At 66.6% G+C, this 57,671-nt stretch carries 42 protein-coding genes, 2 tRNA genes and 1 pseudogene (2 of these 45 running past the window's edge); 29 read left to right on the forward strand and 16 right to left on the reverse strand.

Annotated elements, in window-relative coordinates:
- From FHS96_RS16290 to FHS96_RS16310, 5 genes are all read left to right on the forward strand, one after another.
- A protein-coding gene (locus tag FHS96_RS16290; RefSeq protein WP_429593692.1) for an adenylate kinase crosses the window boundary here: on the forward strand, positions 1-63 show its 3' portion. It extends 588 nt beyond the left edge of the window; 63 of the gene's 651 nt are visible here — the last part of the coding sequence; its start codon lies beyond the left edge, outside the window; the stop codon is at positions 61-63.
- Positions 64-172: 109 nt separating this feature from the next.
- The gene (locus FHS96_RS16295; protein WP_429593695.1) at positions 173-700 is read left to right on the forward strand and encodes an SRPBCC family protein; all 528 of its coding nucleotides are present in this window, start codon (positions 173-175) and stop codon (positions 698-700) included.
- Positions 701-809: 109 nt separating this feature from the next.
- Positions 810-2,165 (forward strand): NADP-specific glutamate dehydrogenase, encoded by a 1,356-nt coding sequence (gene gdhA, locus FHS96_RS16300; protein WP_429593697.1) that lies wholly within the window; start codon positions 810-812, stop codon positions 2,163-2,165.
- 84 nt (positions 2,166-2,249) lie between these two features.
- Positions 2,250-4,013, forward strand: a complete 1,764-nt coding sequence (gene recJ, locus FHS96_RS16305; RefSeq protein WP_429593700.1) for a single-stranded-DNA-specific exonuclease RecJ — start codon at positions 2,250-2,252, stop codon at positions 4,011-4,013.
- A gap of 59 nt (positions 4,014-4,072) precedes the next feature.
- Positions 4,073-4,147 (forward strand) — tRNA-Glu (locus FHS96_RS16310).
- A 75-nt stretch (positions 4,148-4,222) separates the two neighbouring features.
- On the opposite strand, the pseudogene FHS96_RS16315 reads toward FHS96_RS16310, so the two are convergent.
- Positions 4,223-5,128: pseudogene (locus FHS96_RS16315) on the reverse strand (LysR family transcriptional regulator).
- 143 nt (positions 5,129-5,271) lie between these two features.
- Here FHS96_RS16315 and FHS96_RS16320 point away from each other — a divergent pair.
- Positions 5,272-5,601 carry a nuclear transport factor 2 family protein gene (locus tag FHS96_RS16320; RefSeq protein WP_429593704.1) on the forward strand — a complete coding sequence of 110 codons (330 nt, stop codon included), beginning with the start codon at positions 5,272-5,274 and terminating at the stop codon, positions 5,599-5,601.
- Entirely contained in the window at positions 5,598-6,377 is a 780-nt protein-coding gene (locus tag FHS96_RS16325) for an SDR family oxidoreductase (protein WP_429593707.1), read from the forward strand. The genes FHS96_RS16320 and FHS96_RS16325 overlap by 4 nt, the downstream gene beginning before the upstream one ends.
- 3 nt (positions 6,378-6,380) lie before the next feature.
- On the opposite strand, the gene FHS96_RS16330 is transcribed toward FHS96_RS16325, so the two are convergent.
- Positions 6,381-6,857: a MarR family winged helix-turn-helix transcriptional regulator gene (locus FHS96_RS16330; protein ID WP_429593709.1), complete on the reverse strand. Its 477-nt coding sequence runs from the start codon at positions 6,855-6,857 to the stop codon at positions 6,381-6,383.
- Positions 6,858-6,981: 124 nt separating this feature from the next.
- On the opposite strand from FHS96_RS16330, the gene FHS96_RS16335 reads away from it, so the two are divergent.
- Positions 6,982-7,797 (forward strand): alpha/beta fold hydrolase, encoded by an 816-nt coding sequence (locus FHS96_RS16335; protein WP_429593712.1) that lies wholly within the window; start codon positions 6,982-6,984, stop codon positions 7,795-7,797.
- Between the two features lie 48 nt (positions 7,798-7,845).
- Positions 7,846-9,459 (forward strand): GMC family oxidoreductase, encoded by a 1,614-nt coding sequence (locus tag FHS96_RS16340; protein ID WP_429593715.1) that lies wholly within the window; start codon positions 7,846-7,848, stop codon positions 9,457-9,459.
- A gap of 45 nt (positions 9,460-9,504) precedes the next feature.
- Here FHS96_RS16340 and FHS96_RS16345 read toward each other — a convergent pair whose 3' ends face one another.
- Positions 9,505-10,221 carry a FadR/GntR family transcriptional regulator gene (locus FHS96_RS16345; protein ID WP_429593718.1) on the reverse strand — a complete coding sequence of 239 codons (717 nt, stop codon included), beginning with the start codon at positions 10,219-10,221 and terminating at the stop codon, positions 9,505-9,507.
- 240 nt (positions 10,222-10,461) lie between these two features.
- Here FHS96_RS16345 and FHS96_RS16350 point away from each other — a divergent pair, with 240 nt between their 5' ends.
- A complete protein-coding gene (locus FHS96_RS16350; protein ID WP_429593721.1) occupies positions 10,462-12,705 on the forward strand; it encodes a glycoside hydrolase family 88 protein in 2,244 nt (747 codons plus the stop codon).
- A 126-nt stretch (positions 12,706-12,831) separates the two neighbouring features.
- Here FHS96_RS16350 and FHS96_RS16355 read toward each other — a convergent pair whose 3' ends face one another.
- From FHS96_RS16355 to FHS96_RS16385, 7 genes are all read right to left on the reverse strand, one after another.
- The gene (locus FHS96_RS16355) at positions 12,832-15,696 is read right to left on the reverse strand and encodes a TonB-dependent receptor (RefSeq protein WP_429593724.1); all 2,865 of its coding nucleotides are present in this window, start codon (positions 15,694-15,696) and stop codon (positions 12,832-12,834) included.
- 409 nt (positions 15,697-16,105) lie between these two features.
- Entirely contained in the window at positions 16,106-19,255 is a 3,150-nt protein-coding gene (locus FHS96_RS16360; RefSeq protein ID WP_429593727.1) for a glycosyl hydrolase, read from the reverse strand.
- Entirely contained in the window at positions 19,252-21,633 is a 2,382-nt protein-coding gene (locus FHS96_RS16365; RefSeq protein WP_429593730.1) for a glycoside hydrolase family 31 protein, read from the reverse strand. The genes FHS96_RS16360 and FHS96_RS16365 overlap by 4 nt, the downstream gene beginning before the upstream one ends.
- Before the next feature lie 5 nt (positions 21,634-21,638).
- Positions 21,639-23,051, reverse strand: a complete 1,413-nt coding sequence (locus FHS96_RS16370) for a DUF1593 domain-containing protein (RefSeq protein WP_429593733.1) — start codon at positions 23,049-23,051, stop codon at positions 21,639-21,641.
- A gap of 40 nt (positions 23,052-23,091) precedes the next feature.
- Positions 23,092-24,558: an FGGY family carbohydrate kinase gene (locus tag FHS96_RS16375; RefSeq protein WP_429593736.1), complete on the reverse strand. Its 1,467-nt coding sequence runs from the start codon at positions 24,556-24,558 to the stop codon at positions 23,092-23,094.
- 2 nt (positions 24,559-24,560) lie between these two features.
- Positions 24,561-25,508 carry a transketolase family protein gene (locus FHS96_RS16380; RefSeq protein WP_429593739.1) on the reverse strand — a complete coding sequence of 316 codons (948 nt, stop codon included), beginning with the start codon at positions 25,506-25,508 and terminating at the stop codon, positions 24,561-24,563.
- Positions 25,505-26,359: a transketolase gene (locus tag FHS96_RS16385; RefSeq protein WP_429593741.1), complete on the reverse strand. Its 855-nt coding sequence runs from the start codon at positions 26,357-26,359 to the stop codon at positions 25,505-25,507. The genes FHS96_RS16380 and FHS96_RS16385 overlap by 4 nt, the downstream gene beginning before the upstream one ends.
- Positions 26,360-26,549: 190 nt before the next feature.
- Here FHS96_RS16385 and FHS96_RS16390 point away from each other — a divergent pair, with 190 nt between their 5' ends.
- The 6 genes from FHS96_RS16390 to FHS96_RS16415 are packed head-to-tail and all read left to right on the forward strand — an operon-like array spanning position 26,550 to position 32,517.
- Entirely contained in the window at positions 26,550-27,215 is a 666-nt protein-coding gene (locus FHS96_RS16390) for a DUF2291 domain-containing protein (RefSeq protein WP_429593744.1), read from the forward strand.
- Complete coding sequence (locus FHS96_RS16395; RefSeq protein WP_429593747.1) at positions 27,212-28,729, forward strand: sugar ABC transporter ATP-binding protein; 1,518 nt, start codon at positions 27,212-27,214, stop codon at positions 28,727-28,729. Before FHS96_RS16390 ends, FHS96_RS16395 begins: the two co-directional genes overlap by 4 nt.
- Positions 28,726-29,769: an ABC transporter permease gene (locus FHS96_RS16400; RefSeq protein WP_429593750.1), complete on the forward strand. Its 1,044-nt coding sequence runs from the start codon at positions 28,726-28,728 to the stop codon at positions 29,767-29,769. The genes FHS96_RS16395 and FHS96_RS16400 overlap by 4 nt, the downstream gene beginning before the upstream one ends.
- On the forward strand, positions 29,766-30,560 hold the full coding sequence (locus tag FHS96_RS16405; RefSeq protein WP_429593753.1) for a DeoR/GlpR family DNA-binding transcription regulator: 795 nt from the start codon (positions 29,766-29,768) through the stop codon (positions 30,558-30,560). Before FHS96_RS16400 ends, FHS96_RS16405 begins: the two co-directional genes overlap by 4 nt.
- A gap of 8 nt (positions 30,561-30,568) precedes the next feature.
- Positions 30,569-31,516, forward strand: coding sequence for a D-ribose ABC transporter substrate-binding protein (locus FHS96_RS16410; RefSeq protein WP_429593756.1), 948 nt, complete (start codon positions 30,569-30,571; stop codon positions 31,514-31,516).
- A 17-nt stretch (positions 31,517-31,533) separates the two neighbouring features.
- Positions 31,534-32,517: a sugar phosphate isomerase/epimerase family protein gene (locus FHS96_RS16415; protein ID WP_429593759.1), complete on the forward strand. Its 984-nt coding sequence runs from the start codon at positions 31,534-31,536 to the stop codon at positions 32,515-32,517.
- Between the two features lie 42 nt (positions 32,518-32,559).
- Here FHS96_RS16415 and FHS96_RS16420 read toward each other — a convergent pair whose 3' ends face one another.
- Entirely contained in the window at positions 32,560-33,645 is a 1,086-nt protein-coding gene (locus FHS96_RS16420; protein WP_429593762.1) for a Gfo/Idh/MocA family protein, read from the reverse strand.
- A 23-nt stretch (positions 33,646-33,668) separates the two neighbouring features.
- On the opposite strand from FHS96_RS16420, the gene FHS96_RS16425 reads away from it, so the two are divergent.
- The 6 genes from FHS96_RS16425 (at position 33,669) to FHS96_RS16450 (ending at position 42,355) form a co-directional block, all read left to right on the forward strand.
- Positions 33,669-34,556: an aldo/keto reductase gene (locus tag FHS96_RS16425; RefSeq protein WP_429593765.1), complete on the forward strand. Its 888-nt coding sequence runs from the start codon at positions 33,669-33,671 to the stop codon at positions 34,554-34,556.
- Positions 34,553-35,611, forward strand: a complete 1,059-nt coding sequence (locus FHS96_RS16430) for an LLM class flavin-dependent oxidoreductase (RefSeq protein ID WP_429593767.1) — start codon at positions 34,553-34,555, stop codon at positions 35,609-35,611. The genes FHS96_RS16425 and FHS96_RS16430 overlap by 4 nt, the downstream gene beginning before the upstream one ends.
- 117 nt (positions 35,612-35,728) lie before the next feature.
- Positions 35,729-36,481 (forward strand): phytanoyl-CoA dioxygenase family protein, encoded by a 753-nt coding sequence (locus FHS96_RS16435; RefSeq protein WP_429593770.1) that lies wholly within the window; start codon positions 35,729-35,731, stop codon positions 36,479-36,481.
- Entirely contained in the window at positions 36,478-37,734 is a 1,257-nt protein-coding gene (locus tag FHS96_RS16440; RefSeq protein ID WP_429593773.1) for an MFS transporter, read from the forward strand. Before FHS96_RS16435 ends, FHS96_RS16440 begins: the two co-directional genes overlap by 4 nt.
- Positions 37,735-37,866: 132 nt before the next feature.
- Complete coding sequence (locus FHS96_RS16445) at positions 37,867-40,155, forward strand: TonB-dependent receptor (protein ID WP_429593776.1); 2,289 nt, start codon at positions 37,867-37,869, stop codon at positions 40,153-40,155.
- A gap of 106 nt (positions 40,156-40,261) precedes the next feature.
- A complete protein-coding gene (locus FHS96_RS16450) occupies positions 40,262-42,355 on the forward strand; it encodes an alpha/beta hydrolase family protein (protein WP_429593779.1) in 2,094 nt (697 codons plus the stop codon).
- On the opposite strand, the gene FHS96_RS16455 is transcribed toward FHS96_RS16450, so the two are convergent.
- Complete coding sequence (locus FHS96_RS16455) at positions 42,303-44,321, reverse strand: beta-propeller domain-containing protein (protein ID WP_429593782.1); 2,019 nt, start codon at positions 44,319-44,321, stop codon at positions 42,303-42,305. The two genes, FHS96_RS16450 and FHS96_RS16455, sit on opposite strands and share 53 nt — an antisense overlap.
- Before the next feature lie 349 nt (positions 44,322-44,670).
- Between FHS96_RS16455 and acnA the strand changes: the two genes are divergently transcribed.
- A complete protein-coding gene (acnA, locus tag FHS96_RS16460) occupies positions 44,671-47,349 on the forward strand; it encodes an aconitate hydratase AcnA (protein WP_429593785.1) in 2,679 nt (892 codons plus the stop codon).
- Positions 47,350-47,543: 194 nt separating this feature from the next.
- Positions 47,544-47,765, forward strand: coding sequence for a hypothetical protein (locus FHS96_RS16465; protein WP_429593787.1), 222 nt, complete (start codon positions 47,544-47,546; stop codon positions 47,763-47,765).
- Between the two features lie 49 nt (positions 47,766-47,814).
- Here the strand turns inward: FHS96_RS16465 and FHS96_RS16470 are convergent, their stop codons facing one another.
- Entirely contained in the window at positions 47,815-48,714 is a 900-nt protein-coding gene (locus FHS96_RS16470; protein WP_429593790.1) for a peptidylprolyl isomerase, read from the reverse strand.
- Between the two features lie 220 nt (positions 48,715-48,934).
- Here FHS96_RS16470 and FHS96_RS16475 point away from each other — a divergent pair, with 220 nt between their 5' ends.
- Entirely contained in the window at positions 48,935-51,871 is a 2,937-nt protein-coding gene (locus FHS96_RS16475) for a TonB-dependent receptor plug domain-containing protein (protein ID WP_429593792.1), read from the forward strand.
- Positions 51,872-51,925: 54 nt separating this feature from the next.
- Here the strand turns inward: FHS96_RS16475 and FHS96_RS16480 are convergent, their stop codons facing one another.
- Complete coding sequence (locus tag FHS96_RS16480) at positions 51,926-52,816, reverse strand: LysR family transcriptional regulator (RefSeq protein WP_429593795.1); 891 nt, start codon at positions 52,814-52,816, stop codon at positions 51,926-51,928.
- A 94-nt stretch (positions 52,817-52,910) separates the two neighbouring features.
- On the opposite strand from FHS96_RS16480, the gene FHS96_RS16485 reads away from it, so the two are divergent.
- From FHS96_RS16485 to FHS96_RS16495, 3 genes are all read left to right on the forward strand, one after another.
- Positions 52,911-53,912, forward strand: a complete 1,002-nt coding sequence (locus FHS96_RS16485; RefSeq protein ID WP_429593798.1) for an aldo/keto reductase — start codon at positions 52,911-52,913, stop codon at positions 53,910-53,912.
- Positions 53,913-53,989: 77 nt separating this feature from the next.
- Positions 53,990-54,080: transfer RNA gene (locus tag FHS96_RS16490), tRNA-Ser, on the forward strand.
- A 152-nt stretch (positions 54,081-54,232) separates the two neighbouring features.
- A complete protein-coding gene (locus FHS96_RS16495) occupies positions 54,233-55,444 on the forward strand; it encodes a tyrosine-type recombinase/integrase (protein ID WP_429593801.1) in 1,212 nt (403 codons plus the stop codon).
- 118 nt (positions 55,445-55,562) lie between these two features.
- Here the strand turns inward: FHS96_RS16495 and FHS96_RS16500 are convergent, their stop codons facing one another.
- Both FHS96_RS16500 and FHS96_RS16505 read right to left on the reverse strand, forming a co-directional pair.
- Complete coding sequence (locus FHS96_RS16500) at positions 55,563-56,867, reverse strand: hypothetical protein (protein ID WP_429593803.1); 1,305 nt, start codon at positions 56,865-56,867, stop codon at positions 55,563-55,565.
- Positions 56,864-57,442, reverse strand: coding sequence for a hypothetical protein (locus FHS96_RS16505; protein WP_429593806.1), 579 nt, complete (start codon positions 57,440-57,442; stop codon positions 56,864-56,866). Before FHS96_RS16505 ends, FHS96_RS16500 begins: the two co-directional genes overlap by 4 nt.
- An 88-nt stretch (positions 57,443-57,530) precedes the next feature.
- Here FHS96_RS16505 and FHS96_RS16510 point away from each other — a divergent pair, with 88 nt between their 5' ends.
- Positions 57,531-57,671, forward strand: partial view of a hypothetical protein gene (locus FHS96_RS16510; RefSeq protein WP_429593808.1) — the 5' portion only. It continues 30 nt past the right edge of the window; 141 of the gene's 171 nt are visible here — the first part of the coding sequence; it begins with the start codon at positions 57,531-57,533; its stop codon lies beyond the right edge, outside the window.

The following is a 57,671-nucleotide window of genomic DNA, read 5'->3' on the forward strand; positions in this document are numbered from 1 at the left end:
GACGGCATGGCCGACATCGATGAGGTCAGCCGCGCGATCGAGGACGTTCTCGCCTCGGCGTGACCCGTGACGTTTTCCTTCCCGAGCTTTGCTCGGGGAGGAAAAACCGTCCGTCCGCCCGCTGGTCAGCGTCCCCGTCATCTGCTGTGATGCGCCGCGGGAGGGACTCGCCATGCGCATCATCACAGCCTGGGTCCTGGCGCTGGTCGGCACCGTGCCGCTCCACGCCGAAACCGTCTCGCAGTCGCCCACCCGGTTCGAGACCGCAAGCACCGTGCAGATCGCGGCACCGCCCGAGATCGTGTGGGAAGCGCTGATCAAGCCCAATCGCTGGTGGTCGAGCGACCACAGCTGGTCGGGCGACGCGAAGAACATGTATCTCAGCGCGCAGGCGGGCGGCTGCTTCTGCGAATTGCTGCCCGACGTGAAGGGCAGCGTCGAGCATGGCCGGGTGGTGCTCGCGCGACCCGGGAAGGAATTGCGCCTGATGGGCGCACTCGGTCCGCTGCAGGCGATGGCGGTATCCGGCAACCTTCACATCACGCTCAAGCCGCAGGCCGGCGGCACCCAGGTTGTGCTGCGCTATATCGTCGGCGGTGCGATCGATGGCGATGCTGCGACACTCGCGCCGGTTGTGGACGGCGTGCTGGCGCAACAGCTTGAAGGCCTCAAGCGCTTCGCGGAGGCGTCCGCGCAATAGGGCCATCGTGCGGGCTATGCTAAGAAAAACGTGACGAACGGCTCCGAATCACGAGGGCCGTCGACGCGGGTCGCTCGTTGCATGAGAAACGCAGAGAGGGACCTGAGCAATGGCGGTGACCGACCACGTCGACCTTCCGACGTTCATCGAGGGTGTGAAGAAGCGCAATCCGGGGCAGGATGAGTTCGTCCAGGCCGTCCAGGAGGTGGCCGAGGACATCTTCGAGTTCATCGAGGACAAGGAAGCCTATCACTCGCAGCAGATCCTGCGCCGCATCGCCGAGCCGGATCGGATCATCTCCTTCCGCGTCTGCTGGGAGGATGATGCCGGCAATATCCGCGTACAACGCGGTTGGCGCGTGCAGAACAACAATGCGATCGGCCCCTACAAGGGCGGCATCCGCTTCCACCCGTCGGTCACCGAAAGCGTCCTCAAATTCCTGGCGTTCGAGCAGACCTTCAAGAACGCGCTCACCGGCCTGCCGATGGGCGGCGGCAAGGGCGGCGCAAATTTCAACCCGAAGGGCAAGAGCGACCGCGAGGTGATGCGGTTCTGCCAGAGCTTCATGACCGAACTCTACCGCCATGTCGGCGCGGATGTGGACGTGCCGGCGGGTGACATCGGCGTCGGCGCGCGTGAGATCGGCTATATGTTCGGCCAGTACAAGCGCATCACGAACCAGTTCACCGGCGTGCTGACGGGTAAGGGTCTGGAGTTCGGCGGCTCGCTGATACGGCCGGAGGCGACCGGCTATGGCGCCACCTATTTCCTCCAGAACATGCTGGCCACGCGCAACCGCAACCTGGAGGGGCTGGTCGCGGTAATCTCCGGTTCCGGCAATGTCGCGACCCACGCGGCGGAGAAGGTGACGCAGCTGGGCGGCAAGGTGGTGACCCTCAGCGACAGCGGCGGCTTCATCCATGATCCCGACGGCATCGACATGGAGAAGATCAACTGGGTCAAGCACCACAAGACGCACACCCGCGGGCGCATGTCGGACTATGTGAAGCAATATTCGGGCGCGACCTATCATGAGGGCAAGACGCCGTGGGGCGTTCCCTGCGACGTCGCGCTGCCCTGCGCGACCCAGAACGAACTGTTCGGCGAGGATGCGCGCACGCTGGTGAAGAACGGTTGCTTCGCCGTCTCCGAAGGCGCCAACATGCCGACCGATCTGGAAGGCGTGCACGTATTCAAGGATGCGCGCATCCTCTATGCGCCAGGCAAGGCGGCCAATGCCGGCGGCGTCGCGGTCTCGGGGCTGGAGATGAGCCAGAATTCCGAACGGCGGCAATGGAAGGAAGCCGAGCTGCAGCAATTGCTGCTCGATATCATGGCCGGCATCCATGAGAGCTGCTTGCGCTACGGGCGCGAGAGCGACGACTATGTCGACTATGTGAAGGGCGCGAACATCGCCGGGTTCAAGAAGGTGGCGGACGCGATGCTGGCCTACGGCGTGGTCTGACCCGCCACCGCTGCGGGCGAAAGCGGCGGGCGGGCCGCGCCGCCGCTTTCGCTCGACTCCCGGACATGGCATGAGCGCGCGACCATGACGTCCGTGCTCAACATCGCCCATTCCATCCTCGGCCAACCCTGGCGCTGGCGCGCGCGCGCTGCCGATGCACGCGAGGATGCGATGGGCAGCGACGATCTCGTCACCCAGCTGCTCCTCGCGCGCGGCTGCCCGCCCGACGCGCTGGAGGCGCATCGCGCGCCCAGCATCCGCGCCTTCATGCCCGACCCCTCGATCTTCCGAGACATGGATCGCGCCGCCGGGCGGCTGGCCGATGCTGTGATCGCGGGCGAGCCGGTGACGGTGTTCGGCGATTATGACGTCGACGGCGCCACTTCCGCCGCCTTGCTGATCCGCCTGCTGCGCGATCTCGGCCTCGATCCGCGCGCCTATATCCCGGACCGGCTGATGGAAGGCTATGGCCCCTCGGGCGAGGCGCTGGTGCGCATCGCAAAGGGCGGCGCGCGGCTGATCGTGACGGTGGATTGCGGCGCGCAGGCGTTCGAGGCGCTGGAGATGGCGCGCGCCGCGGGCGTCGACGTGATCGTCGTCGACCATCATAAATGCGCGACTGCGCTGCCGGTGGCGCATGCGTTGGTCAATCCGAACCGGCTCGACGAGGATGAGGGGCGGGAGCACGGCCATCTCGCCGCAGTCGGCGTCGCCTTCCTGCTCGGCGCGGCGCTGCTGCGCACATTGCGCGCGCGGGGCTTCTTCGCGGCGCGCGCCGAACCGCGGCTGCTCGAACTGCTCGACATCGTCGCGCTGGGCACGGTGGCCGACGTCGCGCAGCTCCGGGGGCTCAACCGCGCTTTCGTCGCGCAGGGGCTGAAGGTCATGGCGCAGCGGCGCAATGTCGGCCTGGCGGCGCTGATCGAGGCGGCGCGGCTGGAACGCGCGCCGACCGCGACCGACCTCGGCTTCGCGCTGGGGCCGCGAATCAATGCCGGCGGCCGTGTCGGCAAATCCGATCTCGGCGTGCGGCTGTTGACCACCGAGGATCCGGATGAAGCGCGCGGCATCGCGCTCGAACTCAACCGGCTGAACGAGGAACGCCGCGCCATCGAGGCGGCGGTGCAGGCGGAGGCCGAGGAGGCCGCGCTGCGCCAGGGCAATCGCGCAGTGGCGGTGGTCGCGGGGCAGGGGTGGCACCCCGGTGTGATCGGCATCGTCGCCGGGCGCCTGAAGGAGAAACTCGGCCGCCCCGCGATCGTCATCGCGCTCGACGAGGCCGGAATCGGCAAGGGCTCGGGCCGGTCGATCACCGGCGTCGATCTCGGCGCGGCGGTGCTCGCTGCAAAGGATATGGGCTTGCTCGCGGCGGGCGGCGGCCATGCGATGGCGGCGGGGCTGACGGTGAATGGCGCCGGCGTCGATGCCTTCGCCGACTTCCTGGAGGACCGGCTCGCGGCGGACGTCACCCGTGCGCAGGGCGAACGCGCGCTGCTGCTCGATGCGGTGCTCGCACCCGGCGGGGTGACGCCGGCGGTCGTCGAGGCGCTGGAGGCGGGCGGCCCCTATGGCGTCGGCTGGCCGGCGCCGCGCGTCGCGACCGGTCCGGTGCGCGTGGTGCGCGCCGACATCGTCGGCACCGGCCATGTCCGCGCGGTGGTGGCGGGCGAAGATGGCCGTTCGCTCAAGACGGTGGCGTTCCGCGCCGCGGAGACCGCGCTGGGGCAGGCGCTGCTCGGCGCTGGCCCGCACCGCCGCCTGTGGCTGGCCGGCCGCGCGCGAATCGACGATTGGGCGGCGCGACCGGCGGCAGAACTTCACCTCGATGATGCCGCCTGGGCAGATTGATTGAATCGAGCGCTTGACCGCATCGCCACAAGCCCCTAAGCGGACGGCCCGCACCGAGCGGCCCCTTCGTCTAGCGGTTAGGACGCGGCCCTTTCACGGCTGAAACACGGGTTCGATTCCCGTAGGGGTCACCACCGGCACTCTGTTGCCGGAACGGTGATGACAGGCGCCAGCGCGCCTCCTCCCAAGATTTGTGGGCTTCCTGCATATCAGCTCATCTCCGCCTCCCGCGTCGCTTCACGCGCAAGGTCGATGAACGCCCTGAACGCCGCGGACGGGTTTCGACGGCTGGGATAATAGTGGCACAGGGGCGCCAGCGGCGGCGTCCAATCCTCCAGCACGCAGATCAGGCGGCCCGCGGCGATGTCGTCGCGCATATCCGTTTCCATGAAGAAGCCGATTCCGACATCGTCGCGCACGGCGGCGCGCGAGAGGCTGGCTTCGTCGAAGGTGATGGGGCCGCTGACGTCGATCTGCACCGGTTGCCCGTCTTTCTCGAAATGCCAGCGATAGAGCGCGCCATTGGGCCGGCGGGCGGGGATGCAGGCGTGGCCGAGAAGGTCGGGCGGCACCTGCGGCTTGGCATGGGCGCGGAAATAGGCGGGGGACGCGGCGACGGCGAAGCGCCGGGGGCCTCCTGCCGGCACCGCGATCATGTCGCTGGGGACGAGATCGGCGCTGCGAACGCCGAGGTCGAAGCCGTCGGCGACGATGTCGACCAGCCGCCCCTCCGTAACCAGGTCGACATGCACGCGCGGGTGGCGCCGCAGGAACTGGAGCACCAGCGGCGTCAGGATCTCGCGCCGCGGTGGGAAAGGCGTTGATGCGCAGCACGCCCAATGGCGTTTCCTGCTGCGATTGGGCGGCGTCCATCGCCTCGTGGATGTCCTGCATCGCGGGGCCGACCTTCTCGACAAAATTGCGGCCGGCATCGTCAGCGAAACGCTGCGGGTCGTGCGGTGGAACACACGCACGCCCAACTCAGGCTCCAGCTTGCCGATTGCATCGCTGAGCGCGGTCGTCGACATGCCGAGTTCGACCGCCGCCGCGCGGAACGAGCCTATGCGCATAATGGCGAGCACCGAATCGAGTTCGATCGGGCTATGTCGGTTCATTGTCCCGCACTTCGCAACATCGCATCCCATATCATCCCGATTATCGCCAGGCAGGTCCATCGCTAAATCGGTGCCGACACAAGATGCAGTCGCACCGCGAAACCTGCGCTGCGGCGCATTGGAAGCGCGCAAAGGAGATGAACATGGCTGTCACGCTACCCGGGCCTATCGCCGAATATTTCGCCGCCGACGCCGCACAGGATGCCGGTGCCGTCGCACGATGCTTTTCCGATGAAGCGATCGTTCGGGATGAAGGGCACGCTTATTCCGGAAGGACCGCGATCCGGGTGTGGAAGGAGAAAACCGCGCGGAAGTATGACTGCACGTTCGAGCCTGTCGCGGTCGCGACGGAAGGCGACCGGACGGTCGTGACCGGCCCTGTCGTGGGGAACTTCCCCGGCAGTCCGATCGACCTGCGCTATGCTTTCACGCTGGATGGCGGCACGATCGCCGGGCTGGAGGTCGCGGCATGACCCCGTTCCTCAGCTTGCAGGGCAAGCGCGCGCTGGTCACTTCGGGCACGCGCGGCGCCGGTGCCGCCACGGTCAGCCTGTTCCGCGAACTGGGCGCCGAGGTTATGACGACGGCGCGCAGCCGGCCCGATGCACTGACGGACGTCGCCTTCGTCGCCGCCGACCTGACGACGGCAGAAGGCTGCGCGCAGCTTGCCGCGGCGGTGAAGGAGCAGATGGGTGGCGTTGATATCGTCGTCCACATGCTCGGCGGATCTTCCGCGCCCGCTGGCGGTTATGCGGTGCTCAGCGAGGATGTCTGGGCAAACGAACTGAACCTCAACCTGATGCCGGCGGTGCGCCTCGACCGTGCGCTGCTTCCGGAGATGGAGGCGCGCGGCAGCGGCGTGATCATTCACGTCACCTCGATCCAGCATGTGATGCCCTTGCCGGAGGCGACGACGGCCTACGCCGCGGCCAAGGCGGCGCTCTCCACCTATAGCAAGAGTCTGTCCAAGCAGGTGTCGCCCAAGGGCGTGCGCGTGGTGCGGGTCTCGCCCGGCTGGATCGAGACCGAAGCTTCGATCGAACTCGCGACGCGATTGGCGGCAGACCATGGCGGCGATATCGAGCGCGGCAAGCAGATCATCATGGATGCGCTTGGCGGCATCCCGATCGGCAGGCCGGCCCGCCCGGATGAGGTCGCCAGCCTGATCGCCTTCCTCTCCTCCGATCGTGCGGGCAGCATCACCGGCACCGAATACACCGTCGACGGCGGCACCGTGCCGACGGCGTAAGGGCTACGCGGCGCCGTCGGGAGACGTCCACCCGCCGATATGGCCATAGACCGCATCGCGCAGCCGGGCGAGGTCGCGGTTGAGGTCGGCGAGTGCGGCGGGCGTTTCTCCCGACGCTGCCAGCAACGTGTCACCCAGGCATCCCGCGCGAAAGCGCAGCGCGTCGCCGGCTGGCGTCAGCGACACCACGACTTGTCGCTCGTTGGCCGGGTTGCGCGCGCGCGCGACGAGGCCGCCGCTTTCGAGCCGCTTGAGCAGGGGCGTGAGGGTGCTCGATTCGAGAGCGAGCTGCTGGGCGATGCTGCCCACGGTCTGCCCGTCCTGCCGCCACAGCACGTTGAGCACGAGATATTGCGGATAGGTGAGCCCAAGCCCGTCGAGCAACGGCTTGTACGCCCGCTGGATCGCGATCCCGGCCGAATAGATCGCGAAGCAAAGCTGGTCTTCCAGCGGCACGGGCGCGTTCGCTGCATCTGACATCCGATCATTTTCCTCCGCATTCATGCCGTAACACATATCGCGATAATTTTTGCTGGACAAGGTGATCCGAATCGCAGATAAAGATATCGCAATAACAGTTACTGCAATATCTAAGGAGGGTTTCATGAAGACGTTGATCCGTACCGCCGCATTCTTCGCTGCCGCTGCCGCAACCGCTGCCGTCCAACAGCCGGCTCATGCGCAGACCGCGCAGTCCAACGGCCATCCAAGCCACGTCGTCGCCGCCGCGGCGATCAAAAATGTCGTGCTGGTCCACGGCGCGTTCGCCGACGGATCCGGGTGGCGCGGCGTCTATCAGGAACTCACCGCGCGCGGTTATCGCGTGACGGTCGTCCAGAACCCGCTGACCTCGTTCGAGGATGATGTCGCGGCCACCCGGCGGGCGCTCGATCGCCAGGATGGGCCCGCCATCCTCGTCGGGCATAGCTGGGGTGGCACGATCATCACCGAGGCGGGCGTCCATCCGAAGGTCCGCGGGCTCGTCTATGTCTCCGCGCTCTCGCCCGACGCGGGTGAGACCACTGCGCAGCAATATGAAGGCTATACGACGCCGCCCGAGTTCGTGATCGAAACCGGCAAGGACGGCTTCGGCTTCATCAAGCCGGACGCTTTCGTCGCCGGCTTCGCGGCGGATGCGACGCCTGCGGACGCCGCCTTCCTCAATGCTTCGCAGGTGCCGATCAACATGGCGAGTTTCGGCGTCAGGCTGCAGAACGCCGCGTGGCGGACCAAGCCGAGCTGGGCGGTGATCGCCACCGAGGACAAGGCGTTCGACCAGCGCATGCTGCGAGGCATGGCCAAGCGGATCGGCGCGAAGGTGACCAACGTCGCCGCCAGCCACGCCGTCTTCCTCACCCAGCCCAAGGCCGTCGCCGACGTGATCGACGAAGCCGCCCGCCAGTCCACACCAGCGCGCTGATCGGCGCGATCGCGGCGCAGCGCCGCAAGCATCAGAAAGGTCCAGATCATGTCTCACGCCCCCTTTGGCGACGCCCGGGATTTCGACCGCCGCGTCCGCGAGAACCAGGCGCAGCGCCTCGCCGGCCTCCGCTCGGTCTATGATTTCATCATCTGTGGTGCCGGCTCTGCCGGCTCGGTGATCGCGCGGCGCCTCACCGAAAATCCCGCCTGCACCGTGCTGCTGATCGAGGCAGGCGGCAGCGACGAGCATGAGACGGTGACGGACCCGGCGCGCTGGCCGCTGAACCTCGGCAGCGAACGCGACTGGGGCTTCGCGGCTGAACCCAACCCGCATCTCGATGGGCGCGCGCTCTCGATGTCGATGGGCAAGGGGCTCGGCGGCGGATCCAGCGTCAACGTCATGGTCTGGGCACGCGGCCATCGCAGCGATTGGGACGATTATGCCGCCCAATCCGGCGATCGGGGCTGGGGCTATGATGCGGTGCTCGATATCTACCGCCGCATCGAGAATTGGCAGGGCAGGCCCGATCCGGATTATCGCGGCAGCGCCGGGCCGGTGTGGGTCCAGCCCGCGCATGATCCCAGCCCGATCGCCGGCGCGCTGCTGGACGCGGCGCAGGCGATGGGCATTCCGACCTTCGACAGCCCCAACGGACGGATGATGGAAAGCGGCGGCGGTGCGGCCTATACCGACATGCTGGTGCGCGCCGGGCAGCGCCATTCGCTGTACCGCGCCTATGTCCGCCCCGTCGCCGATCGTCCGAACCTGACGATCCTGACCGACACGCACGTCCGCCGCATCCTGTTCGATGGCACGCAGGCGGCCGGCGTCGAGGTCGAGCGGGCGGGCCGGGTGTGGCCGATCACCGCGGGCACGGAGGTCATCGTTTGCACCGGCGCAATCAACACGCCCAAGCTGCTGATGCTGTCAGGCATCGGTGATCGCCAGGAACTGGATCGCCACGGCATCCCGCTCGTCGGGCACGTGCCGGGCGTCGGCAGGAACCTGCAGGATCATGTCTCCTTCGGCCTCACCTGGGAATATCGCGCGCCGATCGCGCCGCGCAACAGCGGCAGCGAGGCGACCTTGTACTGGAAGAGCCGGCCCGATCTTGAGGCGCCGGACCTGCTGTTCTGCCAGGTGGAATTCCCGGTGCCGAGCGATCGCACGGCCGCACGCGGCGTTCCGACCGATGGCTGGACGATGTTCGCCGGGCTCGCCCATCCGCACAGCCGTGGCACGGTGCGGCTGAAGTCGGCCGATCCGGCGGCGGCGCCGGTGGTCGACGCGAACATGATGTCCGATCCGCGCGACCTGGAGGCTGCGCGCGCGTGCGTGAAGCTCTGCCGTGAACTCGGCGGCCAGGCAGCGTTCGATCCCTATGTCAGCCGGGAGGCCATTCCCGGTGACGGCAATGCGATAGACGATGCCTTCATCCGCGATGCCGCGGTGACCTATTGGCATCAGTGCGGCACCGCACGCATGGGGCAGGACGATATGGCCGTGGTCGATGCCACGCTCGCCGTGCAGGGCATCAGGCGGCTGCGCATTGCCGACGGATCGATCCTGCCCAAGGTGCCGACCGGCAATACGCAGGCGCCCTGCGCGATCGTGGGCGAGCGCGCGGCGGACATTCTGCGGCGACAGTACGGGGTGTGAGTCTGGCCGGCGGCGGCCCAATCCCGCCGCCGGCCGCATTCATGCTCAGCGCGCCAGCATCTGGTGGCGCGTCAGGCTTTCCTGCATGTGCTGGCGCGCGGCGTGGCGCGCGGCAGCGCTTTCCATGCGGACGATCGCGTCGAAGATCGCCTCATGCTCGCCCAGCACCTTGGCGGCATAGGCATCCTGCTCCCCCGCGGTGTTGCCGCGCAGCAGCAAGGTACGGCGGGGAACGAGCCGCACCCCGATGAAGTCGATTATCCGCGGGAAATAATCATTCTGGGTCGAGCGGGCGACGGCGGCGTGAAAGCGGGCATCGGCCTCTGCAGCGGCGGTGGGGTCGGTACGGTACGCCGCCATGTCGTCCAGCGCCTGCTTCATCGCGGTGATGTCCGCCGTCGTGCGGCGCGCGGCGGCGAGGCCCGCCATCTCGGTTTCCACCGCGAGCCTGATCTCCAGCAGCCGGATGACGTCCGCGAGTTCGTGCAATTCCTCGGGCGCGATCTGGAAGGCGCCGAAATCGGGCACCTCCTCCACGAACACGCCCGATCCCTGACGGGAAACCAGCACGCCCTTCGCCGCCAGCCGCGCGACCGCCTCGCGCACCACCGTGCGGCTGACCTTCGCATCCTCGGCGATCTCCTTCTGGCTGGGGAGCTTGGAGCCGGGCGGATAAATGCCCGATCTTATGCCGGCCTCCAGCCTGGCGAACAGCATGTCGGTCAACGAACCCGTGCTGTCTTCACCGTCCTTGCCAATCAACCCCGTTCCTTCGCGTTTGAACAACTTGTCATATCACTTCGCCATATATAGCACAGGCTGCACGCCATATACAGCGATTCACAGCCATATTGTGGGATTATGCAGCCCACAGGTGTGACAACAGGGAGAGAGCGCGAGATGAAGCGAGGATGCAAGACCATCGGAACACGGATCGTCGTGTCTGCCATGTCCCTCATGCTCGTTTCGGCGGGTGGTGCCACCGCCCAGACGCCGCCATCAATGGCTGAAACACCGGCGCTGCCTCCGCTCGATCCGGCCAGCCTGCGCTTCGACGCCATGCGAGTGCCGGCACCCGACCGCGTTCTGCGACTGCTCAACCATAGCGCCGCCGCGGAAATCCGCCGTCTGTCGAACGAGCCGCTCTACATTCCGCCGCGCGACTGGCGCGGTGCCTCCGCCAACTGGGTCGCGGCGACCTTTTATATCGGGCTCGGTCGCCTTGCCCGCGAGTCCGATGCGTCGGGCGCACGCGCCTATCTGCGCAGCGTGGCGGAACATTATAATTTCGGGATGCTCGGCGCCTGGTCGCCGCGCAACATGCTCGATGCCGACAATCTCGCGATCGGCGAACTGTATGAAGAGCTGTATGCGCGCAGCGGCGAGGCGGGCGAGATCGCACCGCTGCGGCAGCGGCTCGACTACAACCTGCCCTATCTCCAGAAGGATCCCGCGCCGGACAAGCTGGTGTGGTGGTGGTGCGACGCCTTGTTCATGGCGCCGCCGGTGTTCGCGCGGATGGCGGCGCAAACGCATGATCACAGCTATTTGCAGGCGATGGACGTGCAGTGGTGGCGCACCTACGACCGGCTCTGGTCGAAGGAACACCGCCTGTTCTTCCGGGACGAACGCTTCCTCACCCGCACCTCGCGCAACGGCAAGCCCGTGTTCTGGGGGCGTGGCAATGGCTGGGTGGTCGCGGGGCTGGCGCGGCTGCTCGATACGATGCCGGCCAACTATCCCAGCCGCGCGCGCTATGTGGAAACCTTCCGGACGATGATGGCGCGGATCGTCGAACTGCAGCGCCCGGAGGATGGGCTGTGGACCGCGAGCCTGCTCGACCCCCAGGATCCGCCGGGCGCGGAATCGACCGGCTCCGCCTTCTACACCTATGCGCTGGCCTGGGGGATCAACCATGGCCTGCTCGATCGCGCCAAATATCAGCCGCATGCATTGAAGGCATGGGCGGGGCTGGCCGCGCTGGTCCAGCCCAATGGGCGCCTCGGCTATGCGCAGCAGGCGGGCGATCAGCCCGAACCTTCGGGGCCCGCCGACCATGCCCTCTATGGCAGCGGTGGGTTGCTGCTGGCCGGACTTGAGGTGATGAAGCTCGGCCGGCCGGTCTCGCCGCTGCCGATCGCCGAGCCCGAGCGTGATCCGCCGGGCGCGCAGCGCCTGCCGATCCGCGATCGGCCCCGCCCGGCCAAAGCTTCGCCCGAGCAGCTTCGCGGCTGGGAACGGGTGATGGCGGAACGGCAGGCGATGATCGATCTGGGTTTTGATCCGGCCCCGCCGGGCAGCGCACGCGTCGCGCAGGCCGCGGGCGCGGCCGGCATGCCGAAGCTGGTCGCGCCGGCGCTGGAGACGCCGCCCCCGGGCGAGCGTGCGCCGAGGGCGACGGTGCGCTTCGCGCCCTATCGCTTCGACGATCTGCTGTGGGAGAATGATCGCACCGCCCACCGGATCTACGGCCCGGCGCTGGAGCGGGAGGAGCCGCCCTCGACCTCGGGCATTGATGCCTGGGGCAAGCATGTGGCCTGGCCGTTCATGGAGCGCCAGCTGCGCACCGGCAAGCAGCATGACTATCATGGCGAGGGAATAGACTTCTTCAACGCGGGCACTTCGCGCGGCGCTGGCGGGCTCGGCATCTGGGATGCCAGCAAGCTGTGGACCTCGCGCAACTGGAAGGCCTATCGCATCCTCAAGGACGGGCCGGACACCGCCGATTTCGAGGTCGATTACGCCCCCTGGCCGGTCGGCACCGATCGCAAGGTGTGGGAAACCCGGCGATTCACCCTGCCGCTGGGTACCAACTTCACCCGCATGGTCTCGACCATCGGCTCGGACAAGGCCGGGCCGCTGCAGGTCGCGATCGGCATCCAGAAACGCCCCACCGCCAACGCCGCCGGCACCTTCATGGCGGACCGTCAAGCCGGCCGCTTCAGCCTGTGGACCCCCGAGGATCCGGACAAGGGCGCGATGGGCGTCGCGCTGATCGTCGACCCGGCGATGATCGCGGACGTGGTGCAGGACAATGAGAACTACCTCGTCCTGCTGCGTGTCACGCCGGGCAAGCCGTTCGTCTATTATATGGGCGCGACGTGGAGCAAGGCGGGCACGTTCGCCGACCGGGCGGCGTGGGAAGCCTATGTGAAGGGCGAGAGGGCGGGGTTCCAGATTCCAACTCCCCTCCCGCCTGCGGGAGGGGCTGGGGGAGGGCCTGTCCGTCCCCGCAACGAACCCTGACATGCCCTCCCCTGAGCGGGAGGGGAACTGAAAAAAAACAGGGGGCGCTGCACGCGTGCAGCGCCCCCAAGGAGTCGTGTCGGAGAGAAGGGATTCCAATGTGACACGACAGGGCTGGGAAGATCGTCAGAAGGTGGCGCGCACCCCCAGGTAGAATTGGCGGCCGTTGAGGCGGTAGTTGACCCAGCGCTGCGCCGTGGAGTCGGTATACTGCACGTCCGCCTGGTTGGTCAGGTTGATGCCGTCGACGCTTACCGTGATGTTCTCGGTCAGCGCATAGGAGATCGCGGCGTCGACATAGGTCGCCGAACGGGTGCCGGCGACGTCCTGATTGAACGAGGCGGGCACGCTGGTCAGGAACTGGTCGCGGTAGTTGGCCGAGACGCGTGCCTGGAAGCCGTCCTTCTCATAATAGAGCGTGCCGTTGATCGAGTTCTTCGACAGGTTGAGCAGGGTCGCGTTGAACAGCGCCGTGCCCGCCCGGTAATCGATGTTCGAGTCGACATAGGTGTAGTTGGCGAGCACGCCGAACCCGTCAAACGGCGCCGGCAGGAAGCTCAGCTGCTGCTGCAGGTTGAGCTCGACACCCTTCAGCGGGCCGCCCGGCGTGTTGATCACGCTGGTGATGACGAAGTCGGTGTCCGGCGTCACGCCGGTGCCGTTCAGCAGCTCGGTCGGCAGGCCCGTGGTCGAATAGGGCGCGGTGATGGTGTTGCCCTGAATGTAGGAATTGATCTTCTTGTAGAAGACGCCGGCCGACACGATCGATCCGCGCATCGGATACCATTCGATCGACAGATCGGCATTGTCCGACTTGAACGGGTTGAGGAAGGCGTTGCCGCTGTTCACCGTGCGCGATCCGCCCGAAACGCTCACCGTCGTCGCGCCCGCGAGGTTGCCCAGCGGCGGACGCGACATCGTCTTGGCCGCGGCGATGCGGACGATGATGTCGTCGGTCGGCTCGATCACCAGATTGAACGAAGGCAGGAAGTTCCGATAGGTCCGCTCAACCACCGTCGGCACCACGCCGGACGGATCGACCGTCGTCGGCACTGTCGTCAGGAAGTTCGAGGTCTGGTTGGTGATGACGTAGCGGCCGCCGATATTGCCGCGCACACGGATGTCGCCCAGATCGGTGTCGAACTGCGCCATGCCATAGAAGGACCAATCCTCTTCGGTGATCGCGCGATTGTCGCCGCGCGCGGCGGAGACCGTGCTGGAAAGCTCGGTGCGGCCGCTGTTGCCGAAGATGTTGTAGGCTTCGTTGAACGCGTTGATGTTGGGCGTCGTCCAGCACTTGGTGTTGCCGGCCGGCATCTTGAATTGCTCGAAGCCGCAGAACTGCTCGGTCAGCGAGCCGATCGTGTAGCCATCGGGAATGTTCGGGAAGTTGAACTCGCCCTGCACATAACGCAGCGAGCGCGACTTGAACTCATATTTCTTGAACTCGGCGCCGGCGCGAAGCGACAGCGCGTCCATCGCCTCGAAGGTCAGGTCGAGCCGCGCGGTGGTGTTGCGGTTCTCGATATAGTTTGGGCGCAGGCGAATTTCCGGGCCGGTCGGGCCGGTGCCGCCCGGCTGCGTCACGCGCGGGCCGAAATACCAGTTGTTCGGGTTGGTGACGTCGATGCCCCAGTTGATCGCCGGTGCGTTCTGACCCATCGGGCGAAGGTCGTAGGAGAAATTGTCGACGTTGAACGAGTCGATCTGCGTGGAGATGTCGACGAAATTATCGAAGTCCGAACGCGAGTGACCGGCCAGCGCGTTGACCGTGAAGCGGTCGCCGAACTTGTGCTTGGCGGCGAGCGTCGCCTGCATGAATTCGGTGGTGAAATTGTCGCGGTTGTGTTCGGATCGCAGGTCGACATTGTCGAACAGGCCGTAGACCAGCGAGTTGTTCTCATCGATCACGCCGTCACGGATGATCGATTCCGGCTTGCCGCCCTGCGATGCGGCGCGGCTGAAGCCGATTGGCTCCAGCGCCCAGTCGTCGCGCTTCACGTCGAACTTCGAATAGAGCATGTCGAGGACGATGTCGGTGTCGTCCTGCGGGCTCCACTGCAGGCTGGTGGTGATGCCCAGCCGCTCGGTGCGGCCCACGCCCTGCACATAGCGCGGGAAGCGCGGGTTGTAGACGTTGGGGCTGTTGACCTGGTTGAAGACCGGGATGTTGGTGCCGGGGCAGGCCCCCGGCGCCGTGTTGGGGTTGCAGAAGCCGCCGTCGCCGGTGCCCTGGTTCCAGTCGCCCGAATTGCTCTGCTGGAAATTGCCCGACTGGCGCGCGAAGGCGGCCGAGGCGAGGAAGCCGACGGTGCCGGCATCGTTCTGCAGCGCGAACACCGCGGCCAGTCGCGGATCGACCTTCTTCGCCTGATCGTTGTAGCCGCCCTGCGCCGACACGGTCAGCACGACCTTGTCCTTGAAGCTCAGCGGGCGCGAGGTGGTGAGGTCGACGGTGGCGCCGAGCGAGCCTTCGGGCAGATCCGCCGAGGCGGTCTTGCGCACGTCGATCTGGCTGAACAGCTCGGAGGCGAAGACGTTGAAGTCGAAACCGCGGCCACGGTTGGCGCCATTATAGCCGTCGGTCGTCGCCTGGCTTTCCATGCCGTTGATGCGCGTCGCGGTGAAGTCACCGCCGAGGCCGCGCACCGAGATCGAGCGGCCCTGGCCCTGGTCGCGCGAGATGGCAATGCCGGGAATGCGCTGGATCGATTCGGCGAGATTGTTGTCCGGGAATTTGGCGATGTCCTCGGCGACGATCGAGTCGACGACGCCTGAGCTTTGCCGCTTCAACTCGAGCGCGCGGGCCAGACTGTCACGGAAACCGGTAACAACGATATCCTGCGTCTGATCGTCGGCGATCGGCGCGTCCGCCGGCGTTTCCTGCGCCGCAGCGGTGCCAGCGGCGATCAGCGCCGTCGAGGCGAAAAGCGCGCACCGCAGCGCAATCTTTGCCGTGCCGGTGCGCATCGAGATTTTGGACAGCCCCATCGTCATCCTCCCCATATGTTGGTTCGCAAATCTTCTGGTTTGCGTGGGTAACCGTTTTCCATAACCTCAAAATGAAAGCAAGCGAAAATGTTATCGCAATCATTCGTAGTGATTAGGGAGACGGGATGGCGCTGGTGGGACGCCTCGGCACAATGTGGTGAAATCGCACCATTTTTCGGGGTGCGGCCCGCGTCCTGTCCACCAGGAACCTCCGTCATCCCGGCCTTGAGCCGGGATCCCGCTTTTTGTTGCTTTCGATTTCGAACGGATCGTGGCGCGATATCCCGCGCGTGGCAGAGCAGAAGAGCGGGACCCCGGCTCAAAGGCCGGGGTGAGATGGTGAGGCGTTGGAGTGGTTTCGGTTGAGCCGCGACCGACTCATGCGCTCCGCCTGCCGCCGTCCCTTGCTTTACTCCCCGATCTCAAGCGTCACCGGCCCGATCAGCCCCGCGGGCCGCAGCACATCGCCCGCCGCATAGACTGTGATCGGCGCAAAGGTCTGCGGCTTCGCACCGGGTTGGCGGTCGCCGATCAGGCGGTTCTGGAAATAGTTCGCGGTGATGATCTCGATGCTGTTCTCGCCGCGCTTGAGCGCTTTCAGGATGTCGACGCGAGCGGGCTGCGTCCAGGTGACGCCGAGATCCTTCCCGTTGACGATCACCCGCGCCATATCGCCGACGGCGCCGAGGTCGAGCCAGGCACTGCCCTTGGGCAGGGCCGAAAGCTTCAGCGTCCGGCGATAGCTCACGCGGCCCGAATAATAGCGGACCGCGGGATCCTTCGAGTCTGTGAGTGAGTGAAGCGAATCGAAAGTAGCGGTTGGTGGCGCACCCATGCCGTCGAGGAAGGACAAGCGCCACGGTCCATCGAGCGCGACTGCCTCGGTTTTCGTTCTGGGGGCGGCGGTCGGCGCGGAGGTAGTCGCCCGGCGCAGCAGGATGAAGCGTGAGCTATAGGCTGGCAGCGAGACGCGGACGGCGTAGCCGGTGGGCGAAGAGGCCAGCGGCACCGCCGTCCGCAGCCCATCCTCGGCATTCCACAATTCCGCGGTCACACCCCCCTCTCGCTTCGCGGGAGGGGAGCTCAATCCGTCGCCGCGGAAGGTGATGGCGTCCTCGAACGGCTGGCCCTCAGGGTTCGACAGGAAATAGATGTCGCCATCCGGTACAATCCGGTGCTTCCAGTCGAGCCGGCCACTTTCGATCTGCACATCGGGCGTGATCGTCCCGGCAGGGCGTGGCTTGCCCCAGATTGCATCCGCCAGCGCTTCGAACTCCGCCGCGTCGCCGCCCAGCCCGATCAACCCTTCCGGTCGCGCGCCGGCGATCTCCAGACCGGCATCGGCCAGCCCCTTCAACCGGCGCAGCACCGGCAGGCTCAACCGGCGGACGCCGGAAGCCAGCATCAGCGTGCGATAGCGCGTGCCCGCCCGCGTGACGAAGCCGTCGCCGTCCGCAGCCAGCCCGAGCAGCGTCGTGCGATCGATGAAGTCATAATCGAACCCCACCGGCCGCTCGAAATGATGCGGCGCTGCCGACGCACCGTCCTCGCCATAGAACACGGCGATGTCGGCTACCGGCTTGCCCTGCTGCAGCAGGAAGGAGGATCGCGCGAGATAGTTCGTCCAGCCATCAGCCAGTTCCGCCCACGCCTCGTTGCGGGTGAAGTGCTGGCCGTATTGGCGCAACGTCATCCCCGGCTTGCGGCCATCGGTAAAGGGCTGGTGCGCGAAAGTGTGCATCACGATCTTGTTGACGCCCTCCGCGAAGAAGCGGTCGACCGGGCGGCGCCATTCGCGCGGGCCGGTCGCCCAGGGCTCGTCGCCCATCGTCGTCAGCGCCTCGGCGGCGACCATCGTCTTGCCGGTCAGATGCGCGGCGGAGGCCGCTTCGCGCATGTCGGCGATATGTTCGGGCTTGGGCGCGCCGCCCGCCGGCCAATACCAATATTCGCCCATCGGCACGTCGACGAGGCTCTTGGTCTGGATGCCGTCCGCCACGGTCGGCAGGTCGGTGCCCGGCGCCTCGGCATAATAGGTCAGGCGGCGGGCGCGCAGCACCTCGGCAAACACGCCATAATGATTGGCGGCGATCAGGTCGCCGATCGTGCGCCGCCAGTCGGCGAGGAAGCGCTCGGAACGATCGCTATCATCGACGATGCGGCCGGTGAGCACCGGCAGCCAGGGCAGCGGATCATAGCCGCGCAGCCGCTTGAAATCGGCGAGCAGCTTGGGGCTCCAGCTTTGCTGGCCGGCCTCCCAGCTGTCGCTGATCGCGATGTTCATGCGGCCGTCGCTGCCGACCGCATCCTTGTAGCGATCGTAGAAACGGTTGGCATAAGCGCGCACGACATCGGCATCGAGCTTGTCGACCTCCAGCCCCAGGCTCTCGCGGGAGGCGGGGGTGGAGCGGCTGCCGGTCAGCGACCAGCCGAAGCGCAGCACCGCCCAGCGCCCGCTTTTCGGCCGCCAGTCCAGCGTGCCATCGGGCCGCATCCGATCGCTGATGTCGATCACCTTATCGGCGGGCGCGCCGGCGATGCCGCCGGGGGTGCGGATGCTCTCATAGTCGAACACGGTGCCGTAGCCGGCCTTGTCCTCGACGCGGTTGACCCGCGGCGCCATCGCGAAGCGCGCCTCGCGTACCGAGACCGGGCGGGTTAGGCCGGTGAAGCGGATCGTCCAGTCGCGCGAGGGCGCGCCGCCGAGCAGGATCGTGCGCACCCGCGCGCCATGCTGGGCGGGCGCGCCGAGCGTCGCGCGGGTGGCGCCGCTGCCGTCGAGAACGACGCCGCCGGGAATGTCGCCATCGGTGGAGACGGTGACCGCGCCCGGCGCGACCGGCTGCGCGAAACGGAAGGTGAGGGTGATATTGCCCGCAGCGTCCGGCACCAGCTTGGTCGCGGCGTCGAACTTGCCATCACTCAGCAGCCCCGGCGCGTCGGTGCCGGTTACGGTGAAGGCTGGCGCCGGGGCCGCTTCGGCGTCGGGCAGGCGATAGGCGAGCACCGCCACCTCGCCGGACAGGCGGGGTTCGCGATTGCGCTCGCTGGCCGGCGTGTCCTGATAGGGGCCGTTGACCGCGGGCGGCGGCGCCAGCGTCACCACGCCCTTGCCGGGGCCGACGATCGTCTCGCTCCACACCAGCTTCTTCATCGCCTCTTCGGCGGTCACGCTGGGATCGCCGCTGACGCTCCAGCCGCCGCTCGATTGCGCGCCGAAGCTGAGGTTCAGCCGCTTCGCCTCGACGCCGGCGACATGCACCGCGCTTTTCCATTCGGGCGAGCCGAACCCGACGCGCTTCTCGACATATTGCGGGATCGGCGGCGAGTTGAAGCCGACGTCGAACACGAACACGCCGCCAAGCCCGATCCGTTTCATCCAGGCGAAATCCTGGCGGATCCCCTCTTCGGAGACATTGCCGTTGATCCATTGCCAATAGGCGAGCGGGCGGGCGTCCGCCGGCGGCTCCTCGAACCCCGCCACCAGCGGATCGGGCTGCTGGGCGTTGGCGGGCGCGGCGGAGGCGAGCAGCGCAGCGATGAGGGCGAGACGCTTCACGGCTTCACCACGATCTGCGCGCCGCGATAGTCGACCATCTGGCCGCCGCTGCCCGCATCGATGCCGACGCCCTGGCCGGGGGTGACGAAGATCACCCGGAAGTCCCGCCGCTTCGGCGAGCCCTTCCAGAGGCCCTGCCGCGCGCCGATGGTCAGCGTGGCCGCCGCCTCGTCCCAGCGGATCGGCACCGTCGATCGCTCGCCGCGCGTGTAACCCATGCCGTCTCCTGCATCCTCGTAAAGCGTGAAGGCGCCGTCCGCGCCGCGATAGACGCGCAGCTCGGTCGGGCCGAATGGATCCTGCCCGGCATGCTCCACCGCGGCGCCCAGCGGCAGGATCGATCCGTCGCGCACATAAAGCGGGATGCGCTCGATCGGCGCGTCAGCGTTGATCCAGCGGCTTCCGGAGAGGCGCTCGCCGGTCCAGAAGTCGGTCCAGCCCGCCTTGGGCAGATAGAGGGTGCGGGTGCGCGCCCCTTCCTTCGTGATCGGGTTGACCAACATGGCGGGGCCGAACAGGAACTGGTCGGCGATGTTCCAGACATTCTCGTCGGTGCGCCAGTCCATCACCAGCGGGCGCATGATCGTGCCATCGGCAGCGGTCACCTGCCAGGCGAGCGAATAGATATAGGGCAGCAACCGGTAGCGCAGCCGGTCGAACGCGAGCAATGTCGGCTGCATCGGCCCATAGCTGGCAATGCCGTTCTCGCCATTGGATCGCTTGCCGTGGGTGCGGAACAGCGGGTTGAACACGCCATATTGGAACCAGCGCGTATAGAGTTCCTGGAACGCGGGAGCGCGCGTGTCCGGCCCCTTGGGCGGGGAATCGAGCACGCCCAGATAATAGCCACCGATATCGGTGGTCCAGTAAGGCATGCCCGAAAGCGCGAAGTTCAGCCCGCCGGCGATCTGCTTCTCGAAAGTGGGAAAGGCGTTGGCGATGTCGCCGGACCAGCTCGCCGCGCCATGCGCCTGCACCCCCGCGAAGGAGGAGCGGGAAAGGATGAACACGCGCTTGTCGTCACGCGTCTGCCGCCAGCGGTCATGGACGTTGGCGGTGTGCGCGAAGGGGAAATAGTTGGAATAGAAGGCGCCCGGCCCGATCGCGAGCCGGCGCTGCTGGATCGTGCGATCGGTGCGCGCCATCGTCGGCAGATGCAGTTCGGGCTCGCTGCCATCGAGCCAGAACGCGTCCCAGCCCTGTTCCAGCAGCGGCCCCGCCAGCGACTGCCAATAGCGGTCGGCGGCCTGTTTGCTGGTCGGATCGTAAAGCTGCGTGCCCGGCACGAGCTGCCCCGCCGCCCTGGTCTCGGCATATTGGCGCGAACTGGTCGAGAGCAGGGGCCAGATCGAGATCATGGTGTGGACGTTGCGATCGGCGAGCCGCTTCAGCATTGCCGGCACGTCGGGATATTCGGCCGTCTTGAAGTCCTTGTCGCCCATGCGCTGCCACCAGCGCCAGTCCTGCACGATCACGTCCATCGGCGCGCCGGCGTCGCGGTTGAGCGCCACCGCGCCCTCCAACTGCTTCGCGTCGGCATAATGGTCCATCGACTGGAACAGGCCATAGGCCCAGCGCGGAAACAGCGGCGCCTGGCCGGTCAGGTCGCGATAGGTGCCGACCAGCCGGTCCATGTCGGGCCCGTAGGCGAAATAATAATCGATGCCGTCGCTGCCCTCGGCGCTGATCTTGAGCTCGGTCGGGAAGCGATTGTCGAAGCGCGAGGCGGCGGCGCTGTTCCAGAACAGCCCGTAACCCGCGGTCGAGACCATGAAGGGGATGGCGATGTCGGTGTTGGACTGGGCGAGTTCGACCACCGATCCCTGATAGTTCATCAGCCCCGACTGATGCTGGCCGAGGCCGTAAATGCCTTGCCGCAAGATCGGGTGGAACAGCAGCTCGACATCGAGCAGGCCGGGCTCGGCGGCGGCGGTACGATATTGGCGGGGGTCGTTGCCCACCTCGCCGAGCAGTTTCGTCCCGTCCGGCGCGATGAAGACGATGTTGCCGTTCGCCTCGGAGATCTGCAGCTTCACGCCGCCGGCCTCGGCGAACACCGGCGGCGCCGCGGCGGCAGCACCCGCGGCCCCCGGCGCCTGCGCCCCCGCGCCATCGCCGCTCGCCTCGGCGCGGCTGACTCGCGGCTTCACCGCTGCACAGGGCTTGCGCACCCACGGCCGCGCGAGCCCACTCTCCGCACGATCCTTGGGCCGCGCGACGACATGGACGAGGTTGGGACCACAGAAGCGGATCGCGACGGTGTCGGTCGCGGTCTGCAGTTCGAGCCCGTCGGCGGTCTCGCTGAGTTGTGCCGCGGCCGGGGCGGCGAAGATCAGCGCGGTCCCAAGAGCGGCTCCGCTGGCGATCGTCCGAACCATATTCGTCAGCCCTTCTTGCCCGGGGTCACCGTCACGATCGCGCGACGATAGGAGGTCAGCGCCGGCGCACCGCCGTCGCGCGCCTCGAAGATGATGTGGAAGCGGGTGGGTCGGCTCACCTCGGGCACGCGGAAGCGGGTATGGAGCGGGTCGCCGCGCTGCAGTTCCAGATTGGCGCTGCTGTTGACCTGCTCGGCCTCGCGATACTGCCACCAGCTATAGGTGACCGCGTCGCCGTCAGGATCGCGCGAGCCTTCGCCCGAGAGGCGGATGGTTTCGCCGGATGTCGCCGCGATCTCCACCGGCGCCTTGCCGGAAACGCCGTTCAGCACCAGCGTCGGATTATGGTTGGCGCCCTTGTAGCTGGATTGCAGCGTCCACTGGATGCGCCCGGCGAAGTCGTTCTGGAAGGCTTCGCGCCAGCGCCAGATCGTCGCCTTGTTGGTGTGGCGCGGCTTGCCGTCGATGCCGAGCACGAGGTCGCTGGTGTCGGTCCACAGGCCGTCCCACTCGGAAACCTTGCCATAGCGGCCGCCCCAACTGCCATAGTCGGGATGCTCGGGGCTGCCGAGGCCGTTGGGGATCAGATAGAGGAAGGTCGGCGTGTCGCCTTCCATCATGAATTCATAATCGGGGTAGAGCGCGCCCATCGGCCCGCGCTGGATGTTCGCCTCGATCCATTCCTTGGAAACGGTCGTGAAGTCCGGTCCGTCGAAATAATACATCCGGTCGCCGGAAATGCCGCCCCAGGTCGAGAGGTTGTAGTGGCGGTGCGCGGTGATGCTGGCGATCCAGAACATGTCCGGAAACTGGCGGCGCACCCACGGTCCCGCATTGTCCTGGTCAGAGATCGAATAGACCCGCAGCTTGGCGACGAACGCCGCGACCTGCTCGGGCGTGCGGGTCTTGCGGAGCTTGAACATCGCCTGCGCCAGATCGACCGCGCCGCCCCAGATCGTGATCCACACCGGGCGCGGATCGGGCTTGTCGACCACCGCGATGATCCAGTCGGACGCAGCCGTATCCTTGCCCTCGCCCACACCCGCCATGCCGAATTCGGGGCGGCCGGGCTTCACCACCGATCGCAGATAGTCCGCGCTGGGCCAGCCCTTCGCGTGGGTGCGCAGATTGGGCAGCACCGTCTCATAGGCGTCGATCCGCTTGGTGATCTGTTCTGGATGGACCGAGCTGCGCAGGTGGCGCGAGGTCGCCGGCACCAGCCCCTCGACGTCGAACTCATTGGTATAGAGCAGGAAGCGGACCATCGATTCCATGTCGTCCGGATCCGATCCGACATCGGTGAGGACGATCACGCGCGGCTTTTCCACCGCAGGGGCGGCGGCCCACGCTGCGACGGGCGCGCATGCGAGCATCGCCGCCGCGCCGATCAGGCGGATGCCGTTGGTCAGCATGGTCATTCCGCGATCCTCTCCTTTTTGGTTTTTGGTGTCGGGCCGGTCAGGTCTTGAGCGTTGCTGCCGCCTCCACCGCCGCGCGCCAGCGCGCCAGCATCGCCGCTCGCCGGCCGGCATCCATCCGCGGCTCGAACCGGTCGCGCTCCAGCGCGGGCCAGCCGCTTGTCGGGAAACCGGCAGCTTCCGCCGCCAGCCGCGCCGCGCCGCGCGCGCCGAGTTCGAGTTGACGGGGGCGCAGCACCGGCCGGTCGACCGCGTCCGCCAGCATCTGCATCAGCAGGTCGTTGGCGGCGGCACCGCCATCCACCGAGAGCAGCCCGAACGGCCGGCCGAGATCGGCGTCCATCGCACGCGCCACGTCGGCGATCTGCAGCGCGATCCCTTCCAGCACCGCGCGCGCGACATGCGCCGGCTTGGTGCCCAGCGACATGCCGCTCAGCAGTCCGCGCGCGTCCGTCTTCCAGTGCGGCGCGCCGAGGCCGGCGAGGGCGGGGATGAAGGTCACCCCGTCGCTGCTCTCGACGCTGGCGGCGAGCGCGGTCAGTTCGCCTTCGTCCTTCAGGTTGAGCAGGCCGACCGCGAAGGCGGCGGCATGGCCGGAGACGGCAACATTGCCCTCCAGCGCCTGGAACACCTGGCCGTCCTTCGCCCAGCCGATCGTGCCCGACAGGCCATGCGCCGAACGGACGCGATCGCCGGTAATCGCCATCAGCGAAGACCCGGTGCCGCAGGTCACCTTGGCCTCGCCGGCGCCGTCGAACATGTGGCCGAGCAACGCCGCGTGCGAATCGCCGAGCATCGCGTGGATGGGGATTCCATGGAGCAAACCGGGGGCATTCGTGGTGCCGAAGAGGGAATCCGAGGGGCGCAATTCGGGGAGCAATGACGCCGGAATGCCGAACAGCGCGAGCATCTCCGGATCCCATTGCAGCGTGTCGAGCGACAGCAATTGGGTGCGGGAGGCATTGCTGAGGTCGGTCGCATGCACCGCGCCGCCGGTCAGTTGCCACAGCAGCCAGGCGTCGACCGTGCCGGCGCGCAGGCTGCCGGCCTCGGCACGCGCGCGCATTCCCGGCACCTCGTCGAGCAGCCAGCCCAGCTTGGTGCTGGGGAACAGCGGATCGAGGCCAAGCCCGGTACGCGCGGCGATCAGCGCCTCATGCTCCTGCAGCGCGGCGCAACGCGCGGCGGTGCGGCGGCACTGCCAGCTGATCGCCGGGCTGGCGGGCAACCCGGTCTCCGCATCCCACAGCATCACCGTCTCGCGCTGATTGGCGATGGCGATGGCGGCCACCGGGACGCCGGGGTCGGCGACCAGCAGGTCGGCGATGGCACCGGCCACGCTGTTCCAGATCGCCTCGGCGGATTGCTCCGCCCAGCCCGGCTGCGGATGGAGCACGCCCAGCGGCCGTGAGGCGCGGCCGATCACATGGCCGTTACCGGCCGCGAACAGCAACGCCTTGGTGTTGGTCGTGCCCTGGTCGACCGCGAGGATCGCAGGACCGGCCATGGTCATGACCGCTTGGCGATGATGTCACGCGCCGCGGCGGCGATGCCTTCGGCGGTCAGCCCGAATTCCTCCATCAGCCATTCCGCCGAACCGGTCGGCAGGAAGCCGGGGAAGCCCAGGATGCGCATTGGCACCGGCCGCGACGCGACGACGCACTCGGCGACCGCGCCGCCCAGCCCGCCGCGCACGACATGCTCCTCGGCGGTGACGATGCCGCCGGTCGCGGCAGCGGCGAGCACCGCCTCTTCATCGAGCGGGGAGACGGTGGCCATGTTGATCACCTTCGCCTCGATCCCCTCGGCGGCCAAGGCCGTGGCCGCGTCGAGCGCGCGGTGGACGAGCGTGCCGCAGGCGATGATCGCGATGTCGCCGCCCTCGCGCAGGACCTCCGCCTTGCCGGCCTGGAAGCTGGGATTTGTGCGCTCGAGCGCGGGCACCGACATGCGGCTGATGCGGATGAACACCGGTCCCTCATGCGCCGCCGCCCAGCGGATCGCTTCCGCGGTTTCCCACGGGTCGGCAGGGACGATCACGGTGAGGCCCTTCATCGCCCGCAGCCATGCGAGATCCTCGATGCTGTGGTGCGTCGAGCCCAGCTCGCCATAGGCGACGCCGCTGGAAATGCCGCACAGCTTCACATTGGCGTTGCTGTAGGCGCAGTCCGCCTTGATCTGTTCCAGCGCGCGGCCGGTGAGGAAGCAGGATGCGCCGCTGACGAACGGGATCTTGCCGCCATTGGCGAGGCCGGCGCCGACGCCGATCATGTTCTGCTCGGCGATGCCGACATTGATCAGCCGCTCGGGAAAGCGCTCACGGAACTTGCCGAGCTTGCTCGAGCCGACCGAGTCATTGACCACGGCGACGATGCGCGGGTCTTCCGCGGCGATCGCTTCCAGCGCCTCGACATAGGCGTTGCGGCAATCGAAGCCGCTGCCGGTTGCTTCCTTCACGCCACGCCCTCCAGCTCGGCCATCGCCTGCGCGAACTGCGCCTCGTTGGGCACGCCATGGTGCCAGCTCGCCTGATTCTCCATGAAGCTGATGCCGCGGCCCTTGATGGTGTTGGCGATCACGCACAGTGGCTTGCTGCGCGGCGTGACGGGCGCGGAGAGCGTGTCGAGCAACTGCGCATGGTCATGCCCGTCAATCTCGACGACCTCCCAGCCAAATGCGCGCCACTTGTCGGCCAGCGGTTCCAGCGCATTGGTGTTCTCGGTCGGCGCGCCCTGCTGCAGCCGGTTGCGGTCGACGATCGCGGTAAGGTTGCCGAGGCCGCGATGGCCGGCGAACATCGCCGCTTCCCACATGCTGCCTTCCTGCAACTCACCGTCGCCGGTGAGCGCGAACACGCGATAATCAGCCTTGTCGATCTGCGCCGCGACGGCAATGCCGACGGCGACCGGCAGCCCATGGCCGAGCGGACCGGTGTTGGTCTCCACGCCCGGCAGATAGGTGCGGTTGGGGTGGCCGTTGAGGCGCGAGCGCGGGTTCAGATAGGTTTCCAGCTCGGCTTCGGGGAAATAGCCTGCACCCGCTAGCGCGGCATAGAGCGCGCCTGTGCAATGGCCTTTGCTCATCACGAAGCGGTCGCGCGCCGGATCGTTCGGATTGGTGGCGTCATAGCGCAGCACGTCGAAATAAAGCGTGGCGAGAATGTCGGCGGACGACATGTCTCCGCCGGGATGGCCTTGTCCTGCGGCGCGGATCATCGTCAGCGCCGTGCGCCGGATCCAGGTCGCGCGTTTCCGCACGGCGGCAGCCCGCGTTTCATCGCGGTCGTTGAGTTTCGTTTCGCTAGCCAAGGCATCCTCCTATGCCGCCAGATAACCACGCTCAAGGGTGAGCGCAACGGGTTGTGTTACGCTTTCTTTCGTTTCTTTCCTTTTTTCTCCGTTAGCGTTTCAACTTCGTTTGACATTCGGGCAGCGCCTTGCCTAACCATGGGGCCCCGCCGGCCAATGACGCCCGCTGGGGTTGGAGAAGGTGCCGGTAATGCAACGAGCCTTGGGCTCTCTCGGATGGGCAGGGACGCGGGCGGCCGCCGCGGGCGTTGCGCTGTGCCTCCTCGCCGGCTGCAAGATCTTGCCCATCGACGAGGCGCGCGCGTTGCGCGAGCGCAGCAGTGGCGCCTTCGATGCGAAACGCTATGTCGAGACGATCTGGGGTGGTCGTGCGCAGAAGGCGCTGGCTGACAGCGCGATCCCCGTCGAGCGGCTGCGCGCCGAACCGATCGAGCAGCTCGGCGCCGCACATGGCCGCCGCGCGGGTGAGGGCTCCCCCTGGACCTTCGTCGTCAGCGGGGAAGGGCAGGTCGAGCGCGTCGATCTCGGTCAGCCGCGCGGCACGGTGGTCGTGCAGACCGCGGTGGGGCCGGCGCTGATCCAGGCCGGGCCGGTGGTCTCGGGCACCACGGTCCGCGACGCGCTGCCTTTCGTCGCGTTCGATGGCTTTCCAGATCAGATTGCCTTCGCCGAAGTCGGCACCGAACTCACCGAGCGCGCGGTGACGCCGCTGCGCAAGACGTTGGGCGCGCTCAAGCCCGGTGACCGCATCCGCTTCCTGGGCACGGCCCGTCCGAGCGCGGGTGACGCGCCGCTGGTGGTGACACCGGTTACGGTCGAGCGTGCCGGCGGCGGCGCCCCGGCAGCGGCGCGATGATCCGCATCGCCGCGCGCGGCGTCGAAAAGCGGTACGGCGTCGTGCGTGCGCTGAAGGGCGTCGACTTCGACGTCCATGCCGGCGCGGTCAATGTGCTGATCGGGGAGAATGGCGCGGGCAAGTCGACCTTGATGCGCATCATCGCCGGGGTCGAGACGCTCGATGGCGGCGAACTGGTGATCGAGGGCAAGCCGGCGGTGATCCGCTCGGTGCAGGATGCGGCGGCGCACGGCATCGGCATCGTCCACCAGGAACTCAGCCTCTGCCCCAATCTCAGCGTTACCCAGAACATCTTCCTCGAACGCGTGCTCGGCCGTAGCGTCGCGATCGATCATCGCCGCGAGCGCGAGCGCGCGGTCGAGTTGCTCGCGCGGCTGGGCGCCACGATCGATCCAGACACGCTGGTCGGCGCGCTGCGCGTCGGCGAGCAGCAGATCGTCGAGATCGCCCGCGCACTCTCCCGCGACGTCTCCGTGCTGATCCTCGACGAGCCGACCTCCGCGCTGAGCGCCGCCGAGACCGAGCGGCTGTTCCAGGTGGTCGATGAACTGCGCGGCGCCGGCGTCGCGATCATCTATATCTCGCACCGGCTGGAGGAGATCGTCCGCATCGGCGATCATGTCACGGTGCTGCGCGACGGCGAACGCGTCGCCTATGCCGAACGCGGCGAATTCTCGGTCGACTGGATCGTCCATCACATGCTGGGCGGCGCCACGACAGCGCCCAAGCGCACCGCCTGCACGCCGGGCAGCGAGATGCTGGTCGTCACCGATCTCGAAGTGCCGCGCGCCAACGGCAATCTCGCTGTCGCCGGCGCCAGCCTCAGCGTGCGCTGCGGGGAGATCACCGCGCTTTACGGCCTGCTCGGTGCCGGCCGCTCCGAACTGTTCGAGGCGATCTGCGGCGCGCTGCCCGCGCGTGGCTCGATCCGCGTCGATGGCGTCGAACTCACCGGCAAATCGCTGCGCCAGCGGTTGCGCCACGGCGTCCAGTTCGTCGCCGAGGATCGCAAGACCGAGGGGCTGTTCGCCAATTTCTCGGTCGCCCGCAACATGTCCGTCTCGGTGCTCGATCGGCTGCGGCGGATGGGCTTCCTGTCGGCCGAGCATGAGAGCGGCGCCGTTCGCCCGATGATGGGGCGGATGGGGGTGAAGGCGGCCTCGCCGGATATCGCGATCGGCGCGCTTTCGGGCGGCAACCAGCAGAAGGTGCTGATCGGCCGCGCGCTGCTGCCCGGCCCGAAGTTGGTGCTGCTCGACGAGCCCGGTCGCGGCGTCGACATCGGCGCGCGCGCCGAGATCTTCGAGGTGATGCGCGAACTCGCCGCCGAGGGCATCGCCGTGCTCTTCTCCACCTCCGACCTCGTCGAGGCGATCGCCGCCGCAGATCGGGTGCTGGTGATGGCGGGCGGCCGCATCACCGACGACATGCCCGCGGAGCAGGCGAGCGAAGACCGGCTGGTCCGCGCCGCCAACGCGACCGCCCCAATCCCATCAGTCACAGAGGCCGCATGACCAGCCCCGCCGAAGCCACCGCCGAACCGGGCGGTTCGCGTCGCCTGCTCAACCTGCTGATCCGCCTGCGCGCGCTGATCGCGCTGTTCGTCGTGCTCGCCTTCTTCTCGGCGATGGCGCCCAACTTCCTGTCGGTCGCCAACATGCTGATCATGGCGAAGCATATCGCGGTGATCGCGATCCTCGGCATCGGCATGACCTATGTCGTGCTGACCGGCGGCATCGATCTTTCGGTGGGATCGATCGCGGGGCTTGGCGGCATGATTGCCGGCGCGCTCATCCTCAACGGCATCGAGCTGGGGCCGATGGGCGTCGTCATCTTCCCGTCGATCCCGCTGGTCATCCTGACGGTGGTGCTGATCGGCGCGGCGATCGGCTTCGCCAACGGCCTGCTGATCACCCGCTTCGGGGTGGCGCCGTTCATCGCCACACTCGGCATGCTCTATGTCGCGCGCGGTGCGGCGCTGCTGCTCTCGGGCGGCGCGACCTTCCCGAACCTCACCGGCAGCGTCGATTTCGGCAATCAGGGCTTTCCCTTCCTGGGGGCGGGCCGGTTGCTCGGCGTGCCGTTGCCGGTGCTGATCCTCATCGTGCTCGCGCTGGTCGCCGCCTTCGTCGCCGCCAACACCGCGTTCGGCCGGCGCATCTATGCGGTCGGCGGCAATGAACGCGCGGCGATGCTGTCGGGCATCGCGGTGAATCGCGTGAAGATCGCCGCCTATGTGATCTCCGGCGGCTGCGCCGCGCTGGTCGGGCTGATCGTCGCGTCGGACCTCGTCTCCGCGCATCCCGCCTCGGGCGAGACCTTCGAGCTCAGCGCGATCGCCGCGGTGGTGCTGGGCGGCGCCTCGCTCGCGGGCGGCCGCGGCACGATCGGCGGCACCTTGATCGGCGCCTGCGTGATCGGCGCGCTGGGCGACGGCATGGTCATGCTGGGGATCAGTGAGTTCTGGCAGATGGTGATCAAGGGGGCCGTGATTGTCGGCGCCGTCATGCTAGACCAACTGCAACTCCGCATGTCGCGGGGAAGCTGGAGATGACCATAATGGCGCGAATGAGCGGACAGGGCCTGCTCGGCGAAGCACGCCGCATGAAGATCCTCGAATGGCTGCAGGAAGAAGGCAGCGCGCGCGTGCGGGCATTGGCCGAAGCGTTCGGCGTGTCCGAAGTGACGGTGCGGCAGGATCTGGAGAAGCTTGAGGCCGAAGGCCATATCGTGCGCGAGCATGGCGGCGCCTTCCTCAAATCGGTGCCGCAGCAGGTGCGCGCGCTGGCGCTGCACCATTTGGTCAACATGGATCCCAAGCGGCGCATCGGCCGCGCGGCGGCGGCGCTGGTGGGCGACAATGAAACGGTGATCCTCGATTCCGGATCGACCACCACCGAGGTGGCGGCGAACCTCACCGCGCGTGAGGGGATGACGGTGATCACCAACGCGCTCAACATCGCGCTGATGCTGGGCGGGCTGCCCTCGTTCGAGGTCCATATGCCCGGCGGCCATTTCAAGGCGCCGACCTTGTCGCTGAGCGGGGAACGCTCGGCGGACTATTTCCAGGGACTGTTCGCCCAGAAACTCTTCCTTGCCACCGCCGCGGTCTCGGTCGAGGCCGGGCTCACCTTCCCCTCACTGTCGGACATCAGCGTGAAGCGCGCGATGACCGAGGCGGCAGCCGAGGTGATCCTGGTGGCGGACAGCAGCAAGATCGGCCGCCGGTCCTTCTCGGCGCTCGGCCCGATCGCGCTTGTCCACACCTTGGTGACCGATGACGGCATCACCGACGAGGATCGGCAGGGCTTCGAGGCAGCCGGCGTGAAAGTGGTGATTGCGTGACCGGATTGATGAAACGACCGATCGTCTGGGGCGCCGCGCTTGTCGTGCTCGCGCTTGCCGCGCTGCTGCTGGTTCCGCGGCAGCAGGGCAGCCGGCTGGTCGTGATCATCACCCCTTCGCTCGACAATCCCTTCTTCGGGCAGGAAGCGCTGGGTGCCGAGGCGCGCGCCCGCGCGCTTGGCTATGAGACGCTGAAATTCTCGCACGGCGACGACGCGTTCAAGCAGAACGAGCTGATCGAAACCGCGATCGCGCGCAACGCTGCGGCGATCATCCTCGACAATGCCGGCGCGGACGCCAGCGTCGCGGCGGTGCTGAAGGCCAAGGCTGCGGGCGTGCCGAGCTTCCTGATCGATCGCGAGATCTCCAGCCGCGGCGCCGCGGTGAGCCAGATCGTCTCGAACAATTATCAGGGTGCGACATTGGGCGGCGAGAGCTTCGCCGAGGCGATGGGCGGCGCCGGCGACTATGCGGAGCTGGTGGGCAAGGAATCGGATACCAACGCCTCGATCCGCTCCAAGGGCTATCATTCGGTGCTGGATCGCTATCCCGGGCTCAAGCTGGTCTCGCGCCAGAGCGCCAACTGGGATCAGGCGCAGGCCTTCACCGTCACCCAGTCGATCCTGCAGGCGCACCCCAATGTGAAGGGGATCATCGCCGGCAACGACACGATGGCGCTGGGTGCTGTCGCCGCGCTGGAAAGCGCCGGCCGCCGCGACGTCGTCGTGGTCGGGTTCGACGGATCCAACGATGCGCGCGATGCGATCCTCGCCGGGCGGATGCACGCCACCGTGCTGCAGCCGGCGTTTCGCCAGGCGCAATATGCGGTCGAACTGGCCGACCGCTACCTCAAGACCGGAAGCACCGGGCAGCCCGAAAAGCAGCTGATGGAGTGCTTCCTGATCACGCGTGACAATGCGCGCACCCTCAAGGACTTCGCCCTCACCGGGCGCTGACGGAAAGGAACAGGATGATGGCGAGCGAACAGAAGTTCGGCGCAGGGATCTGGCATTTCGCGACCTATGTCGATCGCTATGCCACCGATGGCTATGGCCCCCCGCGCAGCCTGATCGAGATGATCGATCTGGCGGGTTCGGTGGGCGACCTTTCGGTGGTCGACATCAACTATCCGTTCGCGGATCCCACGCTCAGCCTCGACGCGGTGGGCGAGGCGCTCAAGCGCAACAAGCTGGAAGTCATCGGCATCACGCCGGAGATCTACACCCGCGAATTCTCCAAGGGCGCCTTCACTAACCCCGATGCCGGCGTGCGCCGCCGCGCCAATGAGCTGATCAACGACGCCGCCAACGTCGTCCGCCGCTTCGGCGCCAAATATGTGAAGCTGTGGCCGGGGCAGGATGGCTGGGACTATCCGTTCCAGGTCGATCATGGCGACATCTGGCGCAAGAGCCTCGATGGCGTCGGCGAACTCGCGCAGCAGAACCCCGATCTGCAGTTCGTGATCGAGTACAAGCCGCGCGAGCCGCGCAACCATATGAGCTTCGACAGCGTCGCGCGCACCTTGCTCGGCATCGAGAAGATCGGCCTGCCCAATGTCGGCATCCTGCTCGACTTCGGCCACTCGCTCTATGGCGGCGAATCGCCCGCGGACGCGGCGCAGCTCGCGATCGACTATGGCCGCCTGTTCGGCATGGACGTGAACGACAATCTGCGTGGCTGGGACGACGACATGATCGCCGGCTCGGTCCACCCGATCGAGCTGTTCGAATTCTTCTACACGCTGCGCCGGAACAATTGGGAAGGCGTGTGGCAGCTCGACCAGTTTCCGTTCCGCGAAGACAGCGTGAAAGCGGCGAAGAGCGCGATCGGTTTCCTCAAGCGCATCGAACGCGCGCTCGACCGGCTCGACTTCGACGCGATGCGCGCCGCGCAGGCGAAGCAGGACGCGGTGACCGCGCTCAACCTCGCCCGCGGCGCGCTGTTCGGCGGGGAGTGAAAGCCTGGTTTTTCCTCCCCGAGCAGAGCTCGGGGAGGAAAATTACTGCACCCCAATCTCGTCCAGCATCACCGCGCGCCCTTCCTGTGCGGACAGTTCCGCCGCAGCGCCGATCGCCACTGCCTTCAGCCCGTCGCGGGCGGTAACCTCGACCGGGCCTTCGCCGCGCACCGCGCGGGCGAAGGCTTCGTGCTGGTGGAAGGTCGCGCCATGGTGCGATCCCGCTGCGAGCACCGCCGCATCGACATCCACCATCTCGCGCTCGACCTGCTTGGGCGCCAGGAAGGGCACGCGTGGTGAGAAGACCAGCTCGCCCGGCGGCACCAGCACGTCGAGCCGCGCCTTGTCTCCTGTCGCGCTCACTTCCTCCTGATGCTCGGCGCCCTCGGCGAACATGCACAGGTCCAGCATCGCGCGCACGCCATTGGCGAAGTCGACGACGGTGTAGCTGTTGTCGATGATGTCGGGGCGCTCGCCGCCATAGCGCTCATCGAGATGGTTCACGTCCATCGCGCCCGAACAATAGACGCGCACCGCCTCGCTCTGGACGATCAGCCGCATCAGATCGAAGAAATGGCAGCATTTTTCCACCATCGTGCCGCCGGTGTTGCGCGAGAAGCGGTTCCAGTCGCCGACCTTGTGGAGGAAGGGGAAGCGGTGCTCGCGCATCGCCAGCATCTGCAGCCGGCCGACGCGGCCGCCATGCACGTCGCTGACGAAGCGGCGCATCGGCGGCATGTAGCGATATTCCATGCCGGTCCAGAAGGGCCGGGCATAATCGTCGGTGCGCTCGGCAATCCAGCGCGCATCCTCGATCGTGGTCGCCAGCGGCTTTTCGCACAGGATGGCAAGGCCTCGGTCGAGCAGCGGCACCAGCACGTCGCGGTGGGTGTTGTTGGGGGATGCGATGACGACCGCGTCGACTTCGCCCTTCTCCGCCAGTTCCTCGGCGTTGCGGAAGCGGGCCGGGCGTTCGTCGCCCAGCGCCGCGTCCGCCCAGCCGAGCGAGGCCTCGACGGGATCGGCGATCGCGGTGATTCGCGCGCCGGGGATGAGGAGGATGTTGCGGATATGCTCGCAGCCCATCATGCCGGTGCCGACGATGCCGTAGCGGATTGTCTCTGCCATCTTGCCTGTGCCAATGCTTGGGGATGAGCCCCCTTACTCCCGATCCCGTACCGCTCGGCAAGAGCGGATTGTCGATTGCCCCGATCGGATGGGGCATGTGGCGCTTCGCCGGCGATGATGTGAGCGCGGCGCGCGCCCGCATCGAGGCGGCGCTGGAGGTCGGCATCGACTTCTTCGATACCGCCGACGTCTATGGTCCCGACAATGGCGAGCCGTTCGGCGCGGCCGAGGCGCTGCTGGGGCGGGTGTTGGCGGAGGCACCGGAACTGCGCGACCGCCTGACGCTTGCCACCAAGGGCGGCATCATTCCCGGCGTGCCCTATGATTCGAGTGCGGCCTATCTGGAAGCGGCGCTGGACGCGTCGCTCAAGCGGATGGGCACCGATCATGTCGAGCTGTGGCAGGTCCACCGGCCGGACATGCTGACACATCCCGCCGAACTGGCTCGCACGCTCGAGCGGATGGTGGCTTCGGCCAAGGTGCGGTGCGTGGGCGTCTCCAACTTCACGCCGGCGCAGATCCGTGCGCTGCAGGCGCATCTGCCCTTCGCACTGGCGACGACGCAGCCGCAATTCTCGCCGCTGCACACCCAGCCGCTGTGGGATGGCGAACTCGATCTCGCGATGGAACTGGGCCTTGCCGTGCTGGCCTGGTCCCCCTTGGGCGGCGGCCGGCTGTCGGGCGAAGGGGCGGTCGCGGCGCTGCTCGATGCCAAGGCGGCGGAGGCCGGCGTTTCGCGCGCCGCTGCGGCCTATGCCTGGATCATGGCGCATCCGGCGCGGCCGGTGCCGATCGTCGGGAGCCAGCAGCCCGATCGCATCCGCGAGGCGGCGGACGCGTTCAGGCTGCAATGGAGCCGCTCCGAATGGTATGCGGTGGTCGAGGCGTCGACGGGGCAGCGGCTGCCATGAGCGGGTGCGAGGTCAGCTGGTTTTCGGCGCTGTGCGACGATGATTATGAGTTTCTCGGCCAGCCCGATCCGATGCTGCAATCCAGCTGGGAGCATTGCCGCGATATCGTGCTGCAGGCCGAGACGCTCGGCTTCGACAATATCCTGCTGCCCTCCGGCTATGCGCTGGGCATCGACACCACCGCCTTCGCCGCGGCGATCGCCACCTGGGTGAAGCGCATCCGGCTGCTGATGGCGGTGCGCATCGGGGAGAACTGGCCGCCGCAGCTCGCCCGCCAGATCGCCACGATCGACCGGATGCTGGGCGGACGGCTGGCGGTCAACATCATCTCCAGCGACCTGCCCGGCGAAACCGTGGCGAGCGGCCCGCGCTACCGGCGCACGGTCGAGGCGATGGCGATATTGCGCACCTTGCTCGACGGCCAGCCGCTCGACCATCAGGGTGAGTTCTGGTCGCTCAAGCTCGATCCGCCGCGGATCGCAACGGCCTCGGCGCGCTGCCCGCAATTCTATTTCGGCGGATTGTCCGAGGATGCGCGCGAAGCCGCAGCCGCGGGTGCCGACGTCTATCTTATGTGGCCCGATGTGCTCCCCGCGGTGCGCGAAACGATCGCCGACATGAAGGCCCGCGCGGCCCGGCACGGCCGCTCGCTGCGCTTCGGCTACCGCGTCCATGTCGTCGTTCGCGAGACCGAGGCGGAGGCGCGCGCCGCCGCCGACCGGCTGCTCTCGCGGCTCGACGATGCGGCGGGCGCGGCGATCCGCGCGCGCTCGCTCGACAGCCAGTCCGCCGGCGTGCGCCGCCAGGCCGAGCTGCGCGAGGCGGCAGGCAATGAGGGCTATGCCGAGGCCAATCTGTGGACCGGCATCGGCCGCGCCCGTTCCGGCTGCGGCGCTGCGATCGTCGGCGATCCCGATCAGGTGCTGGCCAAGCTGCAGGCCTATCAGGCGGAAGGCATCGAGGCGTTCATCCTCTCCGGCTATCCCCACGCCGCCGAGGCGGACCTGTTCGCACGCCATGTGCTGCCGCGGCTGGAGCATGGGCCGCTGGGGTAGGGGGCGGACATCATCTCGCTCCTCCCACCTTAACCCTACCTCGCGGCTAGAGTTGAAAGAAAATCTCTCTGTGCCTCGCTCCCCGGCGCGCCTAGCAAGGGTGTCGGAGGATAGCCTGTGAGCGATGAGGATCAGGCCGCCGCGTTCCGGCGCGACGGTTATGTGATATTTCCGGGCGTGCTGGACGGCGCGATGCTCGATCTGCTGCGTGCCGAGTGCGACGATTTCGTCGCGCGGGAAGATGCGCGGATGGATGCGGCGGGGGTCGATACGCTGGGGATCAGCCATCGCGGCAAGCGTTATTTCGCCAATGAATGCCAGCGCGAGCGGCCGGTGCTGCGGCAGATGCTGTTCAGCCCGGTCATGGCCGAAATCTGCCGCGCGACCTTGGGCGACACCGCCTATTTCTTCTTCGATCAATATGTCGTGAAGGGCCCCGATGGCGGGATGCCGTTCAGCTGGCACCAGGATTCGGGCTATGTCGTCGGCAATGGCGGCCCCGCGGACCATGCCCCCTATCTCACCTGCTGGTGCCCGCTCGACGACGCGACGATCGAGAACGGCACCGTCCGCCTCGTGCCGGGCAGCCACCGCGACGGCCTTCTTCCGCACGTCCGCGATGCCGCGACCAACGACCTCGCCGTGGCCGTGGCTGAGGGGGAGGGCGTTGCGGTGGAGGTGGCGGCGGGCAGCGTCGTCGCTTTCTCCAGCCTCACCTTGCATGCCACCGGCGCGAACCGCACCGATCGGCCGCGCCGCGTCTATCTCGCGCAATACACGGCGGAGGCGATGCTCAACCCGGGCACGCGTCAGTTGCGCCGCAACGCGATCGCCTTCCTCGAACAGGGCCGTCAGGTGACCTTCGCGTGACCGGTCTCTCGAACGCGCATCGCTGGCTGCTGATGCTGCTCGTACTGACGGCGAGCATCCTCAACCTTGTCGATCGCCAGATCATCGCCGTGCTCAAGCCGACGATCTCCGCCGAGCTCGGCTGGAGCGACACCGATTATGGCGCGCTTGCCGCCTGGTTCCAGGGATCGGCCGCGATCGCCTTCCTGTTTACCGGCTGGATCGCGGACCGGCTGGGCGTCAAATGGGCGAACCCGATCGGCGTCGCGGCGTGGAGCCTCGCCGCGATCGCGCATGGCTGGGCCACGACGATGGCGCAGTTCATCGTCGTGCGCGCGACCTTGGGCGCGACCGAGGCAATGGGCACGCCCAACGGCGTCAAGACGATCGCCGCGATCTTCCCGCCGCACCTGCGCTCGATCGGCTTCGGCCTGTTCAACGCGGTCGGCAGCATCGGCGCGGTGGTGGCGCCGCTGATGATCCCGCTGCTCGCGGCGCTGTGGGGCTGGCGGATGGCGTTCGTCATCGCCGGAGGGCTCGGCTTCGTCTGGGCCGGGCTGTGGCTGCTGACGACGCGGCGGCTGCGCTTCGATGCGCCTCCCAGCGTCGCCGCTGCGCCGGCGGAAGCGCCGGACGAGCGCCCGTTGCTGACCGAACGGCGAACCTGGGCGGTCGCCGCCGCCAAGCTGTTTTCGGATTCGACCTGGTGGCTGATGCTGTTCTGGATGCCGGACTTCTTCAATCGGCAGTTCGGGCTTGCGGGCACCGGCCTCGGGCCGCCGCTCGCCATCGCCTATTGCGGGGCCGCGGCCGGTTCGCTGATCGCCGGTGCCGCCGCCTCGCGCCTGCTCGCGCGCGGCTGGTCGGTCGGGCGCACCCGCAAGACGGTGATGCTGGTTTCCGCGCTGGTGGTCGTGCCGGTGCCGCTTGCGCTGCAGGCGGACGCGCTATGGATAGCGACCGCGATCCTGGCGCTGACGATGGCGGGGCATCAGGGCTTTTCCAGCACCCTGTTCGCGCTGATCGCGGATATCACCCCCGGGGCCAAGGTCGGCCGCGTCACCAGCTTCGGCGCGTTCTGCGGCAATATGGGTGGGATGGCCATCGTCTGGATCGCTGGCCAGGTGCTGACCGCGGGGCTCGGCTACGGCCCGATGTTCCTGTTCGCGGCGATGTCCTACCTGCTCGCGCTCGGATCGATCCAGCTACTGCTGCCGCGCATCGTGCCGGTGGATCGCACGCACGCAAAGGTTGCGGAGGCGCTCGAAACCTGATCGTCTGCACGGTGCGTCGCCGATGCCATACGCGAAACGATCGACGGGGTGCCGGCAAGGATTTCTATCTTTGTCTGGTTCTCTACTAGATTATTCGCGGAAAAAGAGCCGTACGACGCTAGGGAGGACAATATGGCCAAGACTTCATGGGCACGCCGATCGGCGCTCGCCTTGCTTTCCGGGGCGGCGCTGTGGGCCGCGCCGGCTGTCGCGCAGGATCAGGCCGCGGCGGCCGCGCCCGCCGACGAGCCGGCGGACAATGCCGACATCGTCGTCACCGCGCGCTTCCGCACGGAAACGCTGGTCGACGTACCGATCGCGATTACCGCGCTGAAGGGGGATGCGCTCGCCGCGAAGAACCTCAACACGCTGCAGGATATCGCGCAGATCGTCCCCACCGTCGATTTCCGTGCCGGTTCCTCCAACAAGGATCGCTCCGTGTTCATCCGCGGCGTCGGCACGATCACCACCTCGCCGGGCGTCGAGCCCTCGGTGGCGACGGTGATTGACGGTGTCGTGCTGGCGCGCCCCGGCCAATCGACGCTCGACCTGCTCGATATCGAGCGGATCGAGGTGTTGCGCGGGCCGCAGGGCACCTTGTTCGGCAAGAATGCGTCGGCCGGCGTCATCAACGTGGTGTCCAAGGCGCCGTCCTCCACGTTCAGCGCCAATGGCGATCTCGGCTATTATGAGGGCAATGAATATCGCATCCGGCTGGGCGTTTCCGGCCCGCTTTCGGAGAAGATCGGCTTCTCGCTGACCGGGCTCTATGCCGGCTTCGACGGCAATGTGCGCAACGTCGCCACCGGGGAGGACGTCAACGGCTACAAGCGGCGCGGCGTGCGCGGCAAGCTGGTGTTCGATCCCACCGAAACGCTGAAGCTGACGGTGGCGGCGGATTATGTGCGCACCATCGAGGATGTGCCGACCGGCGTGTTCGTCTCCACCGATCGCGTCGCCTTCCCGAGCGGCGCGGTGACCGCCAACCCCGGACTGGCGGCAGTGCTCTCCGCCGGCGGCATTGCCGCGTCGTCGAACAACCGGGAGGTCAATCCGAGCTTCGACGCGGACGTCCGCGACCGCAACTATGGCGGCTCGCTGACCGCCGAGCTTGGCCTCGGCGATTATCAGGTCACCTCGATCACCGCCTATCGCGAGTGGAAGAACCGCCAGCATCAGGATTGGGATTCGGTCAACGTACCGACGCCGGCGATCGCGCAGGGCGAGGATGTGGGGCTCGTCGATTCCAGGCAATTCTCGCAGGAAGTGCGGCTGACCTCTCCCAAGGGCGGCTTCATCGACTATGTCGTCGGCCTCTATTATTTCCACACGGTCACCGATGAGACCTATCGCCGCGACGTGACCCAGATCGTAGCCGGCGCGCCGGTGCGCAATAACGGCGTGGCGACCTACCGGCTGCAGCTCGACAATTATTCGGCGTTCGGCGAGGCCAATCTCAACTTCACCAACAGCTTCCGCGGCATCGTCGGCGGCCGGCTGATCCACGACAAGCTTGAGTACAGCCATGCCCGCGTCGCGACGACCACGACCGGCGTGCCGGGTATCCGCCCCAGCTTCGCAAGCGAAGGCGATACCAGCGAGACCGACTACAGCCTGCGTCTTGGCCTGCAATATGATCTCGGCCAGCGCATCAAGACCTATGCGACCTATTCGCGGGGCTACAAGGGCCCGGCCTACAACGTGTTCTTCAACATGCAGGCGTTCGATACCGAACCGCTCGCGCCCGAAACGTCGGACAGCTACGAGGTCGGCCTGAAGGGCGCGACCGCGGATCGCAGCTTCACCTTCAGCCTGGCGGGCTACTACACCCGCTTCAACGGCTTCCAGGCGAACTTCCAGGACACCTATCTGGGCAGCCTGGTGACGCGCCTGATCAACGCCGGCCGCGTCTCTTCCCGCGGCTTCGAGGCGGATGCGACGATCCGGCCGAGCCCGCGCTGGAACATCGGCCTGAACTTCGCCTACACCGATGCGAAGATCGACCGCTTCCTGTGCCCGGAGAGTGCAGCGGTGGGAAGCTGCGCGGGTGCGGATGGCGAGGCGTTCGTCAACGGCCAGCCGCTGCCCTTCGCTCCGAAGTGGAAATACCATGTCGACGCGACCTACACCGTGCCGCTGAGCGACGATCTCGGCCTCGAGCTGGGCAGCGACTTCAGCTACAAGTCCGACACCCAATATTCGATCACGCAGACGCCGGACACGATCCAGGAAGGCTATGGCATCTGGAACGCGTCGATCGGCATCGTCGCCGATCGCTGGTCGGTGCGCGGCGTAGTGAAGAACATCACCGACACCCATTATTCCCCCTTCATCGCCTATGGCGCGGTCGCCGGCGTCTCGCGCTTCGTGCCGAGGGATAATGACCGGTATTTTGGAGTGAACGCCGGGTTCAACTTCTGAGGATCGTAATGGTGTAGCCCCTCTTCTGCAGAGGAGGGGCTCGTTCCGTCACATTGACTGTCGCCCTGCGTCCCTGCACCAAAGGGGTTCACAGGGGGAAACCGGCATGGATCGTCGCATCGCCGCGCTGTTGCTGCTCGTCACGCTGACTGCCGCGGGGGAGGAGGCGCCTGCGCCGACCGCGGTTACGCTCGACGATATCGGCCGCCTGCAAATTGTGGCGGAGCCGAGCTTTTCGCCCGATGGCGCGACCGTTGCCTACAGCCTGGCGGTGAAGAACGCCAAGAGCGACGCCTCCAGCACCGATATCTGGACGGTGCCCTTCGCCGGCGGCGCGCCGAAGCAACTCACCCGCACCGACTCCAGCGAATGGCAGCCGCGCTACGCGGCGGATGGCGCGACCCTGTTCTTCCTCAGCGATGCCGGTGCGAAATCGGCGCCGCGCGCCGATCCGGATGACGAGAAGGAAGAGCAAGAAGAGAACACCCAGCTCTGGCGGATGCCGGCGGCGGGCGGCAAGCCGCGCCGGGTGACCGATCTGCCGGGCGGCATCAGCGACTATGCACTCGCGCCCGATGGCCGCCGTGCGGTGGTCGTGGCGGAGGTCGGGCGCACCGTCGGCAGCAAGGCGAAGGTGCCGCCGCCGGTCGAGACCGAGCGCTTCTTCTTCAAGGAGGATGGACGCGGCTATATCGATGATCGCACCCGCCAGCTCTTCATCGTCGATCTGGCGACGGGCAAGGCGACGCAGCTTACCGCCGCCGGGCGCGACCATTGGCATCCCGCCTGGTCGCCCGACGGCAGCCTGATCGCCTACACCGCCAAGGATGTCGGTGCGACCGACGCCGATCTCAATTACGAGATCTATGTCCAGCCGCCGGAGGGCGGGGCGCCGCGCAAGCTCAGCACCTCGCCCGGGGCGGATGGCGATCCCGCCTGGGGTTCGGGCCCGGTCTGGTCGGCGGATTCGAAGCGCCTCGTCTGGCTGGAAGGCGCCGAGGACAAGTGGATCTATTATGCGCCGCACCAGCTTGCCGTCGCCGATGTCGCGACCGGCGCGGTGACGCGGCCGTCGCGCACCGACCAATGGTATTATGCACCGCAATGGGCGGCGGACGGGGGCATCGTCGCGCTGGTCGAGCAGGATCGCGCGATCTGGCTGGCGCGGATCGATCCGGCTAACGGCGCCACGACCTGGCTCAACCGCGGTGAGCGCACCGGCTATGAATTCGCGATGTCGAGCAAGGGCGGCATCGTGCTGCTCGACAGCGACGATCGTACGCCCGCCGAACTCCATGCCGTTGGCGGAAAGGGCGCGCTGACCCATCACAATGAATGGGCGGCGAAGCGGCGGCTGGGCGAGGTGCGCGAGGTGTCGTTCAAGAGCGGCGATGCCGAGATCCACGGCCTGCTGGTGCTGCCGCCGGATCATGATCCCGCGAAGCGCTATCCGCTGATCGCCGATCTGCATGGCGGCCCGGTCTACCAGCATGGCCATGAGTTCGATCTCGACGCGCAGCTCTATGCGGCGGCGGGCTATGCGGTGCTCAAGGTCAATCCGCGCGGCTCATCGGGCCGCGGCTTCGACTATGCCCGCGCGATCTATGCCGATTGGGGCAATCTCGACGCGAAGGATATCAGTGCCGGCATCACCTATGCGATCGAGGCGGGCATCGCCGATCCCGATCGCATCGGTGCCGGCGGCTGGAGCTATGGCGGCATCCTGACCGGCTACATGATCGCCAGCGAACCGCGCATCAAGGCGGCGGTCTATGGCGCCGGCGTCTCCAACGCGCAGTCGACCTTCGGCGTCGACATGTACGCCCGCGAATATCTGCTCGAACTCGGCGCGCCGTGGGACAAGCCGGAAACGTGGGAGCGGCTCGCCTATCCCTTCCGCCATCCCGAACGGATCAGCGCCCCCACCCAGTTCGAATGCGCCGAGGCGGACGACAATGTCCCCTGCGTCGGTGCCCAGCAGATGTATCTGGCGCTCAAGGCGCGCGGCGTGCCGGCGCGGCTGATCGTCTATCCTGGCGAGAATCACGGGCTGACGGTGCCGAGCTATCTCGTCCACCGCATGCGCAGCAACATCGCCTGGTATGATCGCTGGCTGAAACCCGCCGCGCCCGGCACCGCAGCGGCGGTCAGCGCGCCGCCGCCGGTCGAGCGCCGGATTCCAAGGCGACGCGACCGGTAAGATCGACGCGCTGGAGGGGAGCGATGCGGCCGCCCGCCATCCGGCCCTCGACCAGTTCGGTGCCCATCAACGCGAACATGCGCCCGCCGGTGAAGATCGGCCGGGCATTGCCATACCAATCGATGCAGGAAATCTCGCAGCGATAGCCGTCCTCCGGCTTGCGCCCGGCGACGCTGAGTTCGCCCGCCGGGCTCAGCCGCTTGTCGGTGCCGATCGCAACGAAGCTCAGATCCGAATCCCGGCTGTCGGACCAGCCGCGTTCCGCGCGCCCTTCATTGCGGCTGGTCGGGATCCCGAGCACGCCGCTGCCGTCCGGCCGCAGCCAGGCGTTGAACGCATGGCTGCGGCCCTCGCTCTCGACGCGCCCGGGCAACTGCGTCGTCGCGGCAACCGTCGCCGCATCACGGCCGAGGCGGAGATAGGAGAGCGAGAGGCCGCCTGCGTCGCGATAGCCGGTCACCACCGCATCCTTGCCCGCGCGCTCGATGCGCACCGCGTTGTGGGGCAGGCTGAGCCGGGTGAACTGGCCCGGCCTCTTCAGCGGCACCGCGAACAGCGAGGCGGGGGAGGGGCGCCCGCCGCCATCCTCCATCCCGCTCCAGCTCGACCGTCCGCCATAGACCAGCCAGTCGCCGAGGAAGCGGTTTTCGAGCATCCCGCCGTCGATGCCGGGGAGGCGCGTATAGGCGCGATCGGTGGTGTGGCGGATGCTGGTGCCGAACGCGCTCAGCGGCACGTCGAGCAGCGCGAGTGGTTCGGTCGCATCGGTGGGTGCGCAGCCGGCGCCCGCCGACGAGAGCAAGGCGCGGAAGCGGCCGTCGCGGCTGTCGAGCGCGAACTGGTCCGCCGGCACGCCCTCCACCGCCAGCGCGCCGATCGTGCCGCCGTCCAACGGCAGGCGATAGAGCAGGGCGGGGTTGCTGCTGGCCGTCCGCCAGGATTCGCCGGCGCCGCACGCCCGCCGCCGTTGGTTGCGATAGTCGATCGCCCAGGGAAGGCCGTCGGGCGCGCCGATCCACAGGAAGGCGTCGGTCGGCGAGACATAGAATTCGCGCATCGCAGGGCCGACGAACGCGGTCGTCCGGCACTCCAGGCTGGCCTTCAGCGGGCAGAAGGAAATGGTGTGGAGCACCGGATGATCGACCTCGCCCGGCGGGGCGTAGACGTCGGTGGGGCCGATCAGCGCCTTGCCGCCATCGGCCTCGCCATCGCCATCCGCCCGGCGCAGCCGCGGCCAGGCGAACTGCGTGCCGCCGGCGAGCAACTGGTGCGGCGTGTAGACCACCAGCGTGTCGCCCACGAGCCGCGTCGCATAACTCTCTGTGCTGTAATAATCGTTGGAATTCATCAGGAAGCGGCCTTCGCGCCGCATCCGCCCGGTCGTGGGATCCATCCGCAGCACGGTGACCTCGCTCGCCTGCTCGCGATAGTTGTAGGCGGTGACCAGGATGCGGTCCTCAAGCACCAGCATCTCGTCATACCAGCTCGCCGCGGTTTCGGCGCTGCGATAGACGTCGATGCGGTCGGCAAGCCGCATCGGCGCGTTGGCGCGGTCGCCCAGGTCGATGCTGAACAGCCGGCCATCCTGCAGCACCACCAGATGCCGCCCGATCTGCTTGACGATGCCGCCCTCGTCGACGCCGACCATCTGGTTGTTGGTGATCTCCGGATTGGCGGCAGCGTCCGCGACAGCGGGGGCCGCGTCCGCCGCGGGTTCCGCCATCACCGAAGGGGATGGAACGGACTGGAGCGTCATGTCACCCTCATGCTCCGCGGCCCGCGCCAGGCTGGCATTGATATAGGCCGCGAACGCGCGGGCCGAAGCGAAGCGGGCAAGCTTGGGGCCAACGCGCGCGTCGACCGGTGCAGGCTCGGCCAGCGGCGCCGACCGCTCGTTCATCGCCAATGCCAGCGTTCCCGCCGAAGCGGCGAGGGCAAGTCCTCCAACAGCAACCCAGCGTTTCATGCCCGATCCCTCTCTGTGTGGTGATGTTATATCGTTTATACGGTTCTTAAGGCGCTGCAGATGCAAGGGCGCGAAAAAAAGATCAGCAGATGCGACGGACATGCCGTTCGCCGGCCATGTCTTCAGCTTAACATCCTCGCTTCGCTGCAACGCACCGCCGCGTGCTGCACAGCAGCGACGAAGTGCGAGTCGTTCTCACTTTTCTCTCGCTTTTCGAGCGGGCAACACCTTGCTAATGCCGCCGCGGATCTCACATCCGCAACATCCGCGGCGGTCGGATGAGACATCTCCGCCCCGCGGGAACTGGCGCCGAGCCATCCTGGCTCAGCGCCATACGGGAAGGACGATTATGACCGCCATTGGCCAGGATACTCTTGGAACGCGCTCGACGCTTGAAGCGGGCGGCAAGACTGTCGACTATTATTCGCTGACCAAGGCGGCGGACAAGCTGGGCGACGTCAGCCGGCTGCCTTTTTCGATGAAGGTGCTCCTCGAAAATCTCCTGCGCTTCGAGGATGGCGTGACCGTGACGGTCGAGGATGTCCAGGCGATCGTCGACTGGCAGAAGGATCGGGTTTCCGAACGCGAGATCCAGTATCGCCCCGCGCGCGTGCTGATGCAGGATTTCACCGGCGTGCCCTGCGTGGTCGATCTGGCCGCCATGCGTGATGCGATGAACAACCTCGGCGGCGACGCGCAGAAGATCAACCCGCTGGTTCCCGTCCATCTGGTGATCGATCACAGCGTCATGGTCGACGAGTTCGGCACGCCCAAGGCGTTCGAGGACAATGTCGAGCTGGAATATCAGCGCAACGGCGAGCGTTACGAGTTTCTGAAGTGGGGTTCCAAGGCGCTCGACAATTTCAAGGTGGTGCCGCCGGGTACCGGCATCTGCCACCAGGTGAACCTGGAGCATATCGCGCAGGCGGTGTGGGTTTCGACCGCCGATGACGGCAGCGCGATCGCCTATCCCGACACCTGCGTCGGCACCGACAGCCACACGACGATGGTCAACGGCCTTGGCGTGCTGGGCTGGGGCGTAGGCGGCATCGAGGCGGAAGCCGCGATGCTCGGCCAGCCGGTCTCGATGCTCATCCCCGAGGTCGTCGGTTTCAAGCTGACAGGCGCGCTACGTGAGGGCATCACCGCGACCGACTTGGTGCTGACCGTCACCCAGATGCTGCGCGCGAAGGGTGTCGTTGGCCGCTTCGTCGAATTCTTCGGCCCCGGCCTCGACGGCCTGAGCCTCGCCGACCGTGCGACGATCGGCAACATGGCGCCGGAATATGGCGCGACCTGCGGCTTCTTCGGCATCGACGACAAGACGCTCGAATATATGCGCCTCACCGGCCGCGACGAGGGCCAGATCGCGCTGACCGAGGCCTATGCCAAGGCGCAGGGCATGTGGCGCCATGCCGACAGCCCCGATCCCGTGTTCACCGACACGCTGGAACTGGACATGGACACCGTCGAGCCGTCGCTCGCCGGCCCGAAGCGCCCGCAGGACAAGGTCGTGCTCAGCGAGGTCGACGATGTCTTCAACGGCGATCTGACCAAGGTCTACAAGCATGACGCGCCCAAGCGCGTCGCGGTCGACGGGCGCGACCATGACATCGGTGACGGCGACGTCGTCATCGCCGCGATCACGAGCTGCACCAACACCTCGAACCCGTCGGTACTGGTCGCCGCCGGGCTCGTCGCGCGCAAGGCGAACGCGCTGGGCCTGAAGCCCAAGCCGTGGGTCAAGACCAGCCTGGCGCCGGGCTCGCAGGTCGTCACGGACTATCTGAACAAGTCCGGGCTGACCGCGGATCTCGACGCGATCGGCTTCAACCTCGTCGGCTATGGCTGCACCACCTGCATCGGCAATTCGGGGCCGCTCGCCGAACCGATCTCGAAGGCGATCAACGGCAACGACATCGTCGCCGCCTCGGTGCTATCGGGCAATCGCAATTTCGAGGGCCGCGTCTCGCCCGACGTGCGCGCGAACTTCCTGGCCTCGCCGCCGCTGGTCGTCGCCTATGCGCTGAAGGGCACCGTCACCGAGGATTTCGTCACCACGCCGATCGGCACCGCCAACGACGGCAGCGACGTGTTCCTGAAGGACATCTGGCCGTCCAACGAGGAAGTCCGCGCGATGATCGACGCGAACATCGATCGCGAGATGTTCGCGTCGCGCTATGCGCATGTCTTCGCCGGAGACGAGCGCTGGCAGGCGATCGACGTGGAGGGTTCGGATACCTACACATGGCGCGCGGGCAGCACCTATGTCGCCAACCCGCCCTATTTCGAGGGCATGTCGATGACGCCGGCGCCGGTGACCGACATCGTCGACGCGCGTCCGCTCGCGCTCTTCGCGGACTCGATCACCACCGATCACATCTCGCCCGCGGGTTCGATCAAGGCGGACAGCCCGGCGGGCATCTACCTGCAGTCGCACCAGGTTACCAAGGCGGACTTCAACAGCTATGGCGCGCGTCGCGGCAACCATGAAGTCATGATGCGCGGCACCTTCGCCAACATCCGCATCCGCAACGAGGTGGCGCCGGGCACCGAAGGCGGCGTGACAAAATATGTGCCGACCGGCGAGGTGATGCCGATCTACGACGCCGCCATGCGCTACAAGGCCGATGGCACGCCGCTGGTCGTGATCGCCGGCAAGGAATATGGCACAGGCTCCAGCCGTGACTGGGCGGCCAAGGGCACCAACCTGCTCGGCGTCCGCGCCGTCATCGCCGAAAGCTTCGAGCGCATCCACCGCTCGAACCTGGTCGGCATGGGCGTGCTGCCGCTGCAGTTCGCCGACGGCGTCGATCGCAAGACGCTGAAGCTGGACGGTTCGGAAACCTTCAGCATCGCCGACGTCGGCGGCCTGCGCCCGCGCCAGGAGGTCGAGGTCGTCCTGCGCCGCGCCGACGGCACCGTCGAGACGTTCAAGACGCGCTGCCGGATCGATACCGTCAACGAGCTCGAATATTTCCTCAACGGTGGCATCCTGCACTACGTGCTGCGCAAGCTCGCTGCGTAAGCCCGAGCGTTCATTGCCGGAAGCATGAGAGCGGCGGCGCTGGGTCCAGCGCCGCCGTTTTCGCGTCCATGTGTCGTGCGGCACAGACCGACTCACTGCGGTCTGCGAGTCTCCACACCGTCTCCTCCATGACGCCGCGACGCTTGGAGAGAGCGCGAACCCGGCTTGAGGAACAGATCGACAGGAGCATCGTGATGATCGGCAGCAGCAACATCGTCTACGCCCGAGCGTCGGGCTCGGCCCTGCCTGGTGCCGCCATCACCTATCGCCCGGGCAACGCCACGAGCTGCCCCGACTGCGGCAAGAGCCACTGGCATGTCGGCCGGCACACCGCCGAATGCGCCTGGTGCGCGACGGCGCTGCCGATCTCGACCAGCGGCATGTGGTATCGGCACGTGGACGCCAAGGCGGCGTAAACGGATATGTGCTCCCCGACGCTGCGCGCCGGGGACGACAATCGCTGCCTCAGCCCTTCACCCGCCGCACCGGCACCGCGACGTTGCACACATCCGCACCGCCCGCGGGCTTTTCGAAGAAGGGCGGCTCCCGGTTCTGCCGTGCCTTCACATAAGCCGCGAAGCTCGCGCTTTCCGTCACCAGATATTCAAACCGCGGCCGCTCGCCCGCGGGCAGTTCGCTCGCCAGCCGCACCGTCACGATCCCCGTGAATTGCCTGGCATCGGTGTAGAAGCCCAGCGCCCCGGTGCCCCGCGGTAGCGCGGACAGATGCTCGATGCCTTCGATCACGCGCCCGACTAGCGCGATATTGCGATCGAGGTGGCGCGGGGCGTGGCCGATCACCGCATAGAGTTCCGCGCCCGAGCCGGTATCGGGCGCATAGCCGCGTCCGGCACCGAGCATCCCATAGCAATGCACAAGCCACGCCTTGCCGTCCTTGCGCGCCGCGGGCCAGCCCTCGACATGGCCGGTCTCGGCATAGGCATCGCCGCCGCCCAGCGGGCGGAACGGCAGCCCCGCTATGGGCAGCTCATATTCCGCCGCAAGACGCGCTGGCACGCCGGCGGGCAGCTTCTTGGTGCCTTCGGAATCGGGATCGGGCGGAGGATCACCCCATTGCACGACATAATTGTCCTGCACGCGATAGATTGCGAGCGCATCCCACCAATGCGCCCGTGCCAGCGCGCGGATGTTGCCGACATGCGCGGGCGCGAAGCGCGGCGCGAGCTGGATCACCACGCGTTGCCCGTCGGCCAACGTCATCACCACGAGATCGTCTGACGCGATCTCGCGCCAGTCGCTCGCTGGTGCGGCCTCGGCAATCTGGCCGGGAGACGGAGGTGGCGGCGGTGCGGCCTGGGCGCTGGCGATCAGGGCAAGAGGTGCGAAAATCAAGCGGCGGCGCATCACGCATTCCTCGCGGCAGTGGCGTACGCCTGAAAGTGCTACAAACGTAATATCGCGTCCAGCGAACGGCTTATCTCAAGTCTTGTGGCATATATGCGACACCCCGAAAGTCCATGGTGCATCGCAACGCAAATCAGGTTCAATCGCGTTGACAAGCCCCGCCCGCGCCGTTCCCCTTCTGACGTGTTAGTCGCGTAACAGCGTTCGTAAAGGGGAAAGCATGTATAATCGACGTTCGCGGACGGCGTTGCTCGTCGCCAGCGCAATGAGTCTGGGTTGGGCGATGCCCGCGTTCGCGCAAGATGCCGTGACCACCACGCCATCCACTGACGAGGGCGACGAGATCATCGTCACCGGCAGCCGCATCCAGCGCACCGACTATGATCTTGCCAATCCGGTGGTCTCGATCACTGCGGAAACCTTGCAGCAGTCGGGCAACGTCCAGGTCATCGACACGCTCGCGCAGAATCCGGCGCTGCTAAACTCGCTGAGCGGTGCGCGCACTTCGGGGTCGCTCAGCGATTTCGGCGCGGTCGGCGTTTCGCTGCTCGATCTGCGCGGCCTCGGCGAAAACCGCACCTTGACCCTGGTGAATGGCCGACGGCACGTGTCGTCGGTCTCGGGCACCGCTGCGGTCGACACCAACACCATTCCCACCGACCTGATCGAAAGCGTCGACGTGCTCACCGGCGGCGCATCGGCGATCTATGGTGCCGATGGCGTGTCGGGCGTGGTCAATTTCCGCCTGAAGCGCGACTTCGAGGGCTTCACCGCGCGCGGCCAGATCGGCGTTTCAAGCCGGGGCGATGCCGGGCAGCGTTTCGGTTCGGCGACCTATGGCCGCAACTTCGCCGACGGCCGCGGCAATGTCGCGCTGGCCTATGAATATCGCGACCAGGATCGCCTCGGGTCGGCCGATCGCCGCCGCACCGGCAACCCGCTCTATAGCTATGGCCTGGTCCGCGATCCCAACGACATTCCCGACGATCCCAATCGCCCGGATCGGGTGCTGACCAGCAATCTGCGCTATGCCGACAGCTCGATCGACGGCGCGGTGGATCTCGATCTGGATGGCATTCCGGACTTCACCGGATCGGGCAAGGTCTATGATCGCGGCCGCCTGCTGCCCTCCTCGGGCGGCCTCACGCAGGGCGGCGACAGCACGCCGCTCGCGGGCTATCAGGGCGATCTGCAGGCCTATAACCGCGTCCACAACGTCAACCTGCTGTCGCATTATGATTTCAGCGATGCCGTCTCCGCCTTCTTCGAGGCCAAATATGTGCGGCAAAAGACGTTCACCCTGGCGCAGCCTTCGTTCGATTTTTTCACCTATCTGAACCCGGACAATCCCTATCTGCAGGACCGGTTCGGCGTGGACGCGACGGCGGACGGCGCGCTGCTCTCCCGCGACAATTATGATCTCGGCGTGCGCGGCGAGGAGAATGATCGTGAGACGATGCGCTTCGTCGGCGGGTTGGAGGGCCGGATTTCCGATCATGCCCGCTACGAACTCAGCTACACGTTCGGCCAGACCAAATCGAAGATCAAGCTGACAGATTATCGCATCGGCGATCGCTATTATGCCGCGCTCGATGCGGTGACCGATCCGGCGACCGGCAACATCGTCTGCCGTTCGAACCTGTTCCCGGGCGACAATATCGATCCGAACAATTTCGATGCGCCCGCCACCACCTTCACGCCAGGCGCGAACAGTGGCTGCCGGCCGCTCAACCTGCTCGGCAACGGCGTGCGCGATCAGGCGGCGCTGGACTGGATCAATGCCGATGTCGTCAACCGCGCCAGGCTGCAGCAGCATGTCGTGTCCGGCTCGGTCTCGGGCGATTTCGGCCAGTTCTTCGAACTGCCGGGCGGCCCGGTCGGCTTCGCCGTCGGCGCCGAATATCGCAAGGAAAAGAGCAGCTTCGTGACCGACGAGCTGCTGCAGCAGGGCGCGTTGCTCGATTTCTCGGTCCAGCTTCCCGAGAGCGGCGATTTCGACGTGAAGGAAGTGTTCGGTGAGCTTTCGGTGCCGCTGCTGAAGGAACTGCCCTTCGCCTACAACCTGACCTTCGGCGCGGCGATTCGCCTTTCGGATTATTCGACCGTCGGGAAGACGACGACGTGGAAGGTAGACGGCACCTATTCGCCGATCCGCGACATCACCTTCCGCGGCACTTGGTCCGAAGCGGTGCGCGCGCCCAATGTCACCGAATTGTTCGCGCCGCGCAACGGCGGCTTCTCGTTCATCTCCGATCCCTGCGATCCGGTGTTCATCAACGAGGGCTCGCAATTCCGTGCCGCGAACTGCCAGGCGGCGCTGCAGGCGGCGGGGCTCACGCCCGCGCAGATTTCCGCCTTCAATCCGGAAAATGATCCCACCGCCACGGTCAGCCTGCCCGGCTTCTCCGGCGGCAACCGCAACCTGCGGGAAGAAACCGCACGGACCTGGACGGCGGGCGTGGTCGTGCGGCCGAGCTTCATTCCCGGCCTGATCGCCTCGTTCGACTGGTATGACATCAAGCTCGACAACGCGATCAACACGCCGACCGCGGAGGAACTTGCCGGGCTGTGCGTCGACCAGCCGACGCTCGACAATGTCTACTGCGCCAACGTCACCCGCGCGACGGGGACCGGCTATATCTCCAGCTACTTCGTGCAGCCGCAGAATGTCGCCAATTTCCGCACGGCAGGTGCGGACCTGAAGCTGAACTACAACTTCAACACCGGCAGTTTCGGCGCATTCAACATCGCGCTGGTCGGCGGCTATCTCGATCGGCTGGAATTCATCCCCACGCCGGGCGCGGATGTCGACATCGATCGCGAGGAGCGCTTCTTCCCGAAGTGGAACGCGACCGGCGACGTCACCTGGTCGATCAACGCGTTCACCGTCAACTACGGCATCAGCTGGTTCAGCAAGACGCGGCGCTACACCATCGAGGAACTGCGCGGCAATCCGGACCTCTCCGATCCGCGGTATTTCCGCTACAAGGAGAAGTGGCAGCACGACATCTACGTCGCCTATGACGTGAATGACCGGTTCCGCTTCTATGCTGGCGCGAATAACCTGTTCGACCAGCAGCCGTCGGTCGCCTCGCCCGACTATCCGATCAGCCCAGTCGGTCGCTACATGTATGCGGGTGCCCGCATCACGATGTGATCTGCCTCAAGGCAGGCAAGGGAAAGGGGCGCTTCGGCGCCCCTTTCTTCTGGCTCACCCGCGCCAGCGCATGAAATCCACGAACGCGCGCAATGCCGGCGGCATCTGCCGGCGCGAACTGTAATACAGCCGGGCGCCGGGGAAGGGCGGCAGCCAATCCTCCAGAAGGCTGACGAGCCGGCCCGCGGAGACGGCGGGGCGCACCCATTCCTCGAAGGTGGCGAGCAGGCCGACGCCGGCCTCCGCGAGCGCGAGTTCCACCGGCGGGCTGCCGCACAGCACCGCGTGGCGGGGGCGGATCGCCAGCAATTCCTCGCCGCGTTCGAACTCCCAGTCGGGAATACGGCCACTGGGAAAGCGGTGGTTGATCGCGGGCAGGTCGACCAGGTCGCGCGGGTGGCCGGGCGTGCCGACCCGCGCGAGCAAGGCCGGCGCGGCGACCAGCGCGAAGCGCTGCGGCGGGCCGATCGGCACCGCGATCATGTCCTTCGCGACCGCCTCGTCATAGCGTGCGCCGGCATCGAACCCGGCGGCGACGATGTCGACGAACCCCTCCTCGATCACCAGGTCGAGCGCGATGCGGGGGTAGGCGGCGATGAAGGCGGGCAGGCGCGGCGCCAGCACGAACTCGGCGATCGGGGTAGGCACGTTCAGCCGCAGCGGTCCCGCGGGCTCATCCGCCGCGGCGTTGATCCGCGCGAGCGCACCGGCGATGCCCTCCAGCGCCGGCTGCAGCGTCTCCAGCAGCGCCGCGCCCGCCGCGGTCGGGCTCACGCTGCGCGTCGTGCGGTTGAGCAGCCGCACACCCACCCGTGCCTCCAGCTCGCGGATCCGCTCGGACAGGCGCGAGGGTGAAACCCGCGTCGCTTGCGCCGCCGCGCGGAAGCTGCGCGTACGCGCCACCGCTGCGAACAGGTCGAGATCGGCGAGGTCGGGCATGTCCATTGTTCGATATTCCGGATGCGTCATTCGCGATTGTGCGGATTATCGACCGGGCGGGCAAGGCGCATATCGCCGTCACCCCTTCAGGAGACGAACGATGCAACAGCTTCGACTTGGCAACACCGGCCCCATGGTATCGCGCCTCGGCCTCGGCTGCATGGGCATGTCGCCCGACCTTTATGGCGAGGCCGACCGCGCGGAGAGCCTCGCCACGTTGGCGGCGGCGGTTGAGGCCGGCATCACCTTGCTCGACACCGGCGACTTCTACGGCATGGGCCATAACGAGATGCTGATCGGCGAGGCGCTGCGGACCTTGCCGCGAGACCGCGTGCAGCTCAGCGTCAAGTTCGGCGCGCAGCGCGGGCCCGACGGTGCGTGGATCGGCTATGACGCGCGCCCGGCGGCGGTGAAGACCGCGCTCGCTTATACGTTGAAGCGCCTCGGCACCGACCATATCGACATCTACCGCCCGGCACGGCTCGATCCGGCGGTGCCGATCGAGGAGACGGTGGGCGCGATCGCCGAGCAGGTGCAGGCCGGCTATGTCCGCCACATCGGCCTCTCCGAAGTCGGCGCCGAGACTATCCGGCGTGCCGCCGCGGTGCATCCGATCGTCGACCTCCAGATCGAATATTCGCTGATCTCGCGTGGGCCGGAGCGCGAGATTCTGCCGGCCTTGCGCGAACTCGGCATCGGCCTGACCGCCTATGGCGTGCTCTCGCGCGGGCTCATCAGCGGGCATTGGTCTAAAGACCAGCAGCAAGCGAAGGGCGCGGACTGGCGCCAGGCGGGGCCGCGCTTCCAAGGCGCCAACCTCGATCACAACCTTGCGCTGGTCGAGGCGCTGCGCGCCATCGCGGACGCCCGCGGCGTCAGCGTCGCGCAGGTGGCGATCGCGTGGGTGGCGGCACAGGGTAACGACATCGTGCCGCTGGTCGGCGCCCGCCGTCGCGACCGGCTGGCCGAATCGCTTGGCGCGCTGGACGTGGTGCTCGGTACCGACGATCTCGCCGCGATCGCCGCTGCCGTGCCAGCGGATGCGGCCGCGGGAGACCGCTATCCGACCGCGATGCTTGCGCATCTCGACAGCGAGCGCTGAGCGGTTGCGCAGGGGCCATGCGAACCCGCTTGCGCCCCCGCCTCCGCCACGATAGGGAGCCGCCTTCCAGCGAATGCGGAGCGGTGGCCGAGTGGTCGAAGGCGCTCGCCTGGAAAGTGAGTATACGGCAAAACCGTATCGAGGGTTCGAATCCCTCCCGCTCCGCCATTTACGCCTTTTCCAGGCCTCGCCAAACCCCCTGAAAACTGCTATAAACCCGCAGAAATCAGCGGTTTTTTTGTCCCGCTGAATTTCAAAGGATCCGACACTATCCCACAAAAGTGTGGGGCAAAGTGTGGGGTAATTTTGGGTGAGACGCGATGGGAAAGCTCACTGCATCCAAGGTCCGGGCCTTGACCGAGCCGGGGCGATATTCCGACGGGGAAGGCCTTTTCCTCGAATTGAACGGTAAAGATTCGGGACGTTGGCTCCTGCGCGTTCAGTCGGGTGGCCGTCGCAGGGACATAGGATTGGGCTCATTGCGCGCGGTTTCACTGGCGGATGCGCGTGAAGCCGCATTCCTCGCGAGGAAGAAGATCGCGCAAGGCATCGATCCTGTCGCCGAGCGGAGGCAGGAGCGCCTTGTAATTCCGACCTTCCGCAAGGCGGCCGAACTCGTCCACGAAGAGCACGAGAAAGCTTGGAAGAACGGCAAACATCAGGCGCAGTGGCTCGCGACCTTGAAGACTTACGCGTTCCCCAAAATGGGCGATCTCCTCGTCAGCGACATCGAAGGGCCGCTGATCCGTGATGTGCTGGCGCCGATCTGGCTGACCAAACCGGAGACAGCGCGCCGCGTTCGCCAGCGTATCGCCACGGTTCTCGACTGGTCCTGTGCGAAGGGCTTTCGCGCCACGGAGGCGCCCATCCGCTCGATCTCCAAGGGACTGCCCCGTCAGCCCAAGAAGGATGGACATTTCGCTGCGATGGCCTACGCCGACGTGCCGGATTTCGTTGCGACTTTGCGGGAACGTGAGTCCGTAGGACGCCTGGCGCTTGAGGCTTTGATCCTGACAGCGGCACGATCAGGCGAAATCCGAGGCGCGCTCTGGTCAGAACTGGACCTTGAGAGAAGCCTCTGGTCGCTGCCTGCGGAGCGCATGAAGATGGGGCGAGCGCACGTCGTGCCTCTGTCAGCGGCGGCGATCGACGTCTTCGAACGCGCCGCAAAGTTTCAGGTGGGCGAAGGCAAACTCGTATTCCCAGGTCAGCGGGTCAAGAAAGTCCTCTCGGACATGACGTTGCTGAAAATCCTGCGCGACATGGATCTCAACGTGACGGTGCACGGCTTTCGCTCCGCCTTTCGAGACTGGGTGGCTGAGCAAACCGACTATCCAGGCGAGGTCGCCGAAGCGGCCTTGGCGCACACCGTCGCCAACAAGGTTGAGGCTGCATATCGTCGGACCGACTTCCTCGAGAAGCGGAAACTCCTCATGCAGGACTGGGCGGCCTTTTGCACGAGTGCCTCGAACGTAGCGAGAGGCGACGCGGTTCAAGATGGCCGGTTCGACGCAGCGACGTTGACGATTTGACGTTGAGGTAAAGATGCATTCGGATTGAACCTGCACGCGAAAAGCCGAGAATACATCAATCGTGGCATCCATAATTAGGCGGCGCTTATGACAGCTCCTACCCTCTGAATGGCTAGGTTCAGGCGGCCTCAATACGTTCTTCGAGGGTCTGCCGCGGCAGCACCCGTTCTAGGATCAGTACCCGTTTGATAACGTTCGGGTGGACGTGGAAGGTCTTGGCGGCCCCGTCAATCGCAAGATCGTCGAGATTATCAGTATCGAGGTGCTGACGGATGCCATCGAAGGGAGCGAGCAGATTTTGCGCAAAGGCGCGCTGAAATTTTTGACGGTCGGTTTTCGCCTTGCTGATTATCCCGAACCCACACTTCGACCATATCTCGTCGCCGAGCGCGCAGGAAAGTTCGAAGCGTCGGTCGCGGGCGACAACAGAGCTGACCGCCACCTTGTGCCGGTTCGCCTTGTGTTCGATTCGCGCGCTGTAGGGGAGCTTTCGCGCAGTCGCCGGACGGGCTAGCGTCTCCTTCGTGGCGCCGAGAAGGTCTGAGAAGGCGTTCAAACGTATCGGTCTTAAACCAAAGTCCCGCTGGCGGCGCAGGTAGTGGGCAGCCTGTCGGCCCATCTCCCAAGGGGCCTTAGGGGACGCGTCGTTTGAAGGCGGCATGAGGCCATGGGCGGCGCTTAGGTCGACAACGATGTCCGAGGCATTCGCGGCGCGTAGGGCATTCTCAAGGACGACCGCCGAACGCGAACCAGGGGCAGCGGATGCAGCCTCTTCGATCCCGGCTGACCCCACGCGACGCTCCAATTGCCCGAGCGCCCTCATAATCGGCTCGGGTACCGTATCGGGGTCATAGCCGAGCCGTGCCTCGACGCGCCGCCAGCTGGCGAGGAGCTCATCGTTACGCTCGTCACGCAGGGTCGCGATCAGTTGGGCGATAGCAGCCCCGTCGAGTGCGGAAGCGCAGGTCTCTCGAACCTGATCCAAAAAGTGGTCGATCCCGTTCTCGAAGGCTCGGCCTGACACCGAGGTTGTATCAGGCGCAAGGTAGCGAAGAAGCGAGCTCTCTAGATGCCGTGAGAACGCCGGTGTCAGCTGGACATTCTCGCCAGAGCTGTGGATCATGAGCGGGGGCCAGAATGTACCCCCGGACGCCGAACTCAATTCGTGGCGTAGCCGCCAATTCACTGAGGGCGTCGAACCGTCGAGGGATTCGTAGCGCAGCCGCCACCAATTGTCGGCGAGCCAAAAAGCAAGAGAGACAGCGGACGCTCGGAAATGATCTCGCTGTCCGCCTTTCTCGAGGTCGAGAAAACGCGTCAGCGACTCTCCGTCGGCTGCAATGCGTATTTCCGCGACGTCTCGCACGCCGACGGCAGGACTCTTCGGCCAGCGGGCGTCAACGACGAAGGTTTCTGCGATCACTGATAGCGCTTCCTGGCAGCAACGAGGGATGAATCGAGGATGGGGTCATTCTGTTGCGTCACATAGTCAGCATAGCGCATCAACACCTTGCCGGCGATGGCCTCGTTCGGAAGCACTGGATAAGCATGGTACAGGCCGTAACCGGGATTGGTGATCTGCGCTTCGTAGATCCAGCCATTGTCGTCGACCGTCCACAACAGGCTCGGATCGCCTTTTTTCGCGCCTTTGCCGAAAAGGCCCGCGGCGATTCCCCGTTTGAGTAGCGGCAGCGCGCGCTGCATGTCCGCAGGTCCGAAATCCGCATGCTCGTCACAATAAGTCGGATCCTCGTCCTCGCCTTCGTAGGGCTTAAGGTTATAAAGGTGCGGGTGCCTCTTGTGCTTCGAATAGGGACCGAAGCCAGCTTTGGCGGCAAGCAGCGTTCGGGCGTGGGAAGAGGGTGGCGGTTCCAGCAGCCGACGCGGATCGTTCTCCGCTGACCGGGCCTGCTTGCGTCGTGACGGGGGTTTGCGTTGCAGAGTCAGAAGAATCACCGGTCGGTATTGTTCGGACGAAGGCCTGCAGCCGGTCTCCATCCAAATCAAGTCTTTGCAGGTGCAAGGCTCGCAGCGCTACTGAGCTACTCATAGAAGAAGTATGAGCGATGGTCCTGTGAGAATTGGCATGGAAGGCGATCCGGACGAGGCGTTCGACCGAGAACAGAAGCGCGCGATCGCTGCTGCGGTGCAGGCCCAGTTCGGCAAGGGTGACCTTCGTGAGGCCCTTCGCCGGGTCGATCGGCTGGCCGAGCGCCGGCTCGAAATT

The organism is Sphingomonas zeicaulis (assembly GCF_050433225.1).
Lineage (GTDB): Bacteria > Pseudomonadota > Alphaproteobacteria > Sphingomonadales > Sphingomonadaceae > Sphingomonas_D > Sphingomonas_D zeicaulis.

Excerpts from the sequence above, each read along its gene's own strand:
- FHS96_RS16390 (WP_429593744.1), top strand. The coding sequence starts at position 26,550 with ATGCAACGAGCCTTGGGCTCTCTCGGATGGGCAGGGACGCGGGCGGCC.
- FHS96_RS16450 (WP_429593779.1), top strand. The coding sequence starts at position 40,262 with ATGGATCGTCGCATCGCCGCGCTGTTGCTGCTCGTCACGCTGACTGCC.
- FHS96_RS16485 (WP_429593798.1), top strand. The coding sequence starts at position 52,911 with ATGCAACAGCTTCGACTTGGCAACACCGGCCCCATGGTATCGCGCCTC.
- FHS96_RS16330 (WP_429593709.1), bottom strand. The coding sequence starts at position 6,857 with ATGTCAGATGCAGCGAACGCGCCCGTGCCGCTGGAAGACCAGCTTTGC.
- FHS96_RS16335 (WP_429593712.1), top strand. The coding sequence starts at position 6,982 with ATGAAGACGTTGATCCGTACCGCCGCATTCTTCGCTGCCGCTGCCGCA.
- FHS96_RS16350 (WP_429593721.1), top strand. The coding sequence starts at position 10,462 with ATGGCTGAAACACCGGCGCTGCCTCCGCTCGATCCGGCCAGCCTGCGC.
- FHS96_RS16470 (WP_429593790.1), bottom strand. The coding sequence starts at position 48,714 with ATGCGCCGCCGCTTGATTTTCGCACCTCTTGCCCTGATCGCCAGCGCC.
- FHS96_RS16495 (WP_429593801.1), top strand. The coding sequence starts at position 54,233 with ATGGGAAAGCTCACTGCATCCAAGGTCCGGGCCTTGACCGAGCCGGGG.
- FHS96_RS16410 (WP_429593756.1), top strand. The coding sequence starts at position 30,569 with ATGAAACGACCGATCGTCTGGGGCGCCGCGCTTGTCGTGCTCGCGCTT.
- FHS96_RS16415 (WP_429593759.1), top strand. The coding sequence starts at position 31,534 with ATGGCGAGCGAACAGAAGTTCGGCGCAGGGATCTGGCATTTCGCGACC.
- FHS96_RS16320 (WP_429593704.1), top strand. The coding sequence starts at position 5,272 with ATGGCTGTCACGCTACCCGGGCCTATCGCCGAATATTTCGCCGCCGAC.
- FHS96_RS16405 (WP_429593753.1), top strand. The coding sequence starts at position 29,766 with ATGACCATAATGGCGCGAATGAGCGGACAGGGCCTGCTCGGCGAAGCA.
- FHS96_RS16505 (WP_429593806.1), bottom strand. The coding sequence starts at position 57,442 with ATGGAGACCGGCTGCAGGCCTTCGTCCGAACAATACCGACCGGTGATT.
- FHS96_RS16445 (WP_429593776.1), top strand. The coding sequence starts at position 37,867 with ATGGCCAAGACTTCATGGGCACGCCGATCGGCGCTCGCCTTGCTTTCC.
- FHS96_RS16370 (WP_429593733.1), bottom strand. The coding sequence starts at position 23,051 with ATGACCATGCTGACCAACGGCATCCGCCTGATCGGCGCGGCGGCGATG.
- FHS96_RS16340 (WP_429593715.1), top strand. The coding sequence starts at position 7,846 with ATGTCTCACGCCCCCTTTGGCGACGCCCGGGATTTCGACCGCCGCGTC.
- FHS96_RS16425 (WP_429593765.1), top strand. The coding sequence starts at position 33,669 with ATGAGCCCCCTTACTCCCGATCCCGTACCGCTCGGCAAGAGCGGATTG.
- gdhA (WP_429593697.1), top strand. The coding sequence starts at position 810 with ATGGCGGTGACCGACCACGTCGACCTTCCGACGTTCATCGAGGGTGTG.
- FHS96_RS16475 (WP_429593792.1), top strand. The coding sequence starts at position 48,935 with ATGTATAATCGACGTTCGCGGACGGCGTTGCTCGTCGCCAGCGCAATG.
- FHS96_RS16325 (WP_429593707.1), top strand. The coding sequence starts at position 5,598 with ATGACCCCGTTCCTCAGCTTGCAGGGCAAGCGCGCGCTGGTCACTTCG.
- FHS96_RS16375 (WP_429593736.1), bottom strand. The coding sequence starts at position 24,558 with ATGGCCGGTCCTGCGATCCTCGCGGTCGACCAGGGCACGACCAACACC.
- FHS96_RS16480 (WP_429593795.1), bottom strand. The coding sequence starts at position 52,816 with ATGGACATGCCCGACCTCGCCGATCTCGACCTGTTCGCAGCGGTGGCG.
- recJ (WP_429593700.1), top strand. The coding sequence starts at position 2,250 with ATGACGTCCGTGCTCAACATCGCCCATTCCATCCTCGGCCAACCCTGG.
- FHS96_RS16465 (WP_429593787.1), top strand. The coding sequence starts at position 47,544 with ATGATCGGCAGCAGCAACATCGTCTACGCCCGAGCGTCGGGCTCGGCC.
- FHS96_RS16295 (WP_429593695.1), top strand. The coding sequence starts at position 173 with ATGCGCATCATCACAGCCTGGGTCCTGGCGCTGGTCGGCACCGTGCCG.
- FHS96_RS16395 (WP_429593747.1), top strand. The coding sequence starts at position 27,212 with ATGATCCGCATCGCCGCGCGCGGCGTCGAAAAGCGGTACGGCGTCGTG.
- FHS96_RS16400 (WP_429593750.1), top strand. The coding sequence starts at position 28,726 with ATGACCAGCCCCGCCGAAGCCACCGCCGAACCGGGCGGTTCGCGTCGC.
- FHS96_RS16355 (WP_429593724.1), bottom strand. The coding sequence starts at position 15,696 with ATGGGGCTGTCCAAAATCTCGATGCGCACCGGCACGGCAAAGATTGCG.
- FHS96_RS16430 (WP_429593767.1), top strand. The coding sequence starts at position 34,553 with ATGAGCGGGTGCGAGGTCAGCTGGTTTTCGGCGCTGTGCGACGATGAT.
- FHS96_RS16365 (WP_429593730.1), bottom strand. The coding sequence starts at position 21,633 with ATGGTTCGGACGATCGCCAGCGGAGCCGCTCTTGGGACCGCGCTGATC.
- FHS96_RS16455 (WP_429593782.1), bottom strand. The coding sequence starts at position 44,321 with ATGAAACGCTGGGTTGCTGTTGGAGGACTTGCCCTCGCCGCTTCGGCG.
- FHS96_RS16420 (WP_429593762.1), bottom strand. The coding sequence starts at position 33,645 with ATGGCAGAGACAATCCGCTACGGCATCGTCGGCACCGGCATGATGGGC.
- acnA (WP_429593785.1), top strand. The coding sequence starts at position 44,671 with ATGACCGCCATTGGCCAGGATACTCTTGGAACGCGCTCGACGCTTGAA.